This window comes from Staphylococcus arlettae (genome assembly GCF_025560845.1).
GTDB classification, from domain to species: domain Bacteria; phylum Bacillota; class Bacilli; order Staphylococcales; family Staphylococcaceae; genus Staphylococcus; species Staphylococcus arlettae.
Genome location: NZ_CP094803.1, coordinates 2249183 through 2306853, shown reverse-complemented (window position 1 = coordinate 2306853; position 57671 = coordinate 2249183). Strand labels below are relative to the sequence as shown.

56 protein-coding genes and 3 pseudogenes (2 of these 59 running past the window's edge) are annotated in these 57671 nt (G+C 34.2%); 33 read left to right on the top strand and 26 right to left on the bottom strand.

Annotation, left to right across the window (positions count from 1 at the left end; all coding sequences use genetic code 11):
• Positions 1-1080 carry the 5' portion of a YfcC family protein gene (locus MUA37_RS11330; RefSeq protein ID WP_262615110.1) on the bottom strand. The gene continues 351 nt to the left of window position 1, outside the view, so the window shows 1080 of its 1431 coding nt (coding positions 1-1080); it begins with the start codon at positions 1078-1080; its stop codon lies beyond the left edge, outside the window.
• Positions 1081-1418: 338 nt separating this feature from the next.
• On the opposite strand from MUA37_RS11330, the gene MUA37_RS11325 reads away from it, so the two are divergent.
• The gene (locus MUA37_RS11325) at positions 1419-2378 is read left to right on the top strand and encodes an L-threonine 3-dehydrogenase (RefSeq protein WP_002509507.1); all 960 of its coding nucleotides are present in this window, start codon (positions 1419-1421) and stop codon (positions 2376-2378) included.
• A gap of 887 nt (positions 2379-3265) precedes the next feature.
• On the opposite strand, the gene MUA37_RS11320 is transcribed toward MUA37_RS11325, so the two are convergent.
• From MUA37_RS11320 to MUA37_RS11290, 7 genes are all read right to left on the bottom strand, one after another.
• Positions 3266-4759 (bottom strand): tripartite tricarboxylate transporter permease, encoded by a 1494-nt coding sequence (locus MUA37_RS11320; RefSeq protein ID WP_021459878.1) that lies wholly within the window; start codon positions 4757-4759, stop codon positions 3266-3268.
• 14 nt (positions 4760-4773) lie between these two features.
• Positions 4774-5217, bottom strand: a complete 444-nt coding sequence (locus MUA37_RS11315) for a tripartite tricarboxylate transporter TctB family protein (protein ID WP_002509508.1) — start codon at positions 5215-5217, stop codon at positions 4774-4776.
• Between the two features lie 12 nt (positions 5218-5229).
• Entirely contained in the window at positions 5230-6210 is a 981-nt protein-coding gene (locus MUA37_RS11310) for a tripartite tricarboxylate transporter substrate binding protein (RefSeq protein ID WP_002509509.1), read from the bottom strand.
• 395 nt (positions 6211-6605) lie between these two features.
• The gene (locus MUA37_RS11305) at positions 6606-8159 is read right to left on the bottom strand and encodes a BCCT family transporter (RefSeq protein WP_376786172.1); all 1554 of its coding nucleotides are present in this window, start codon (positions 8157-8159) and stop codon (positions 6606-6608) included.
• A gap of 339 nt (positions 8160-8498) precedes the next feature.
• Positions 8499-9401: a PhzF family phenazine biosynthesis isomerase gene (locus MUA37_RS11300; RefSeq protein WP_262624604.1), complete on the bottom strand. Its 903-nt coding sequence runs from the start codon at positions 9399-9401 to the stop codon at positions 8499-8501.
• 189 nt (positions 9402-9590) lie between these two features.
• Positions 9591-9947 (bottom strand): hypothetical protein, encoded by a 357-nt coding sequence (locus tag MUA37_RS11295; protein WP_262624603.1) that lies wholly within the window; start codon positions 9945-9947, stop codon positions 9591-9593.
• A gap of 12 nt (positions 9948-9959) precedes the next feature.
• Positions 9960-10226, bottom strand: coding sequence for a hypothetical protein (locus tag MUA37_RS11290; protein WP_262624602.1), 267 nt, complete (start codon positions 10224-10226; stop codon positions 9960-9962).
• Positions 10227-10814: 588 nt separating this feature from the next.
• Between MUA37_RS11290 and solA the strand changes: the two genes are divergently transcribed.
• Together solA and MUA37_RS11280 are read left to right on the top strand one after the other, a co-directional pair.
• The gene (gene solA, locus MUA37_RS11285) at positions 10815-11999 is read left to right on the top strand and encodes an N-methyl-L-tryptophan oxidase (RefSeq protein WP_262624601.1); all 1185 of its coding nucleotides are present in this window, start codon (positions 10815-10817) and stop codon (positions 11997-11999) included.
• Between the two features lies 1 nt (position 12000).
• The gene (locus MUA37_RS11280; protein WP_002509515.1) at positions 12001-12270 is read left to right on the top strand and encodes a hypothetical protein; all 270 of its coding nucleotides are present in this window, start codon (positions 12001-12003) and stop codon (positions 12268-12270) included.
• 1237 nt (positions 12271-13507) lie between these two features.
• Here MUA37_RS11280 and isaB (MUA37_RS11275) read toward each other — a convergent pair.
• The 5 genes and pseudogenes from isaB (MUA37_RS11275) to isaB (MUA37_RS11255) all read right to left on the bottom strand — a co-directional run.
• Positions 13508-13744: pseudogene (isaB, locus tag MUA37_RS11275) on the bottom strand (immunodominant staphylococcal antigen IsaB family protein); the annotation flags it as partial.
• 106 nt (positions 13745-13850) lie between these two features.
• Entirely contained in the window at positions 13851-14666 is an 816-nt protein-coding gene (locus tag MUA37_RS11270) for an AAA family ATPase (protein ID WP_262624600.1), read from the bottom strand.
• Positions 14659-16101: a Mu transposase C-terminal domain-containing protein gene (locus MUA37_RS11265; protein WP_262624599.1), complete on the bottom strand. Its 1443-nt coding sequence runs from the start codon at positions 16099-16101 to the stop codon at positions 14659-14661. The genes MUA37_RS11270 and MUA37_RS11265 overlap by 8 nt, the downstream gene beginning before the upstream one ends.
• Positions 16073-16666, bottom strand: coding sequence for a recombinase family protein (locus MUA37_RS11260; RefSeq protein ID WP_262624598.1), 594 nt, complete (start codon positions 16664-16666; stop codon positions 16073-16075). Before MUA37_RS11260 ends, MUA37_RS11265 begins: the two co-directional genes overlap by 29 nt.
• 227 nt (positions 16667-16893) lie before the next feature.
• Positions 16894-17478: pseudogene (gene isaB / locus MUA37_RS11255) on the bottom strand (immunodominant staphylococcal antigen IsaB family protein); the annotation flags it as partial.
• Between the two features lie 434 nt (positions 17479-17912).
• Here isaB (MUA37_RS11255) and speB point away from each other — a divergent pair.
• The 6 genes from speB (at position 17913) to MUA37_RS11225 (ending at position 24292) form a co-directional block, all read left to right on the top strand.
• Entirely contained in the window at positions 17913-18863 is a 951-nt protein-coding gene (gene speB / locus MUA37_RS11250) for an agmatinase (RefSeq protein WP_002509517.1), read from the top strand.
• A 32-nt stretch (positions 18864-18895) separates the two neighbouring features.
• Positions 18896-20305 (top strand): sodium:solute symporter family protein, encoded by a 1410-nt coding sequence (locus tag MUA37_RS11245; RefSeq protein WP_262624597.1) that lies wholly within the window; start codon positions 18896-18898, stop codon positions 20303-20305.
• A gap of 19 nt (positions 20306-20324) precedes the next feature.
• Positions 20325-21491, top strand: a complete 1167-nt coding sequence (locus tag MUA37_RS11240) for an aminotransferase class I/II-fold pyridoxal phosphate-dependent enzyme (protein ID WP_021459101.1) — start codon at positions 20325-20327, stop codon at positions 21489-21491.
• Between the two features lie 337 nt (positions 21492-21828).
• Positions 21829-22905 carry a branched-chain amino acid aminotransferase gene (locus tag MUA37_RS11235; protein WP_021459102.1) on the top strand — a complete coding sequence of 359 codons (1077 nt, stop codon included), beginning with the start codon at positions 21829-21831 and terminating at the stop codon, positions 22903-22905.
• A gap of 233 nt (positions 22906-23138) precedes the next feature.
• The gene (locus MUA37_RS11230) at positions 23139-23828 is read left to right on the top strand and encodes an HAD family hydrolase (protein ID WP_142019840.1); all 690 of its coding nucleotides are present in this window, start codon (positions 23139-23141) and stop codon (positions 23826-23828) included.
• Between the two features lie 74 nt (positions 23829-23902).
• Positions 23903-24292, top strand: coding sequence for a hypothetical protein (locus tag MUA37_RS11225; RefSeq protein ID WP_002509522.1), 390 nt, complete (start codon positions 23903-23905; stop codon positions 24290-24292).
• A 50-nt stretch (positions 24293-24342) separates the two neighbouring features.
• Here the strand turns inward: MUA37_RS11225 and MUA37_RS11220 are convergent, their stop codons facing one another.
• Both MUA37_RS11220 and MUA37_RS11215 read right to left on the bottom strand, forming a co-directional pair.
• Positions 24343-25011, bottom strand: coding sequence for a deoxynucleoside kinase (locus tag MUA37_RS11220; protein ID WP_002509523.1), 669 nt, complete (start codon positions 25009-25011; stop codon positions 24343-24345).
• The gene (locus tag MUA37_RS11215) at positions 25004-25621 is read right to left on the bottom strand and encodes a deoxynucleoside kinase (protein WP_002509524.1); all 618 of its coding nucleotides are present in this window, start codon (positions 25619-25621) and stop codon (positions 25004-25006) included. Before MUA37_RS11215 ends, MUA37_RS11220 begins: the two co-directional genes overlap by 8 nt.
• A gap of 62 nt (positions 25622-25683) precedes the next feature.
• On the opposite strand from MUA37_RS11215, the gene tadA reads away from it, so the two are divergent.
• The 3 genes from tadA (at position 25684) to MUA37_RS11200 (ending at position 27730) form a co-directional block, all read left to right on the top strand.
• The gene (tadA, locus tag MUA37_RS11210) at positions 25684-26175 is read left to right on the top strand and encodes a tRNA adenosine(34) deaminase TadA (protein ID WP_002509525.1); all 492 of its coding nucleotides are present in this window, start codon (positions 25684-25686) and stop codon (positions 26173-26175) included.
• Between the two features lie 100 nt (positions 26176-26275).
• Entirely contained in the window at positions 26276-27145 is an 870-nt protein-coding gene (locus tag MUA37_RS11205) for a Cof-type HAD-IIB family hydrolase (RefSeq protein WP_002509526.1), read from the top strand.
• A gap of 18 nt (positions 27146-27163) precedes the next feature.
• Positions 27164-27730, top strand: a complete 567-nt coding sequence (locus MUA37_RS11200; protein WP_002509527.1) for an NADPH-dependent FMN reductase — start codon at positions 27164-27166, stop codon at positions 27728-27730.
• An 85-nt stretch (positions 27731-27815) separates the two neighbouring features.
• On the opposite strand, the gene MUA37_RS11195 is transcribed toward MUA37_RS11200, so the two are convergent.
• The 4 genes from MUA37_RS11195 to MUA37_RS11180 form a co-directional block, all read right to left on the bottom strand.
• Positions 27816-28154, bottom strand: a complete 339-nt coding sequence (locus MUA37_RS11195) for a transcriptional regulator, SarA/Rot family (protein WP_002509528.1) — start codon at positions 28152-28154, stop codon at positions 27816-27818.
• Positions 28155-28818: 664 nt separating this feature from the next.
• Positions 28819-29697, bottom strand: a complete 879-nt coding sequence (gene folE2 / locus MUA37_RS11190; protein WP_002509529.1) for a GTP cyclohydrolase FolE2 — start codon at positions 29695-29697, stop codon at positions 28819-28821.
• Positions 29698-29711: 14 nt separating this feature from the next.
• Positions 29712-30377, bottom strand: coding sequence for a bacillithiol biosynthesis deacetylase BshB2 (gene bshB2 / locus MUA37_RS11185; RefSeq protein WP_002509530.1), 666 nt, complete (start codon positions 30375-30377; stop codon positions 29712-29714).
• A 15-nt stretch (positions 30378-30392) separates the two neighbouring features.
• On the bottom strand, positions 30393-30752 hold the full coding sequence (locus tag MUA37_RS11180; RefSeq protein ID WP_002509531.1) for a YojF family protein: 360 nt from the start codon (positions 30750-30752) through the stop codon (positions 30393-30395).
• Positions 30753-31117: 365 nt separating this feature from the next.
• Between MUA37_RS11180 and nagB the strand changes: the two genes are divergently transcribed.
• From nagB to MUA37_RS11140, 8 genes and pseudogenes are all read left to right on the top strand, one after another.
• Positions 31118-31843, top strand: a complete 726-nt coding sequence (nagB, locus tag MUA37_RS11175) for a glucosamine-6-phosphate deaminase (protein ID WP_002509532.1) — start codon at positions 31118-31120, stop codon at positions 31841-31843.
• Positions 31844-31973: 130 nt separating this feature from the next.
• Positions 31974-32606: a 3-hexulose-6-phosphate synthase gene (gene hxlA, locus MUA37_RS11170; protein WP_103388408.1), complete on the top strand. Its 633-nt coding sequence runs from the start codon at positions 31974-31976 to the stop codon at positions 32604-32606.
• Positions 32607-32608: 2 nt separating this feature from the next.
• Entirely contained in the window at positions 32609-33157 is a 549-nt protein-coding gene (gene hxlB / locus MUA37_RS11165) for a 6-phospho-3-hexuloisomerase (protein WP_002510765.1), read from the top strand.
• A gap of 335 nt (positions 33158-33492) precedes the next feature.
• Positions 33493-34854, top strand: coding sequence for an AMP-binding protein (locus MUA37_RS11160; RefSeq protein ID WP_262624596.1), 1362 nt, complete (start codon positions 33493-33495; stop codon positions 34852-34854).
• A complete protein-coding gene (locus MUA37_RS11155; protein WP_142019838.1) occupies positions 34851-35990 on the top strand; it encodes a thiolase family protein in 1140 nt (379 codons plus the stop codon). Before MUA37_RS11160 ends, MUA37_RS11155 begins: the two co-directional genes overlap by 4 nt.
• Positions 35965-36351, top strand: a complete 387-nt coding sequence (locus tag MUA37_RS11150) for a hypothetical protein (protein ID WP_002510768.1) — start codon at positions 35965-35967, stop codon at positions 36349-36351. Before MUA37_RS11155 ends, MUA37_RS11150 begins: the two co-directional genes overlap by 26 nt.
• On the top strand, positions 36338-36610 hold the full coding sequence (locus MUA37_RS11145; RefSeq protein WP_002510769.1) for a hypothetical protein: 273 nt from the start codon (positions 36338-36340) through the stop codon (positions 36608-36610). The genes MUA37_RS11150 and MUA37_RS11145 overlap by 14 nt, the downstream gene beginning before the upstream one ends.
• 157 nt (positions 36611-36767) lie before the next feature.
• Positions 36768-38169: pseudogene (locus MUA37_RS11140) on the top strand (MFS transporter).
• A 446-nt stretch (positions 38170-38615) separates the two neighbouring features.
• On the opposite strand, the gene vraX reads toward MUA37_RS11140, so the two are convergent.
• From vraX to MUA37_RS11125, 3 genes are all read right to left on the bottom strand, one after another.
• The gene (gene vraX, locus MUA37_RS11135) at positions 38616-38786 is read right to left on the bottom strand and encodes a C1q-binding complement inhibitor VraX (RefSeq protein WP_002510771.1); all 171 of its coding nucleotides are present in this window, start codon (positions 38784-38786) and stop codon (positions 38616-38618) included.
• An 842-nt stretch (positions 38787-39628) separates the two neighbouring features.
• Positions 39629-40459, bottom strand: coding sequence for a bifunctional hydroxymethylpyrimidine kinase/phosphomethylpyrimidine kinase (gene thiD / locus MUA37_RS11130; RefSeq protein ID WP_021459209.1), 831 nt, complete (start codon positions 40457-40459; stop codon positions 39629-39631).
• Positions 40460-40569: 110 nt separating this feature from the next.
• Positions 40570-41559 carry a choloylglycine hydrolase family protein gene (locus MUA37_RS11125; protein WP_103388022.1) on the bottom strand — a complete coding sequence of 330 codons (990 nt, stop codon included), beginning with the start codon at positions 41557-41559 and terminating at the stop codon, positions 40570-40572.
• 221 nt (positions 41560-41780) lie between these two features.
• On the opposite strand from MUA37_RS11125, the gene MUA37_RS11120 reads away from it, so the two are divergent.
• The 5 genes from MUA37_RS11120 (at position 41781) to MUA37_RS11100 (ending at position 46000) form a co-directional block, all read left to right on the top strand.
• Positions 41781-42452 carry a uracil-DNA glycosylase gene (locus MUA37_RS11120; protein ID WP_262624595.1) on the top strand — a complete coding sequence of 224 codons (672 nt, stop codon included), beginning with the start codon at positions 41781-41783 and terminating at the stop codon, positions 42450-42452.
• 5 nt (positions 42453-42457) lie between these two features.
• Positions 42458-42820, top strand: a complete 363-nt coding sequence (locus MUA37_RS11115) for a DUF5327 family protein (RefSeq protein ID WP_002510774.1) — start codon at positions 42458-42460, stop codon at positions 42818-42820.
• A 24-nt stretch (positions 42821-42844) separates the two neighbouring features.
• Complete coding sequence (locus MUA37_RS11110; RefSeq protein ID WP_002510775.1) at positions 42845-43207, top strand: DUF423 domain-containing protein; 363 nt, start codon at positions 42845-42847, stop codon at positions 43205-43207.
• Positions 43208-43269: 62 nt separating this feature from the next.
• Positions 43270-44751 (top strand): APC family permease, encoded by a 1482-nt coding sequence (locus tag MUA37_RS11105; RefSeq protein WP_021459205.1) that lies wholly within the window; start codon positions 43270-43272, stop codon positions 44749-44751.
• 107 nt (positions 44752-44858) lie between these two features.
• A protein-coding gene (locus tag MUA37_RS11100) for an IS3 family transposase (protein WP_262624594.1) occupies positions 44859-46000 on the top strand; the annotation gives its coding sequence in 2 pieces (ribosomal slippage) (positions 44859-45129 and positions 45129-46000; 1143 coding nt in all).
• 107 nt (positions 46001-46107) lie between these two features.
• On the opposite strand, the gene MUA37_RS11095 is transcribed toward MUA37_RS11100, so the two are convergent.
• The 3 genes from MUA37_RS11095 to hemQ form a co-directional block, all read right to left on the bottom strand.
• Entirely contained in the window at positions 46108-46560 is a 453-nt protein-coding gene (locus tag MUA37_RS11095; RefSeq protein ID WP_002510777.1) for a threonine/serine exporter family protein, read from the bottom strand.
• An 11-nt stretch (positions 46561-46571) separates the two neighbouring features.
• Complete coding sequence (locus MUA37_RS11090; protein ID WP_037580256.1) at positions 46572-47342, bottom strand: threonine/serine exporter family protein; 771 nt, start codon at positions 47340-47342, stop codon at positions 46572-46574.
• 453 nt (positions 47343-47795) lie between these two features.
• Entirely contained in the window at positions 47796-48545 is a 750-nt protein-coding gene (gene hemQ, locus MUA37_RS11085) for a hydrogen peroxide-dependent heme synthase (RefSeq protein ID WP_002510779.1), read from the bottom strand.
• Positions 48546-48717: 172 nt separating this feature from the next.
• On the opposite strand from hemQ, the gene pta reads away from it, so the two are divergent.
• The 5 genes from pta (at position 48718) to MUA37_RS11060 (ending at position 53950) form a co-directional block, all read left to right on the top strand.
• Positions 48718-49707, top strand: coding sequence for a phosphate acetyltransferase (pta, locus tag MUA37_RS11080; RefSeq protein WP_262624929.1), 990 nt, complete (start codon positions 48718-48720; stop codon positions 49705-49707).
• Entirely contained in the window at positions 49707-50546 is an 840-nt protein-coding gene (locus MUA37_RS11075) for a lipoate--protein ligase family protein (protein ID WP_002510781.1), read from the top strand. Before pta ends, MUA37_RS11075 begins: the two co-directional genes overlap by 1 nt.
• A gap of 397 nt (positions 50547-50943) precedes the next feature.
• Positions 50944-51867, top strand: coding sequence for a mevalonate kinase (gene mvk / locus MUA37_RS11070; RefSeq protein ID WP_262624928.1), 924 nt, complete (start codon positions 50944-50946; stop codon positions 51865-51867).
• Between the two features lie 4 nt (positions 51868-51871).
• A complete protein-coding gene (mvaD, locus tag MUA37_RS11065; protein ID WP_262624593.1) occupies positions 51872-52855 on the top strand; it encodes a diphosphomevalonate decarboxylase in 984 nt (327 codons plus the stop codon).
• A 12-nt stretch (positions 52856-52867) separates the two neighbouring features.
• Positions 52868-53950 (top strand): phosphomevalonate kinase, encoded by a 1083-nt coding sequence (locus MUA37_RS11060; RefSeq protein ID WP_002510784.1) that lies wholly within the window; start codon positions 52868-52870, stop codon positions 53948-53950.
• A gap of 105 nt (positions 53951-54055) precedes the next feature.
• Here MUA37_RS11060 and MUA37_RS11055 read toward each other — a convergent pair whose 3' ends face one another.
• The gene (locus MUA37_RS11055) at positions 54056-54814 is read right to left on the bottom strand and encodes a MurR/RpiR family transcriptional regulator (RefSeq protein WP_002510785.1); all 759 of its coding nucleotides are present in this window, start codon (positions 54812-54814) and stop codon (positions 54056-54058) included.
• A 225-nt stretch (positions 54815-55039) separates the two neighbouring features.
• Here MUA37_RS11055 and MUA37_RS11050 point away from each other — a divergent pair, with 225 nt between their 5' ends.
• The 3 genes in view from MUA37_RS11050 to MUA37_RS11040 are tightly spaced (at most 22 nt apart) and all read left to right on the top strand, a layout consistent with a single transcriptional unit that may run on beyond the window.
• Entirely contained in the window at positions 55040-56119 is a 1080-nt protein-coding gene (locus tag MUA37_RS11050; RefSeq protein ID WP_002510786.1) for a Gfo/Idh/MocA family protein, read from the top strand.
• A 22-nt stretch (positions 56120-56141) separates the two neighbouring features.
• Positions 56142-56858 (top strand): ThuA domain-containing protein, encoded by a 717-nt coding sequence (locus tag MUA37_RS11045; RefSeq protein WP_262624592.1) that lies wholly within the window; start codon positions 56142-56144, stop codon positions 56856-56858.
• 18 nt (positions 56859-56876) lie between these two features.
• Positions 56877-57671, top strand: partial view of a Gfo/Idh/MocA family protein gene (locus MUA37_RS11040; protein WP_021459200.1) — the 5' portion only. Its footprint extends 246 nt past the window's final position; the window shows 795 of its 1041 coding nt (coding positions 1-795); the start codon lies at positions 56877-56879; its stop codon lies beyond the right edge, outside the window.

Genomic DNA, 57671 nt, shown 5'->3' with positions numbered 1-57671 from the left:
AGAACCTAAGCTGTGAACAATCGTATCCATAATTTTACCATCTTCAAGTACAACGGCGATGGAACGGGCTAAACCGACAATGATTGCTCCCATTAAGACATCTTTAAAACCATCATTAAAGGCTTCGCAAATCTCTTGAGTGTTGAGTCCAGTGATTAAGCCGACGACAATACCCATAACAATGAAAAGTCCTGACATTTCGACCATGAACCAGCCTTGTGTGATAACACCGTAAACTAAAACTATAAAGAAAAGTAAGACTACTGCGATACCAATTTTTTGACGTTTTGTTGCCACAAGTGGTTGATGTTGCGTAATATCTTTATAAATTTCACGTTTTTCTCGATCCTCTTCATAAACTAAACTATACGAAGGATTACTTTTTACTTTTTTGGCATGTCTCATTATAAATAATACGGTAACTATAATAACAATTACGAATAAAACTAGTCGAAAACCTAAACCTGAAAAGACGGGAATACCAGACAATTTTTGTGCTAAACCTGTGTTGATTGGATTAAGTACCCCTATAGTAAAACCTACTACCGTACCACACAAAGCAATAGCACTGGCCGTAATGGAATCATAACCAAGTGCGATGATTAACGGTAAGATAACTGGTATGTATACGAGTGATAGTTCGGCTGTACCAATTAAAGTAGCAATAATAGCAAATGTAATAGTTAAGACAGGAATAATAAAAATACTTTGATTCATAAAGCGACGTGCTAATTTATCGACCCCTATTTCGATAATGCCAGTACGACGAAAAACCATAAACATACCACCGATTATTAAAGTGAAGAATACAATTTCTCCAGCTTCTATCAAACCTCTAGGTATAATTGTAATGAAATCGATAAGACCAATTGGATCTGATTGTACATATTTAAACGAGTCAGCGTCTACCATTTCTCGTCCCTCTGGACCTTTTACACGTTTGAATACACCAGAAGGTATTAAATAAGTAGAAATGGTAGCAATAACACCAAAAATAAATAGTAACACATAAATATGTGGCATCTTCAGCCATTTTTTAGGCTGTTTATGACTATCATTTTGTTGTGGTAACTTAGACATTGTTTGTCATCCCCTTTGTTTATAAATTTTAATAAAAACAATTTATTAAAAACAAATATTAGCACAATATTTTGAATATTATAATGAAGTGTATTTTAATTTAAAAATATATAGTCAAATAGTAAAAATATTTAGAAATTTTGTTTTTACTACACAAAATTGGCTGATTGTTGCTACTGATGCATTTTTAATAAGATGCTGAAATAAATTAATTCAAGCATTTATGTTCACTCGAAGTATACAAAAATAGCTTTTTATACTATAATAATAGTTGAAATGAGTTAAATGTTCACATGAGAAATACATTGCATTTTAGCAATAGACAGGGAGAGAGAGAAATGAAAAAAATTATGATTACTGGTGCACTAGGGCAAATAGGTACTGAATTAGTAGTGAAATGTAGAGCATTATATGGTAATGAAAACGTGTTAGCTACAGATATTAGAAAACCAGAATTAGATTCACCTATTATGGAAGGACCGTTTGAAATTTTAGATGTTACAGATCGTGATCGTATGTTCGAGTTAGTAGAAACATTTAAAGTAGATACGATGATGCATATGGCAGCTTTATTATCAGCTACAGCTGAGAAGAATCCTTTATTTGCTTGGGATTTAAATATGGGTGGTTTAATGAATGCTTTAGAAGCTGCACGAACTTATAATTTGAAATTCTTTACTCCAAGTTCTATAGGAGCATTTGGACCATCAACGCCAAAAGTAAACACGCCGCAAGTGACTATTCAACGTCCGACATCAATGTATGGTGTCAATAAAGTAGCAGGGGAATTACTTTGTCAGTATTACTTTGATAAATTTGGTGTTGATACACGTAGTGTTCGTTTTCCTGGGTTAATTTCACATGTTAAAGAACCAGGTGGCGGTACGACTGACTACGCAGTTGAGATATATTTTGAAGCTGTGAGAGAAGGAAAATACACGAGCTTTATAGCTGAAAATACATTTATGGATATGATGTTTATGGATGATGCCATCGATGCTATTATTAAGTTAATGGAAGCTGATGGTGTAAAACTAATTAATCGTAATGCTTATAATTTAAGTGCAATGAGTATCGAACCAGAAATGGTAGCAGCAGCGATTAAAGAATTTTATCCAAATTTTGAATTAGCTTACGATGTGGATCCAACAAGACAAACCATTGCAGACAGTTGGCCAGATAATATAGATGTGAGCTGTGCTAGAGCAGAGTGGGGCTTCGAACCAAAATATGATTTGACTGCAATGACTAAAGTGATGTTAGAAGCTATTGAACATAAAGAAAAAGTAAAAAAATAAATGCAACATTGCGCTAACAATATTTAGCGCGACGTCAAACTGTCGACCAAGTTTCTAACTTTGTTGGCAGTTTTTTGTGCACGCTTTCCGCGAGCACAGCCTCAGTCTGTAGTCTTCAGCTAGTGCTATTCTCGCAGGAATCGGCTTAAAGTACTGCCAATATTATAAAACACATAAATTAAACAATAGCTATATTTATTCAAATAATGAGTCTTTATTATTTAAATGAATGATGCCTTTCGGATATAGATGACATATGTCTGATGCTTCAAAATGTAAAATATATTCTTTGTTACATGAATGTTGTGAAAATAAAATTGCCATAATGCAAATGCGGAGCCATGTCGGGCGAGATGATTTTGCTCATCGTCGAAAATTTGAAATTTGTAGATATTAAATGACAATGTCAAACAGTAAAAAGAAGGTTTGGTGATACGAAAGATCGGCTTGATATGAGATGGATATGATACAGGGGAATAAAAAAGTTCTCGTGTCTAATATACTCATTTGTGCAGCCTTAAATCTTAAAAAAGGAGATGTGGCTGATAAAAAAGTCGGTTTTGATTTGAAATAACATTGCTATTCAATAAACTTAATTAATAGGTATAAATAAACAAACCTTAGGCGAGCGAGCTAGCACCTAAGGTTTATCTACGTTTTGACAGCGCGCTAAGAATACTTAGAGTGCTATTTATTTCATAATTGTACAGAATATTTAAGTGATATTTTTGCGGACACTTCAACAAAATGTGCATAATAACAATTAAGCGTGATGCCAAAGCAGCTTATATGTACATTGACAAGAACATGAACTTGTGAAATCAAGAGGATGATGTGGTTTGATCTATGCTGTAATTTATAATTAGGTTGGTTTTCATATCAACTTTTTAGTTCTTTATTTTTTTAAATCCTTTTATAATTAGTGGGTAAAATAAAGCGAGAATCGTCATTAAAGTTAATACAATGCTAATAGGTGAGCCTAAGAAAATATCACTGACATTGTTATTACTAACGATTAAACTTTTACGGAAATTTTGTTCCATATCAGAACCCACAATAGTCGATAGAATAAGTGGAGCGATTGGAAAATCTAATAATTTTAATGCTAAACCAACGATACCAAAAATTATTAAGATGTAAAAATCAGTTACACTATAACCTAAAGTATAAGTACCTACAAAAGCGAGCACTAAAATTATTGGATATAAAATCTTTGGCGGTGTACGTAATATTTTTAGTAGTAAACCGATAAGAGCAATATTTAAGATAACTAAAAAGATATTGCCGATAAGCATACTATTAACTAATGTCCAAACCGTTTCAGGTTCGTTTTCAAATAACAAGGGACCAGGTTGTAGTCCTAACATGATAACAGCACCTAAAATAACGGCAGTTGTTCCTGATCCAGGGACACCCATCGTCAGTAATGGAATCAATGCACCTACTGAAGCCGCATTATTGGAAGCTTCAGGTGCTGCTACACCTTCGATTTGTCCTTTACCAAAGTTTTTGCCATTTTTAGAAATTTGTTTTTCTGTCGAATAACTTAATAATGCTGCAATTGATCCCCCAGCACCGGGTAAGACACCGATGAGAAAGCCAATAGGGCTCTGACGTAACATCGCCATACGTGTTTGTTTCCAGTCTTTTTTAGATAATTTCATTGAGCCGACATCTGTTTTTGGAGGCTTTAAAGCATGCAAATTTAAGTAGTTAAACAACACCTCGGCTACAGCATAGACGCCAATAATAACGACTAAAAAATCAATGCCTTCACTTAAGTGTGGAATATCAAAAGTAAATCGGTAGATACTTGTTTGTAAATCTACACCAACTGTACTAATCATTAAACCGATTGCCATGGCTATAAAACCCTTGACCATCTTGCCTAAGGATAATGTGACGATGGCAGACAGGGTAAAGAGAAATAATACAAAGTATTCTCGTGGGCCAAATTCTAAAGCAAAATTTGACAGTGGTTTAGCCAGTAATATAAAACCTAATACTGCAACGATACCACCAAATAATGATGCGATAGCAGAAATAGTTAAAGCCTTTCCAGCTTCTCCATTTTTGGTCATTGGATAACCGTCAAATGTTGCTGCTATCGCAGAACCATCACCAGGTGTATTCAATAAAATGGAGCTACGAGAGCCACCAAACATGGCGCCATAGTAAATGGCAATCATTAATATTAAGGCACTCACAGGTTCCATGCCAAATGTTACAGGTATCAACACTGCAACTGCTGTTGCTGGACCTAAGCCGGGTAACATGCCTACTACAGTACCTAAAAAACCTCCAATAAGTACCCATAAAATATTTATTGGGTGCAAGGCTGTTGACAAGCCTTCCATAAAACTATTTATATCTATTCCCATAATGTTACTCCTCCTTAAGGTAAGCTAACGTCAAGTAATTGTGAGAACGTGTACCATGTAATTGCTGAAAATATAATGGTTACTAATATGTTTTGCAACCAGCGTTTAAAGCCGTTAATTAAGAATAAAACAGCTCCTAAAAATAAAATCGTTGAAGTTAAAAAACCAAGCGGTTCGAAAAGAAATGCATAAATAAGTGCGAATATAATTGTGAAAATAATTCTAAGTAAAGTTGCACGTTCCAGTAATTGTGCAAAAGCGGTAAAATTTTCACTTCTTTTACGAAATTCTTGGAAAAAATAAATCGCACTCATAACAATTAATAAGATTGAGATAAGTAATGGGAAATACATTGGGCTATTTGGATCACCAATATTAGATTTAGGTAAGTTTAATGTGAAAATAAGGTAAACTAAGCCAAATAGCAATAAAATTATGGGGAAAATGAGTCTAGCCATGAAATGTCCTCCTTATTTGAGTCCTGAGTCTTCTACAAGTTTTTTATATTTTTTACGTTGTTCTTTTAAGAAACGTTCGCTTTCTTCGCTATCTTTATAGAAATTCTCCCAATCATTATTTTGACGTATCGTTTGCCATTGATCAGATTCAACAATTTTTTTCATTGTTTTATCCCAATAGTGACGTTGTTCGGCGTTCATATTTTTAGGGCCCATCACGCCACGCCAATGAGGGAATACTACATCCAATCCTTGTTCTTTCCAAGTAGGAACATCTTCAATCCCTTCAATTCGTTTATCTGATGTTACTGCAAGCATTTTTAATTTGCCTGTTTGATGCTGTTCTTTTACTTCTGATACTGCAGTTGAAGCAACGTCAACGTGCCCCCCGAGTAAAGCTGTTTGTAAATCGCCTCCACTTTTATAAACTAAAAAGTCTAATTTATCGACATCTACACCAGATGCTTTAGCAGCTTGGACAAATGCCAAATGGTCATTATTGCCTAAACCAGGAGCTACCCCAATCGTTAATGATTCCGGATCTTTTTTTAATTTACGCATCACTTCTTTACCAGATTGTAAATCTGACTGTTTGGAAGCAGATAAACTAATCCATTCGGTTGCCATGATGGCAATAGGGGTGAAACTATCTGTGTTTAAATCACTTAACCCCAATTCATTATTAGATAATAATAAACTTGAGTTAATAGCAATAGTATTCGGATTACGTGATTTTAAATATTGCCACCCCACTTCACCACCACCACCAGGTTTGTTAATGACATTAACATTTTGTGTGGTTAGGTTCTCGTCAATCATGATTTTTTGAATAGCTCTTGCAGTAGTGTCCCAACCACCACCAGGTGAAGCAGGTGCTACGATTTCTACTGTTTGATTTGGAAATTTCTCATCTGAAGCACTTGTCTCAGATTTTTTACTGCAAGCTGATAAAATGAGAAATGCACTTAATATAAGACATAATATTTTTTTCATAAAAAACCCTCCCTCCATTTATTGAAAACGTTTGCAAACTATATTAAATGTTATCAGAATATTCAACAAATTCAACAGTTAATTTTACTTTTTTATCTTGTGAAGACAGGTGGGGATGAAAAAAATTTTAATTGCTAAAAAAATGGGGTGTTCTTCTTTGCCAAGTACGATTAGGTGTATCAATGTTTGAGTTCATCATAAGTCAGTGCAGAAGATGATATGACAAAAAAGAAGTGAGACAGAAAGCTAATTTTATTAAAAGATTTCGTCGTCTCACGTCGGTTAGCATTGAAAATTTGATTTGTAACCCATTCTCAGTTCAGACATCTACCGACAACATAAATGGAGGCTAGGACGAAATAATTTTGTCCCAGCCTCGTTTCTAAATTAGAAAATTATTTATTTATAGTCTCTTTACGATATTGTCGTTTAGCTTGTAATTCGATACCAAGATATTTTCGTTCTCGGTTAGCATCTTTATAGAAGGCAATCATCATTAAAATAACTACAAAACTAAAAGGTAAGGCAGAAATAATAGCGGCTGATTGCAATGCATCGAGGCCCGTAGTACCACCAGCTAATAATAGTACGTAAGCAATGGCTGATAGAGATACGCCCCATACAATTTTGACGAAAGGTGAAGGGTTTAATCGGCCATATGATGTTTGCATACCTAAAACGAATGTAGCAGAGTCCGCAGATGTAATAAAGAATGATGCAATAAGTGCTAATGCAATAATAGATAGGACAATACTAAAAGGAATTTCATTGAAAATGCCAAATAGTTGCGTTTCTGGAGGCATTTTAAAAATCGCATTATGTGATTGACCAGCTTTAATACCTGTAGCTCCAAAAGTACTGAACCAGATAAAGCTTATTAATACAGGAACACCTAACACTGCAGCTGAAAATTCTCGGATAGTGCGTCCTTTAGAAATACGAGCAATGAAAATACCTACGAAAGGACTCCAGCTCATCCACCAACCCCAATAGTAAATCGTCCATGTTTCTAGCCAATCTGATTTTTGTTTGTTGAGTGGAGCAACATCTAGACTGTTATAAATCAATGTATTTAAATAGTCACCGATACCTGAAGTCATCATATTTAAAATAAATAATGTTGGTCCAACGATAAACATAATAAGGAGCAACAGCCCAGCTAAAACCATATTTAAATTACTAAGATACTGGATTCCTTTGCTCAACCCACTCCATGCACTGTATAAGAACAGTACGGTAACGACTAAAATAATAATTCCTTGAATCCCTTTATTATTTGGAATACCGAATAAGTAATTTAAGCCACCGTTAATTTGTATAGCACCAATACCTAATGATACAGCGACACCGATAATAGTGGCGAATACGGCTAATACATCAACAGTAACGCCGAGAGGGCCTTCTACTTTGTTGCCTAATAAAGGGCGTAAAGTTCTAGAAATTAACCCATTTTCACCTTTTCTAAACTGTGAATAGGCTAATCCAAGTGCTACAATGCCGTATACTGCCCATGGATGAAAACCATAATCCAGAAATGAAGATCTTAAAGCTTCTGTCATAGCAGCTTTTGATTCTGGAGAGGCAGTAGGTGGAGCTAAATAATGTGATATTGGCTCTGAAGCACCATAAAAGACTAAACCAATACCCATTCCGGCACTAAAGAGCATAGCTAGCCAAGAAACTGTGCGGAATTCTGGTTTGTCCCCGGGTTTTCCTAAAGTTAGCTTGCCGATTGGGCTAAATATTAAGAACACTGCAAACCCTAAAATAACAGTGTAAAGTAACATATAATACCAACCAAAAGTTTTAGTTATCCAAGTAGAAATAATCCCTGTTATTTCACCAAATGCTGTAGGGAATATTGCCCCCAAAATAACAAGTAATCCTACGATTGAACTTGCATAAATAAATACACTAGAAAATTGTCTTTCTGTTTTAATTGTTTCCACATCCCTTAAATATTAAAGATTTCAAAGACGTTGTATAGGATAACATAATGACATTTTAGTTCAACCATGTAATCAAGACTTAAACAAAGTATAATGAAAAAATAATGGTTCAAAATTTAAAATAATAGAAATAAATTGTATGGCTATTTTTGACAGCATGTAGTTGATACACTCAACAATATATAGATATGTGAAACATTTATGGATTGTAAGGCAACACCCCTGCTATTAAATAGAGAGTATAGATACTAATATAATTGTAGTACAGACTCGAAAATAAATGAGGTTATCACAAATACTGTTAGAGTGTTACGTATCACCCGGTGAACTAATGAATTGTTAATTATTTGCAATAACTAAAGTGAAATCATTAACATAAACAGCGCTCCCAGTTATTTTTACGTCAAAGTTATTGTCATTAGTAATGACTTCGACTATGACTTTCCCATCTTTACTAATTTCTTGTCCTTGTTCTATAACAAATCTTTGAACGCCTCGGTCAAAAGGTTTTATATATTTTATAAAATATGCGCCCATCACTCCAGAAGCAGTACCAGTAACAGGGTCTTCTATAGTTCCTGAAAAGGGTGAAGAAAAATGTCTTGCGTGCATATCTGTGTTGGAACTATAAGTCTCAACGCAAAATGGGTGTACGGATACTTTAGGTTTCTGCTGTAAGATAGACGGAAATAGTTGATTATTGGGTTTCATATTTTTAAATATATCAATGCTTTTTATGGGAACAAGTAATGTCCACACACCAGTACTTCCATATACAATAGGAAATTTATCATCTAAATCACTTTCTGCTATACCTAATGACTGGGTTAAATCCTTCTTCGATCCTAAAAACGCTTCAAATTGAGGTGGTGCATGTTGCATAGTGATATATGCTTCTCCACTAGGGGACTTGCTTATACTAATAGGTAATACACCAATATTTGTATCGATTGTAATCTCAGTTTTATTTGCAATTAATCCTTTTGTTGTTAAAGCATAAATAGTTGCAATAGTCGCATGACCACAAAGATCCATTTCATGACCAGGTGTGAAATAGCGTATTTTAAAGTCTGCTTTCGCAGATTTGCAAATAAAAGCAGTTTCATTAAAACCAACACGTGATGCAATGTTTTGCAGTTGTGCATCTGTTAAATTATTGGCATCTAGTACAATACCAGCTGGATTTCCTTTGTTAGGCTCGTTACTAAATGCATCGTAGTGATATACTTGAACGAATTTCATTATGAACCTCCTTTGATTTAGAAGAATGATAATTCGAATAATAACGGAATTAATTTTGTTTTGCTACCATATATAATAATTTTTATTAAAAATAACCATTATTATTGAAAAAATAAGCTTTATGCAGTGTCGTTTAATTTAGTGCGAAGTAATTATTAATAGGCGCAAATTTATAATTTACTAGTAAAACTAATAAGTCTGTAACAAACCTTCTTTAGTCAATGTTTCATTTAATTTCATCATTTTATCTCTTCTTAATGATGAATAGTAAGCAATATCTTCATCTCTAGTTTCTATAGGAAATATTTTGTATACATCTTGATAAAATCTAATGTTTGATTTAGTACGCTCACCTTCTAAAGAAATTCTAGAATTCGTAGGATGTGTCGTTGTTAATTCATAATAAGGCAATACATTATGATAGACATTAACTATCTTTCCATCTCTTAACAAATCTGAAGTGTTTATAAATTTAAGTTCCATATGGTGGTTTGCTAGATCACTATTTAAAATTGCTAGCATAACATCACAGAACATAATGGTCATTATTCCTCTGTTTTAAAATGTCGGTGATACTTCTAGTTTATCGATGCAAAATTTTGTTGTTGCTCCAAAATGTTTAAATCTCGATTCATATTCTTCATTTACTATGCCATCACACTGACTAATAACAGCTTTAGAAATATAATCATAAGAAGTATTTGTTAAATAATAATAGGCATTGTCATAATCGATTAATCTTTGGGGCGTAAAAGATTCTGTCCGTTCATAGCGATTTTGACTAATTATAGTAAATGGATTGATATTTTCGTGTAATAATTGCATATATAATGCTCCTTTTCGAGTTGAGTTTTATATTATTAGTAGTCTTCACGTTAAAGCTTCCTACAGCATTGTCATGACATAGAAAAACACCTCACAAAAATGTGAAGTGCTAAAACGCGCATTGTTGTCACTTAGAATGCTCACTTAGACAATACTTAGCGTTTTTTCGTTATTTAAAGACAACATAATACTTTAAATGGGAGTTTTATTGTTTTTCTAATTTATAATTAACATACAACTATAACAAAGTTTTATAATTAAACAAGCGTATTAACTCATTTGTAATAAAATAAAACGCATTAAAATATTCTGAAGAAAAAATTTGAAGTTATATTATTAAAAAACTCTACAATAATAGTTCAACTGTTTCATAAAATATGATGTTCTGTAAATGTTTTGAAATTATTAAAATGATTGATATGTCTGTTTTTTAAGATAATTTTCAAAATTATTTTGCGAGTTATATCTTTGATATCTGTATGAGAGATATCAAATATCTTTTAGAGTAATTTTACAAAGTGTAATGGCGAGGGTTAAACTCACATTAAATAAAGGTCGCTATTTTATGACCGTGTGGGGGAGATTATTTTGACAAAACATTATGAAGTAATTGTTGTAGGAGCAGGGTCTATGGGTATGGCAGCAGGTTATTATTTGGCTGAAAAAGATGTGAAGACATTGATGATTGACGCGTTTGATCCACCACATTCGAAAGGTAGCCATAGTGGTGATACTCGATTAATCCGTCATGCCTGTGGAGAAGGGTTAGATTATGTTCCACTTGCGTTAAGAGCTCAAAAGTTATGGAATGCCTTACAGCAACAAACAAGCGAAAGAATATTTTTAAACACAGGTGTTGTAACATTCGGTCCTAAAGATTCTCTTTTTGTGCAAACTGCAATAAATGGAGGGCGTGAATATGATTTAAATGTAGAAACTTTAGCTGCCGATGAAATTAATGAAAGATGGCCTGGCATTACATTACCAGCTGATCAAATTGGATGTTATGAAGCAGAAGCGGGTATTTTATTCTCGGAAAATTGTATTCGTGCTTTTAAAAGGGGTGCTATGCAAAATGGGGCTGAACTTAAAACGAATGATCCTATAATGGATATTGAAATTTTGGAAGATTCTGCCAAAGTATCTACCAATAGTGAGATTTTTACGGCTGACAAATTAATTATTGCTAGTGGTGCGTGGAATAAAAAAATTTTGGATGATATCAATTTAAAATTACAAATTCAACCGTCTAGACAAACGATTGCTTGGTTTAATTCAGATGATATTTTGTATAAATCAGATGGCTTTCCAGGTTTTTTTGCAGATGTACCAACGGACGTTTATTATGGCTTCCCTTCGATTGATGGGGCAGGGCTAAAAATTGGACGTTACGATAATGGTGATGCAATTGATCCTAGTTATTATAATAATGAATTTGGTGCTTATCTCAAAGATAAAAAAGACATCAGTGAATTTTTAGCAAAATACATGAAACAAGCTAATGGAGACATTAATGTCGGTAAGACCTGTATGTTTACAAATACTCCCGACGAAAACTTTATCATAGATACACATCCTCATCATAATCATATAGCAATAGCAGCAGGATTTTCCGGACATGGTTACAAGTTCTCTAGTGCTGTTGGAGAAGCATTGTGTGATTTAGTAACTGATGGTGAAACAAAAGAAGATTTATCGCTATTTAAAATTACTCGACCAAGCCTGCAACCTGAAAATAAAGATAAAACCTTTACTAAAGCAAGGGGGAAATAAAATGAACCAATCAAATATTGAATTTTTACAATCATTAATAGCCATTGATTCTACGAATATTAATATGATGGTTAAACATTTACCTTCAAGTTATAAGGTGAATGATGTTTTAAAAGGTGTTTCTCGAAAAGAAGGGATAAAAGAGCTTTTATACGCAACAGATAAGGACAAAGAAATTATTTTACTTACGGGCATTAATGAGCCGCAAAATTATAAAGGAAAAAAGTATGAGCATGACGATGAAAAATATATTAAAAACTTCTTAAATTAAAATAATATATAAATTATTTTAATTTAAGAAACGTATGAGGCTGAGACGACGCAATTTTTTTATTAAATTAGCTTGCTGTTCCATTCTCTTTATATTTAAAATCATCCGACTTTGACCGTGTATGCTTGCCGGGGGTATGGTTCGATCCTGTAGTCTTTCACGCATACTAATCCCCGGGCGTCAGCACGTTCCAAAATCAGTACAAGTTATATTATGTTATGCAAACAATAAGGCTCTTTCGTATCATTTAACATACACTACTAAACCTAAAGCAACCGACAATTTCTACATTATTTCAAGAGAAATTGTCGGTTTGTGTTTAGTCAGAGACATCCATACCCCAGACATTCTTTATATTTAAAATTATCCGATTTTGACCGTGCATGCTTGCCTGGGATATGGTTCGATCCTGTAGTCTCTCACGCATACTAATTCCCCGGGCGTCAGCACGTTCCAAAATCAGTACAAGTTATATTATGTTATGCAAATAATAAGGCTCTTTCGTATCATTTAATAGCCACTACTAAAGAGATAGCTTCATATATGACTCACCTTACACTACGAATGGAAACTTCAATTTTAAATCCTAATAATGATATATCATGATATGTAAATGATATTGACGAGACAATACCTGAAAGTAACTTCGAAGCATTCAAACATCATCTATTCATATACACAATCTGTTTTTTTAGGTCGTAAAATAGCAAAGTTACTCTGTTTAATAAAACTAAAGAAAACGCAAATTTCTACATTATTTCAAAAGAAATTGTCGGTTTGTGTTTAGTCAGAGACAATTATGTTCTAGGTTTACTAAAGTCTTACTAAAGAATCTGAAAAATATTATTTTCTAGGCTACTAATTTTCAGCATTCTATAGGATATAATTATCCTAGTTTTTGTTGAATGCTCATTGTCCAATGTGATTTTCGATATTATCTATTTAAAATATTAGTAGAGCTCTGGAGCACTTTGTTTAAGTTGAAGGGTTCGCACTTTAGTAAAAAAATAGAAACATTGGAAAGGGATATAATCAGCTGGCATGCCTTTTGGACATGTGCTTCTGGTAATGATTTCTTTTCACATAATTTATTAAATTTATATGACGTATCTCTATCAAAGTAGTTATACGTGATAGCCAAATGAAAAAATAGATATCAGTAATAACTAAAAAACTCGAAAGTTAGCCTATTAAGACTAGCTTTCGAGTTAGGTACCTAATTATTAATATTTTAATATTAACTAATTACCACTTTTATTAGGTAGCCTCGATCGTCAAAGAAAGCTTGATACGTACCATTATTTGTTTTATAAGTCATATAGGAACCATTATCTGTTTGGCCTTCATCAATCATATGATTAGCCATATGCGCTTTTTTGAACATATCTTTGCTTACTGTATTCGGTTTTGTATCAAAAGTGATATGAACGACTTGACCGTCTTTATTCATATCTACCATCGTACTATAAACTTTTTTACTGGAAGTAACCGTTTGTCACTTTACTTGCTATATGAGAATGGTTTTATCTAATAAATGAGAAAAAGCACCGCACTCTATTAAAGTGTACGGTGCTTTTCTACTAACGAATACCAATAACTAAACTATCTCTAGCTGTTTCTATGACTTCTGTACTTATTTTATCTAAACCATTTATATCCATGATTCTGTCTATCTGCGCAAATAAGCGATGAATCAGCCTAAAATTCCCTTTTGTAATTTTAATAATTGTTGTTATGGCCTCATAATCAGTAAAATCTTCGAGTTTTAAATCAAATCCTAAATCTTGCCACTTATATTCTAATATATGATGCGTCTCATCTTTGCTTAGGTTATCAAATTCATGTGCAAAACCTATACGCGAATATAGTTGAGGATAACGAGATAGTTTTTTCTCTATGCCTGGCATACCAATAAATATCATTGCTAAACTATGTTCATCATAAATAGCTCTTAATTGCTCTAAATGTTGCACTTTAAGGCGATCAATCTCATCTACTATAATTAAATCAATATATTTAAACATATCACTATAATGTTTACTATGATCATGGCCATACTTATTTACGATGTGTAATTTTTGACCCAAATCAATACTTGCACTAATACTATATAGATCATTACTTAATCTTGTTTGTTTTTCAGCCGGTGCAGTATAAAATATCTTATTCACCGATAATATATCATCAGTCGTTTTACTAGCTAGATCTTCCCACCCTCTATGATTAACTTGCTTTTCAATAGTATTCCAATTTGTGTAATATCTAGAAGATAAAGTTTTTCCAACACCAGGTTGACCATAGCAGATCCCAATATATTGATATTTGATACAAGCATCGCAAAATTCAGCAAACCTTTTATACTCTTTCGTTTCAATAAAATTCTGATTTTTAGTCATTACGATACCTCTTTAATTTTTTGACGTTTTTAGTCGTTTCTTGAGGTGAATAACCATAATTTTTTTCTTCCTTAATTAATTCAGTGGTACTTGGAGTAGCAATGTTTTGTTTTAAGTGTTTTCTTCTCTGACTACGAGCGTGCTGTATGTCTTTTATATCTATAGAATAATCAGCTATTTCTGGACATATAGCAGTACAAAGAAATTCATCTCTATAAAACACACGTATTTCAGCCATATCATTTGGGTTATAACGAATTAATACATATTCACCTACATAAGCTGCTAGATTCGTATTACTGTATCGAAAACCTTGAAAATGAATGCCATCTGAATGAACTTTTCTAGATTTAGTTATTTCCAACAATAATAAATCAAGTTGTTCTAAGCTACTTGGCATATTAGGGAAAAAGTGATTACTATTCCAACGACTGATAGGCGTGGTATGAATAGCACGATGCTCTTTTTGATTATAATCTTCAATTAAAAAGTAACGTAATTTTTCTTCAAAATTGTGAAAATCTATTAGATTACTAGGATTATCATTATTGTTTATATATCCAGGCAGTTGTTCTAAGAAAGTTTGGTTAACAGTCTGAAAAAAGCGTTCTATTTTTCCACGACCACGAGGGACACCAATTTTAGAAAACATTAAGTTAATTTTCAAATCAATAGCAACTTGTTCCATGTGATTTGAGGTAAAGTCACTTCCGTGATCTGTATAGAATTTTTCGGGTATACCACACACTGGCCAGTTGGTATCATTCTTATTCCATATGGCTTGGTGCAGTGTCAATGCTGTATTTTGAGCATTGGGAGCATCAAAACTTATAAAGTAGCCTGCAATTGCACGACTATAGTCATCCATAATAATGGTTAGCCATGGTCTATTGATATTACCTTTTTGATCTAATATATAAATATCTAGCAAAGTATGGTCAGCTTGCCATATTTCATTGGGTCTTGAGGATTCTCTTATTTGTATTAAATCGTACTTATTTTGATAGTATTTTTCACCTTGGTGAGAGAATTCAATAACAGACTTAGGCATTGCTTTAATAATACTATAAACTTGTTTATAGCTTGGTTTATCAAAATTATTCTCTATACAATAATTAGCAATTTTCCTATGAATCGTAGCAATACTATTTCTTTTATTTTTAAGTGCAAGGCGTTTAATCTCGTCAATTATGTTTTGTTCTATTTTACGTGTTCCTTTATCAGTTCTTGTGGCATAGATCAGCCCTTTAAGGCCTTGTTCTTTATATAACTTATTCCACCTATAAAGGGTACTTAACGCAATACCTTTACTTTTAGAAATACATGATAAAGATTGTTCGCCTAGAATAAAAGGTTTTATAATATTGTATTTTTGAGTAGCTTCTTTACGTTTGGCTTCAGAAAAATTAGTTAGATATTTCTCCTTGTTTTTCATCTTCCTTGTCCTCCAATTTATTGAGATAACGATAAATTGTTGTACGTGAAACCTTCCACTGTTCTGCAATTGTCTTAATTGGCGTACCATTATCATAAAGTGTCTTAAGTAACTTTAAATCTTTTTGATTTAATTTTTCTGGTCTGCCACCATAACGTCCTCTAGCACGTGCTGCAATTCGGCCTGCTGAAGAACGTTCTAAAATTAAATTCCGTTCAAATTCTGCAAATGCTGCGAATAAATGAAATAATAATTGTCCCGTAGAACTTGATTTATCCATCGTTATATTTTCTTCTAAACTATGGAAACTGACACCTCGTTCGTTAAGCTCATTAACTAATATGATTAAATCTTCCATATTACGTCCTAATCTGTCTAATCTCCAAACAACAATCGTATCTCCTGATCTCGCAAATTCAATTGCTTTATCTAAACCAGGTCTTTTACTTTTTGAGCCACTCATATGGTCGTTAAATATCTTTTCACAACCATATGTATTTAATCGATCCTCCTGTAAATTTAAATTTTGTAATCCAGTTGAAACTCTTGCATAACCTATTTTCAAAATGCAAACCTCCTATATACACCTTCAGTGTACCATAACTTAATCACGAGGTCTTTTGTGAACATAGATTTTTTGTTGGGTTTTTGAACACCCAAATATATGGAATACTTACTTATTTAGACATAAAAAAAGAGTGTACAGAAAATGGTCATTTTCTGTACACTCTTTTTCATTTTCTCATTTATTAGGTAAAATCATTCTCATATATCAAATAAAATGACAACCGTTTTATCAGTTGCTGCTGTATTAACTTTATAACCATCTATCATTACATTGTCGTATTTTAGTGCTCTTACAAAGTCATTGTCTTGTGTAAAATGACCATCATAAGTTGTATAACCATTATAGTTGTAATAAGGCATCATAGTTTCTTGAGTCATATGATGCATGCCCATCTGTTTTTGGTTCATGTTGTTCTGCATGTCATGGTTTATGCCCATCTGTTTTTGATTCATATTACTTTGCATGTCATGGTTCATGCCCATCTGTTTTTGATTCATATTGCTTTGCATGTCGTGGTTCATGCCCATTTGTTTTTGGTTCATGTTGTTCTGCATGTCATGGTTCATGCCCATCTGTTTTTGGCTCATGTTGTTCTGCATGTCATGGTTCATGCCCATTTGTTTTTGGTTCATGTTGTTCTGCATGTCATGGTTCATGCCCATCTGTTTTTGATTCATATTACTTTGCATGTCATGATTCATACTCATATCGTTAGTTGTTGAAGCATTAGCTTGTGTTGTACTATTTGCACCTAATAATAAACCTGTTGCTATTGCTGATGAAGAAAATAATAATAATTTATTATTCATAAAACTTCGCCCCTTTTTGTATTTAATGAGTGATTCGTTTTGCATTGTCTTACGTTGAAAAACAAGTGACAATTCAACATGGTATAATACTCACTTTTTTTCGTAAGGCCCCCTTTTTTATAATACTCATCAATATATACGTGTTTTTAAGCTGATAAGTTCACTTTTTACAAAAGTTTTTAAAATTAAACGCAAACTAGCCTCTAATTAATAAAGCAGTTAATTCCATTGATGTTTTATTGTGTCATTATTTAATGCAGTAATAAGTGATTTTAAATTATACTTCAACATATTTATATAAGAAAAGGTTACTGATATGCCCCAAAATAAACTGGTACCAAATAAAAAACAAACTGGTTCTTTACATTTTTTGCGGAGTAAATTAGCCTTAATGAAAGCGCTTTCTTAAATTTGATGTAAAGGGGTAGATTTATATGTTTAAACCAAAAGATTCATCTATGTCACCAAGATTTGTTGGACCAAGAACTTTTATGAGATTACCGTATGAAAATACTTTAGAAAACGTAGATTTTTTAATTATGGGTGTACCTTTTGACACTGCTGCATCTAATAGAACTGGTCAAAGATATGGCCCTCAAAGTATCAGAGATTTTTCAGTTTTATTGCGACCATATAACCCAGATCAAGATATAAATATTTTCGATTATTGTTCAGGTATTGACTACGGGGACGTCGACGTTATACCAGGCAATGTATTAAAAACTTACGACCAAATAACCGAAAAATTAGCTCCAATTTTAAATAAAGGAATTATTCCAATTATGATGGGAGGAGACCATTCAATTACGCTAGGTCATTTACGTGCTTTTGCAAAAAAATATGGTCCCGTATCATTAGTGCACTTTGATTCTCATAGTGATACTTGGGAAGACTATTTTGGAGAAAAATATGTTCATGGCACGCCATTCAGAAGAGCGGTAGAAGAAGGGTTAGTTGATTCACAGAAATCGATACAAGTTGGGATAAGAGGGCCGTTATACGGACCTGAAGATATTCAAGATGCCAGAGATTTAGGGTATCAAGTTATACCAATGAGAGAAGCGCGTGAACTTGGAATAGACAACGTAATAGATAAAATTCATAAACGAGTAGGAGACAATCCAGTATTTGTTTCATTTGATATTGATTTTTTAGATCCTGCATATGCGCCAGGTACTGGAACACCTGAAGTCGGTGGGCCAACAAGTTTTGAAGCATTAGAATATGTAAGGAAGTTAGATGGATTGAATATTAAGGGATTTGATTTGGTAGAAGTGTTGCCAACATACGATTCTAACGAAATTACTGCTGTAGCTGCTTCATCAGTCATCTTTGAAATGGTGACGTTAATAGCATTAGCAAAACGAAGAAATGAAAACCAATAAACCTATTTTATAGTAAAGAGAGTTGGTAAATTATGTCGAATATAGACTTTTTGATATTTGTAATATATTTTTTCTTGCTGATATCAATTGGTGTGTTAGGTGTAGTTAAAGCTAAATCTTCAAAGAAATACATGCTTGCAGATAGTAACCTTGGGGTGTTTATGTTATTTGGTTGTTTGACTGCTGTATTTTTAGGTGGCTCTTCTACGATTGGTTCATCTCAACTAGGTTATGAAATTGGTTTTTCCGGTTTTTGGTTCGTGTTTGCACTAGGTGCCGGGATTACAATTTTTGGATTACTGTTTTTAAACAGAATTTTAAACATGGAAGTTATAACTATAAGCGAGTTATTGTATAAATTATTTGGATCTAAAGTACGAATTATAGGTGCCCTTGTTACAGCAATATATACTTTAATGATAAGTGTTACTCAAGTAATCGCTATTGGCTCATTAATATCAGTTATATTTCATTGGAATATGCCAACGTCTATCTTAGTTGGCGGTAGTGTAGTATTTATTTATACGATACTTGGCGGTATGTGGACACTATCTATTACCGACTTCATTCAGTTTACGGTGATGACGGTTGGGATGTTTCTAATTATGCTTCCTGTAAGTGTACATAGTGTTGGTGGTTTTGATTCGTTATTTAGTGAAATGCCATCTTCTCATTTAAGTTTTATGAATATTGGGTTTAATGAAATTTTTAATTATTTTATAACTTATACACTAGGAGTCATGGTAGGACAAGATATATGGCAACGTTTCTTTACAGGTAAAACCAAAAGAGTCGCTAAAACTTCTGGTATATTAGTAGGTATTTATAGTGCATTGTATTCAATTGTTATGGTTATTATAGGTATGTGTGCATATGTTTTATTTCCTAATATTCAAAATACACAAAATGTATTTATGCATATGGCATTTGAGACATTACAACCCGGTTTATTAGGCATTGTATTTGCAGCACTCGCAGCTGCTATTATGTCTACTGCTTCTGGAACATTACTCGCATCAGCTACCATTATTGCCAATGATTTATTAAAGCCGTTTTTCTTTAAAAATATCGAGGACAAAATGTTTTTATTATTAACGCGTATAACGACTTTGTGCCTTGCTATTATTGCCATTGTAATTGCAATGTCGATTAAAGAAGTGCTCGTTGCAATCGATATCGCTTATGCTATTTTAACAGGAGCTATTTTTATGCCAATTATGTTAGGAATATTTTTCAAATGGATTACTGGTAGAGCAGCATTTTTGGCAATTCTAGTTAGTATTATTACAGTTTTTTTATCTTTAATTATTGTTGGTCCAAGTTCAACCGGAACAATTATTTATGCGATTATTTTAAACATACTTACTTTACTAGGTATATCGTATTATGATAATAACGTAGCAAAGAAAAAGAATAGTATTGATTCAACGCGTACCGAGTGAAATAAAAGGAGGTTTTTCGATGAAGCCATTAAATCAATATATTTATGATATTGAAGTACCTGGTACCCGTCAATTTGCAAATAAAGTTGATCAATATGAAAATACGATTGATTTAACCTTAGGGCAATCAGGATTTGACCCACCTGAATATATTAAAGAAGCAATGATTGCGGCAATAACAGACAACAAATTACGTTACACACATAACAAAGGTCTGTTGGAGTTAAGAGAAACTATTTCAGAATATACTTTTAACAGGCATCAAACATATTTTAATCCTGAAAATGAAATTGTCGTGACTAATGGGGGCTCTGAAGGTATAGATGACGTATTGAGGACAATATTAAATCCGGGTGATGAAGTGATTTTGCCTTCTCCTACGTATTTAGGTTATGAACCTATTATAAAATTAGCAGGTTGTGATACTAAATTGGTAGATACCACAACTACAAATTTTAAACCTACAGCGAACAATCTTGAACAAGCTATTACTGAAAAGACGAAAGCAGTTATTTTTAATTATCCTACAAATCCAACAGGCACGACGCTGACTTATGATGAAATAGCATCGATTGTCAATGTACTAAAAGGTACAGGCATTTATATTATTACCGATGAAATATACAGTGAAAATGTTTATGAACGGAAACATCGCTCATTTATGGAATTTCCAGCAATTCGCAATCAACTATTTGTAATAAATGGCTTATCTAAATCCCATGCATTAACGGGTGCAAGAATAGGTTATGTACTCTCTACGCCCCATCTAATTGAGCAAGTAACAGCTGTACATTTATATAATTCAATATGTGTTGCTACACCAAGTCAATATGGAGCAATCAGCGCATTGAAACATGGTGATGAAGATATTAAAAAAATGAGTCAAGCGTATGTGGAACGACGTAATTATATATATAGTCGAATTCAAAAGATGGGTTTACCTGTTGAAAAACCAGAAGGTGCTTTTTATATTTTTCCTGATATTAGTCAATATAATCCAAATTCATTTGAATTTTGTACGGAGCTTTTAGAAAGTGAGCAACTAGCCGTAGTACCAGGGAAATCATTTTCACAATTTGGTGAGGGACATATTAGATTGTCATTTGCTTGTACTATGCAAGAAATAGCAGAAGCATGTGATAGACTACAACGATTTTTAGCAAACTATGATAAGCAAGTAAATTAATAAGCAAAAGAATATTGTTTGTAATTTTATGTTGAAACATCATTTAACGTATCGCAAGTAGATAGGCACATTTAATATAGTTATTAGCTTATTTTAAAAGTTTAGATATATTTGAAAATAAATATGAGTGGCAGTTTTATTCGTAAGAATTATCTTGATTAGCCAATTAAAATAATATGTAGAGTAGATAATCTATTGATTAGACCTCTATAACGCAAAGGTCGTTGTTTCTTATTAGTCAATTTGTTTAAATTTTTTGAAAATTATTGAATGCGACTATATGGATTGATATACTTTATAATACATATGAATTACGAATATACTGGAGGAATACGCTATGTCAGAAAAAATTGAATTTGTGCAACGTGAAAATCTTAAAGAAAAACCTGATCCAACTGATTTAAGTTTTGGAAAGTATTTCACTGACTATATGTTGAGCTACGACTATGATTTAGATAAAGGATGGCATAATTTACAAATTGTGCCGTATGGTCCAATTGAAATTTCTCCAGCCGCTCAAGCAATACATTATGGTCAAGCTGTATTTGAAGGTTTGAAGGCATACAAACATAATGGCGAAGTTGTCTTGTTTAGACCTGATGAAAACTTTAAACGTATCAATCACTCTTTAGCAAGATTAGAAATGCCCCAAGTAGATGAAGAGACAGTGTTAGAAGGATTAAAACAACTTGTAGATATTGAACGTGATTGGGTACCAGAAGGTGAAGGACAATCATTATACATAAGACCTTATGTCTTTGCTACAGAAGGTGTTTTAGGAGTACGTCCATCTTACTCTTATAAATTACTTATCATTTTATCGCCGTCTGGTTCTTATTATGGTGGTGAATCATTAAGTCCAACTAAAATTTATGTAGAAGATGAATATGTGCGTGCAGTTCGTGGTGGCGTTGGCCATGCTAAAGTAGCAGGTAACTATGCAGCGAGTTTATTAGCGCAAACGAATGCCTCTAAATTAGGTTATGATCAAGTGTTATGGCTAGATGGTGTGGAACAAAAATATGTAGAAGAAGTTGGCAGTATGAATATCTTCTTTGTCGAAAATGGTAAAGTTATAACACCAGAATTGAATGGCAGTATTTTACCAGGTATTACACGTAAATCGGTAATTGAGCTAGCCAAACAATTAGGTTATGAAGTAGAAGAACGCCGTGTATCCGTTGAGGAATTAATTGAATCTCATAAACAAGGTGAGTTAACTGAAGTGTTTGGTACAGGTACAGCGGCAGTTATTTCACCAGTAGGCCAATTGAAGTATGGTGAACAAGAAATTATTATTAATAATAATGAAACAGGTCCAGTTACGCAAAAACTTTATGACAACTATGTTGGCATTCAAAGTGGTCAATTAGCTGATCCACAAAATTGGAGAGTAGTTGTTCCTAAATATTAAACTTTTTATGTTATAACTAATATTATTAGACGCAAAAATTAACTAAAATTGTAACATAGTACAGTGAAGTAGGGCATGAAAATCTATTGATTTCAGCGCTACTTCTTTTTTAATTAAATTGAGTATCATTTTTTGATATGATGAGAAAGTATAATACTAATAGTTATGCTATAGCATGGCATAATTGGTATGAACTTAATAAAATGGATGTAAGTATGGGAGAGTAGGCACTTATGAAATGGATTTTATTTGATAAAGATGGCACATTGATACATTTTGATAGGAGTTGGATGAAGATTGGTCTCCAATTAGTAGATGACTTTATGACACAATATGAATCGGCTATAGGTGATGTGACAGAGGCTTATAAGCGATTAGGTATCGTGAATAATGAAATTCAACAAGGTACAGTTATGGCGTCTGGCTCGTTAGATGAAATCATTAATGCCTTTGATAACCTAGCAGGTCAAGATGTCTCATCATGGGCACAACAACGAAGTCAAACATTAGTTGATCAACGTGTGCCTGAAAATGTGTGGGTAGAAGGTGTCGATCAAACAGTCAAAGCTTTACATCAGAAAGGTTATAAACTAGGTATTGTTACTAGCGATACGAAAAAAGGTGTCGAACAATTTTTAACTGATACAAATATGCATAAATACTTTGATGTGGTTATTTCAACTGAAGCAAATGCAGTAGAGAAACCTAATCCAGAGGTGCTAAAACCATTATTTGATAACTATGATGTCGATTCAAGTGATGTTATGATCGTCGGTGATACAGCTAATGATATTAAAACTGGGAAAAATGCACAACTTGGGCTTAGTGTTGCAGTATTAACGGGTGTGGATATTAAAGAAACGTTTACAGAAGCAGATTATATTTTACCTACTGCCAATCAAGTGTTAGATATATTAAATTAATAGTAGAGTTTTCTAAGATATGTCATAATATACGAAACGTATATTATGACTTTTTTATAACAGAGGTGAGAGACGTGATTGATGGGAAGTATGCTGTATATCAAAGCGAAACATATAAAGTTGTTGATATAAGTGGTAGTGAAGTGTTGCTTGTTACAGAAGATGCAGCGAGCGAACTAAAGGGATTTCAAGCAGAAACTACAACACACACATTACATACGCTGTATTATAAACATGTGCAACGTGATAAGTTAGATGAGTTATATGAGTTGTTTCAAGAAGCACGATATCAAGGGGCTATATTTGACTATTATCAAGATAATGAAGGCAATCATTATATAGGTACAAATGATCAAGAAAAAGCGAATACGTTTGGTTTAGTTGCATCACTTGATGATTATTATAGTGCAGTGGTGGCTGAAGAAGACATAGAAAAAATTATTCATCGACATCATTTAGAATAAAAAAAGAGGGGCATGAGTTTACTCATAGCTCCTCTTTTTAGGTTGAATATTTAATGTTGTCGTTGATCTACGTTTCTATAAGTATCAATAACTGTTTTGATTTTATTGATGACACCGTCAAGGGAGTCTGGGTCATCATGTAAGTCATATTCATTGATGTTAACTCTGACTACTGGACAAGCGTTAAATTCGCTAACCCAATTGTCATAGCGTTGGAATAGTTTTTGCCAATATGCAGGATCTGTGTCAATTTCCATTTGACGGCCACGTTGTTTAATACGTTCAATGACATCATTATAATCACATTCTAAATAAATAAGGACATCTGGTTTTGGGAAGTATGGTGTCATAACCATAGCATTAAATAATTCAGAATACGTATGGAAATCTTCAGGAGTCATAGTTCCTTGTTCTTCGTGCATTTTCGCAAAAATATCGACATCTTCATAAATAGAACGATCTTGAATAAAGCCGCCACCATATTCAAACATACGTTTTTGTTCTTTAAAACGTTCGGCTAAGAAATATATTTGTAAATGAAAGCTCCAACGTTCAAAATCGTGATAAAACTTATCTAAATATGGGTTATGTTCTACGTTCTCAAAAGAAGTACGGAAGTTTAAGCGTTCGGCTAATGCTTTAGTTAACGTTGATTTACCTACACCTACTGTACCCGCAATGGTAATCACTGCGTCTTGTGGTATACCGTAATTATTCATGTACATTTCCTCCAATCATGGGTTTCACTAAATTTAATATATAAGCATAATCATCTGCGTGTTGTACAAAATCAAGATGGGTCGTATCAATTTTAATGACATTCGCACCTTCAGCTTTTAACGTATCGTAATATTGATTATAATCTCGTTTCAATGATAATAAATAGTCATCTGAAATTTGATGCTCAAAGCTACGATTGCGTTGTGCAATTCGTGACTTTAACACTCGTAAGTCGGCATCCAGAAAGATAATCATATTAGGCATTTGTAAGTCTTCAGTTAAAATATCATAGATACGGGAGAATTTTTCAAACTCTACAGGTGTAAGTGTGTTATGTGCAAATATTTTATTTTTGTGGATATGATAATCGCTGACAATACCATTTTGAATTTGGGCAATGTCTTGAAATTGTTTATATCGATTACATAAGAAAAACATTTCGGTTTGGAAGCTCCATTTTGAAATGTCTTCATAGAACTCTGATAAAAAAGGATTTTCATCGACAATCTCTTTTTCTTCGTAAAAATTGAACTCACAACTGAGTTTATGTGTTAATGAGGATTTACCGACACCAATCGGTCCCTCTATTGCTATAAATGTGTTTTTCATAATTAACGCTCCAATGTTAAAATAGACAATAAGTATTGTACCATATGTGAGGAGTAAGACCCATGACAAGAGATGAATTTTATATGGAAATTGCGTTGGCAGAAGCACGCAAAGCAAATAATATTGGAGAAGTACCGATTGGTGCAATCATTGTGAAAGATGAAGAAGTTATCGCTAGAGCACATAATTTGAGAGAAACTTTGCAAGACCCAACAGCGCATGCAGAGCATATTGCAATTCAAAAGGCAGCTGAAGTAATAGGTAGTTGGCGCTTAGAAGGTTGTACATTGTATGTTACTTTGGAACCTTGTGTGATGTGTGCAGGGACTATTGTTATGAGTCGTATACCACATGTTGTGTATGGCGCACCAGATCCGAAGGGTGGATGTGGCGGTAGCTTGATGGATTTAATACAAGAAGCACGATTTAATCATCGTGCCAGTGTAACATCTGGTATATTAGAGCAAAGTTGTGCTGAAATGTTAACGTGTTTTTTTAAAAACATTAGAAAACAGAAAAAAATCAGTCGAACAGAGGATAATACAAATAGCTAAAGATTTGTTAAACTATATAATGTGTTACAAATTTGTGGCAAATGAGAATAATTCATAGTGTTTGTGTGATTGAGAAAAGAAGGAAATGAGGTCATTAATAATGATAAATTTAATTGCAACAGATATGGACGGGACGTTATTAAATGCGGCACATGAGATTTCAGAGGAGAATATAAATGCGATTCATTATGCGCAATCACTAGGTATCACAGTAGTTATTGCCACAGGAAGAGCTTTTTATGAAGCGAGTACACCCGTTGCACAAACTGATTTAAAAGTACCATATATATGTTTGAATGGTGCAGAAGTTAGGGATGAATCTTTCAATATTAGTAGTACTTCAAATTTAAACCGTGAGTTAATTGATAGAATTACTGGTGAACTGAACAGTGAAGATATTTATTATCAAATCTATACGAATATTGGTATTTATACGGAAAATCCAGAACGTGATTTAGAAATTTATATCGATATTGCAGAACGTGCAGGTCAACAAGCAGATGTTGAAAAGATTAAAGCTGGTATTCAAAAACGTATTGATAATGGTACGTTAAAAGTGGTGGAAAACTACGATAAAATTAAAGAAACTCCCGGAGAAATCGTCATGAAGATATTAGCATTTGATAGCGATTTGGAGAAGATTGATCGTGTCAGTGCTAAGTTGGCCGAGTCTGGTAGTCTAGCTGTTTCTTCTTCTTCTAGAGGGAATATTGAAATCACACATGCGGATGCTCAAAAAGGAATTGCATTAGCTACAATTGCCGAAAAACTACATATTGATATGGATAATGTTATGGCGATAGGAGATAATCTCAATGATATTTCTATGTTAGAACGTGTTGGTTATCCGGTAGCAATGTCAAATGGTACTGAAGAAGTGAAAGCAGCATCTAAATATATCACTGAAACAAATGAAAACAGTGGTGTGGGCAAAGCCATCATGAAATTGCTTGCAGAATGTAACAAATAATACTATGAGGTGACATAAATGAAAGGTTTAATAATTGTTGGAAGTGCCAAAGTTGGCTCTCATACAACAGCGTTATCAAAATATTTGAAAGGTCATTTTGAAACGCATGATTTTGAAGTAGAAATTTTTGATTTAGCTGATAAACCTATACATCAGTTAGATGTTTCAGGAGCGTTAGCGCCTCTAGAAACTTACAAAGCAAATTTACAAGAGCTACAAACTAAAGCACGCGAAGCGGACTTTTTTGTGCTAGGTACACCAAACTACCACGGTTCGTACTCTGGTATTATAAAAAATGCGTTAGATCATTTAACTATGGATGATTTTAAAATGAAACCAGTTGGCTTAATTGGTAACAGTGGTGGAATTGTCAGTGCAGAACCACTATCTCATTTACGTTTGATCGTCCGTACATTATTAGGTATCGCGATACCAACTCAAATTGCTACACATGACTCTGATTATAAAAAATTAGATGATGGTACATATTATTTAGCAAATGAAGAGTTCCAATTACGTGCGAGATTGTTCGTAGATCAAATTGTTTCATTTGCTCAAAATAGTCCATATGAACATTTAAAATAAACCATTTTTCTTAGCTACTTAAATATGATGTTTGCGTTAGAGACAGTTACATCGGTCTACGTAAGGCGTCGTACTTAAGTAGCTTTTATTGTGGCGTCATAATTACAGTGTTAACAATTTCTTTGAACCGTAAAAGTAAGTTGTTGATTTTAGCTAATTGAATATCATATAAGTGTATGCGGCGTTCATCGTGTAAATCACGTTCTTTCTTGAGTAAACCTAAAGCGATAAGGTTACTGAGTTGTGTTGAAATGGGTGTGTTTTTATTGTACAGTGCTTGTTTTAATTCAGTTGCTTCGATGCTGTGCTTATTAATTGTCGCAATTTTATCTAATATAACAATTTCAACTAATGTTAAATTTAAATCTTGCTTGATTAATCGTTTTATTAAAGTACGTTTTTCTTCGTAATGAATAATATTCATAATATAAAACCTCCAATGAATAAAGTGACAATGTCAGTGAGTCGGATTTTTAATAAATTCCGGCTATATAAAAAATCAATTAAGCTGAGTTATTTCTGTGTTTGAAATGATAGTGTGTTATCGAACATTGTGTCACTTTAATGTATGTATAATAGGTGGAAAATAAATTTAAAATAAGATGGTTAACAGGTATTAAGTAGTAGATAAGTATTTACTATATGCCCATTATTGTAATATTTTTTTGACTAGATAGAAATAAAGTTTTTTTACTCTTAGTAGCTAAATATTTACTATATAAAATGTTGATAATCTAGATATTGTTAAAATATTAATAAATAATGCTTTTATTTACAAATTAACAAAATGGGGGTGGGATAGAAATCTGAATTTATTAAATGGATTGCGTTGTCTTACTTCGACATGGATGGCTAAAACTGACCAAGTTTCCGGCTTTGTTGGCAGTTTTTGTGCACGCTTTCCGCGGGCACTGCCTTAGCCTGTAGTCTTCGGCAAGTGCTATTCCCGCAGGAGTTGGCACAAAAGACTGCCAATATTATAGATAAACGCTTAGGAGACCTAAAATTTAAGGGCAATTTAATGCTAATACAAAAAGAGACTGGGACGAATCAATTTTGTCCCAGTCTCTTAAAATGTTTATATGAAATTATTTACGATATTTTAATTTAGCAAAAGCATCATGTTGGTGGATTGATTCTTCGTTACGACATTCAATATCAAAACCGTCTATCCAGTCTAATTCTACTAAATCTGCAGCGATTAAACGAATTAAATCTTCGACAAAACGAGGGTTTTCGTAGGCACGTTCAGTGACACTTTTTTCGTCAGGTCTTTTTAAAATTGGATAAAGGATAGAACTTGCATTTGCTTCCATAGCATCTAAGATTTTTTCTTTATAATCATCGATAAGTTCTTTATCTTTATTCATATATGCTTTGACCGTAACAATACCACGTTGATTATGTGCAGAATATTCACTAATCTCTTTTGAACAAGGGCACAGTGTAGTAACTGCCGCTTCGACAGTTAATTCTTTTCTGGTAACGGAGTGTTTATCGATAGCTAAACCATAAGTAACATCTGCATGTCCGACTGCTTTAATGTTAGTTACTGGGCTAATGCGATCGAAGAACCATTTACCAGACACATCGACACCGGCATCGTTTTGATTCATACTTTTTTGTAAGCTTTGTAATACTTGATATAAAGCAGTGAAATCTAACTCAATCCCATTATTGTAATGTTTTTCCACACTTTCTAAAATTCTACTCATGTTAATGCCTTTTTCATCTAGTTTTAAACTCGTTGAAAAACTAAATGTACCAGCAGTTTGGAAACGATCAATTAGTACAGGATAGACCAAGTTTTTAATGCCAACTTCTTCTATTTCAAACAAGAAATTTTTATGTGTACTTTGTAGGTCTTTCATTTTTTCTTTAATTGTTGGTTTGGTACCTTCGATAGGGTCGACAGAACCGAAGTGTTTCCATCTGCCTTCTCTTGTAGATAAATCAAATTCAGTCATGCTATTGCCTCCACTTAAGATTCAAAGTTATAAGTCCAATAAGGTTCAACTTCTAAGAAGCCTTTTGCTTCACCAGATAGTTCCGGTGTGGCCAATTGTTGTAAGAAAGGACCTGTTTGTGATGCGTGTGCTTCAAATGCGCGTAGTTTTACCTCTTTATAATCACTGATCTCATTTAAGATATCAGGCTCACCTAATTTTTCGGGAGCATCATTGCTAAATGCTACTAATTGTAATCTTGGTCTTTCATTTTTAGGCATACGACCGACAGTACGTACGACTGCTTCTGCAGTGGCTTCATGGTCAGGGTGCACTGCAAATTGTGGATAAAATGAAATAATCACTGACGGTTTTAATTCATCTATCAATGATTTTATCATAGCGTCCATTTCATCATTTGGTTCGAATTCGACAGTTTTATCACGCAATCCCATTTTACGTAAATCTGTGATGCCTATTGCTTCCATTGCTGCTTCTAGCTCTTTTTCGCGAATATCTGGTAACGACTCTCTAGTTGCGAACGGTGGATTCCCGAGGTTACGACCCATCTGACCTAAAGTTAGGCATGCATAAGTGACGGGAACGCCGTTATCAATATAGCGTGCAAGTGTTCCGGCTGATGAGAATGTTTCATCGTCTGGATGTGGAAAGACAACCAGTACGTGATTTTCTTCTGACATATGTGGTGTCCTCCTTTAAATATTAAATGGTTGTGTGCTGATTTCTAATGTAGCTGCAAGTTGACCTTCATAATTAAAACCTGCAATTAGAAATTCTCCATTATCATTGATTTCGTAATGTGTTAATCCTTGTACATAAACCCATCCATTATTTGTAAGTTTTAAACCAACGCGAAATGGGTCTTTGTCGCCACCTTTTAATTGTGCATGTTCAAAGGTAATATTGATATTTCTTAAAAATGTCCCTGCATTAAAAACACGTTGATCAAAATGGTTGGCATACGCGCCATTTGTAGTCTCAACATGGATATAAACAGGCTTATTTGCATATGATGTTAGTATGGATTGTACTTTTTCTCGTTCGATAAGTTCCAACAACTTCACTCCCTGTTTGATGTTTAGTAATTTAAGTGATTAAACATAACATTCACTAATATCATGAATGCTAATACTAAAAATCGGAATAAGAATATATTTTAAATAGGAAAAAACATCCTATACCAGTTTATTAAAATAACTACATTTAATTACTATTATTTTTCTATTCTACTAAAAACTGCGGTAGAAATGTATAACTATGCTCAATTAATTTTATAAATTGAATATTAATGATACAGGATTTTAGGTTAAATAACTAGCCCCATGATAAACTAAGAGTTGATAATGTTATTTGCTGTTAATGATGCCAACAGTATACATTTAAATAAAAGTATCGAAAAGTTTATAGAGGGGGAAGTTTTGTGAAAATAACTAATTTAGGTTCGCAGTCTTATGCATCTTTTTATGTAGCGTGTGAATTATTTAAGCAGATGAACGGTGATAAGCATAGTAAGTTAGGCCTAGCTACTGGCGGGACGATGGTTGACGTGTATCGATTTTTAGTAGAGTTATTGCATAAAAATCAACTTGATGTGAGTGATGTTATAACGTTCAATTTAGATGAATATGTCGGTTTAACTTCAAACCATCCACAAAGTTATCATTATTATATGAATGATATATTATTTAATCAATATCCTTACTTTACTACAACACAAACTTATATTCCAAGAGGCGATGCTGATGATTTAGATCAAGAAGCTAAGCGCTACGAACAACTTATAGATGAGTTAGGGCCGGTTGATATTCAAATATTAGGCATTGGAGAAAATGGTCATATTGGCTTTAATGAACCAGGCACTGATCTTAATAGCCCAACACACATTGTAGATTTAACAGAAAGTACCATTCAGGCAAATAGTCGCTATTTTGAACATGAAGCTGAAGTACCAAAACAAGCAGTGTCGATGGGATTAGCATCAATTTTAAAGGCGAAGCGGATTATTTTATTAGCATTTGGAGAGAAAAAACAAGCAGCTATAACAAAATTAGCACAAAAAGAAGTAAATAAAGATGTGCCAGCAACTATATTACATGCACATCCCAATGTGGAAATATATGTAGACGATGAGGCAGCACCTTTTTAATTAACATATCGTTTTAATCATGTTTTCTCAGGGTAGAGATGTAATGTACGAAATATAAGCAGTTTTTATGCATATTGAAGTGTATTTTAGTAGCATTAAGATATGATGAAATATTGAAAGGATGAGATTATTGGAATTACAATTAGCAATTGATTTATTAAACAAAGAAGAAGCAGCAGAGTTAGCTAATAAAGTAAAAGACTATGTTGATATTGTAGAAATTGGTACACCAATAGTAATCAATGAAGGTTTACCATCTGTACAGCATTTAAATGACAATGTTGACGGCGTTAAAGTTTTAGCAGATTTAAAAATTATGGATGCTGCCGATTACGAAGTAAGCCAAGCAGTTAAATTTGGCGCAGATGTTGTAACCATCCTTGGTGTTGCAGAAGATGCATCAATTAAAGCAGCAGTTGATGAAGCACATAAACATGGCAAACAATTATTAGTAGATATGATTGCAGTACAAGATTTAGAAAAACGTGCGAAAGATTTAGATGATTTAGGCGCAGATTATATCGCTGTTCATACTGGTTATGACTTACAAGCTGAAGGTCAATCTCCTTTAGAAAGTTTACGTAAAGTTAAATCTGTAATTAGTAATTCTAAAGTAGCAGTTGCAGGTGGTATTAAACCAGATACAATTAAAGATATTGTTTCAGAAAATCCTGATTTAATTATTGTTGGTGGCGGCATTGCAAATGCTGATGACCCTGTAGAAGCTGCTAAACAATGTAGAGCTGCGATTGAAGGAAAATAATGATGACAGAAATCACAAATTATCGTTTAATACTAGATGAAATAGACAACACATTATCACATGTGAAAGACAGTGAAGCCGAAACGTTTTTAAAGCAAATTATTAAAGCAGAGCAAGTTTTTGTATCTGGAAAAGGACGTTCGGGTTTTGTAGCAAATAGTTTTGCGATGAGATTGAATCAGCTTGGGAAGGGGGCACATGTAGTTGGTGAGTCCACTACACCTTCCATTACCGAAAAAGATTTGCTTGTTATCCTTTCTGGCTCAGGTTCGACAGAGCATTTAAGATTATTAGCAGATAAAGCTAAAGCTGTAGGTGCAGAAGTTGTATTATTGTCAACAAATCCAACGTCAAAGATTGGTGAACTTGCAAATGCAGTGATTGAATTACCGGCGGGAACGAAATATGATGCTGAAGGTTCAGCACAACCTCTAGGTAGCTTATTTGAACAAGCATCACAAGTGTTTTTAGATAGTATTGTTTTAGATTTAATGACTGAGATAAACGTTGATGAAGAAACAATGCAACAGAACCACGCTAATTTAGAATAATAGTAATAATAAAAAGTCTGGAACAGTAAGCTGTTTCAGACTTTTTTCTATCTTCGATAAATTTCAAACGTGGAGACAATGTTATATTGTCACAGTATTTTCGCGCTTCCCTAAATAATAAGATTGTTTATTGTTGAAGGAGAAGTGGGATTGTTCACCACATGAGAGTTGATAAACGATTTGAGCTAACATATCTTTACCATTTTAAAAGGTATGTTAGCTATTTTTATAGGATAAATTGGGTTAAGGTTACTACTGTAATGCCATATACGTTGTTAGCTTATAAATGTTAATATATAAAATATATAGGTTAACAAAGGGGTGAAGGTGAAGAGATGAAAGTTTGGAGCAATATACAGTATTTCGCACAAACTCAACCTGACAAAAAAGCTTTGATATTTGATGCTAACTGTGTCACGTATGAGGAACTGTGTCACGCTATCAAAGAACAAGCGGATATGTTAGATAGTATTAGCGATGGGCAACGTGTTGCCTTGACGATGACGAATCCATTAGCTACTATGATTGCCTATTTTGCGGTATTACTAAAGGGTGGCGTTCCGTGTGTATGTGATTTTAGATGGCCTGATGCCAAATTAAGAGAGATTTGTGCACATTATCATATTAATTATCAACTTAACGATGATGGCGTATTAACAGAAAAACACAAATATAACCATGTACAACAGGTGACTGATTTATTACATATTGGATTTACTTCAGGAACGACAGGTATCCCTAAAGCTTATTATCGTGGTGAAAACTCTTGGATTGCATCGTATAAACAAAATGAGGCATTAATGGTTCACCCCATTGAAGTTATTGTAGCTCCAGGACCGCTTGCGCATTCACTATCATTATATGCGTGTGTGTTTGCCTTATATACTGGTAGAACATTTATTGGGCAACAACACTTCGAAGCACAACAGTGTATACGGAACATGCAACAGAACGATGGTACTTTCGCATTTATGGGAGTGCCAACGATGCTCCAACAATTAGTTAATTACTACGCACATATACCATACCTGCACTATATTTTTAGTACAGGTGACAAATTACATATTGCGTTGAGAACACGCATTCAGCAATTATTTAGTCAGGCAACACTGATAGAATTTTTTGGTTCTTCAGAGGCTAGTTTTATTAGTTATAACATTGATAATAGTGCGCCAGCACAATCCGTTGGCAAAGTATTTCCAAATGTAAAAGTCCAGATTGTCGAACCTGATAATGAGGGCATAGGTTTGTTGTATGTAAACAGCGACATGGTCTTTAATGGTTATGTCGATGCAAGCACACCTACTAAAGAGTGGATTACTATTGGTGATTATGCTCATTTAGATACTCATCAATATTTATTTTTACATGGTAGAGAAAATGATCGCCTGATTATCGGAGGCAAAAATGTTTATCCTATGGAAATTGAAAAAGCAGTAGTGTTACATCCAGATATTGAAGAAGCTGTGATTATTAGTCGTCCGCATGCACAATTAGGTGAACTGGCTATTTTACTTTATACCGGATCAAGTGAAATCTCATATACAGCAATGAAAAGTCATTTGATTACACATTTGGCACGTTATCAAGTGCCTTCTAAAGTAGTAAAAGTACCTAAAATGACATATACCCATAGCGGTAAAATAGCACGTGCACATATGAAGGAACGTTATTTAAAAGGAGAGTTTAAGGGATGAAACAACCAGTTATAGTAGCAGCTAAGCGTACACCATTTGGTAAATATGGCGGTGTTTTGAAGCACCTTGAGCCGGAAGATTTATTGATGACTTTATATGATCACTTTAAATTACAACACTCTGATAGTTTGGCCGGTGTGGATGATATTATTTTAGGTAATGTTGTTGGAAATGGTGGTAACATTTCACGAAAATCATTGCTAGAAGCAGGATTAGCGCACTCGATACCAGGGGTCACGCTTGATAGACAATGTGGTTCTGGTTTGGAGGCAATCATGCATGCATGTAGAATGATTCAAGCTGGCGCAGGCGAAATTTATATTGCTGGTGGTGTCGAAAGTACAAGTCGGGCACCGTGGAAAATTAAAAGACCACAATCCGTCTATGATACAAAATTACCTGAATTTTATGAACGTGCTGCTTTTGCACCAGAGGGTCAAGACCCATCTATGATTCAAGCAGCAGAAAATGTGGCACGTACTTATCATGTGTCGCGAGAAGCACAAGACAAATATGCCCATGAGAGTCATAGAAAATCTCTATTAGCGCATCAACAAGGGGTTATGTCCCAGGAAATAATTCCTTTAACAGTTAAAGGAGCAGAGGTTGCACTAGATGAAAGCATCAAGCCTAAATTAACATTGAAAAAATTATCACGCTTACGTTCAATATTGCCTGATGGTACTGTTACAGTTGGTAATTGTTGTATGAAAAATGATGGGGCAGTCATGCTGTTGATTATGGAGGCGAAAACTGCACAACGTTACGGTTATACTACCGGCTTACGTTTTGTTGATGGTCGTACAACTGGGGTCGACCCTCAACTGTTGGGTATTGGACCATTCCCAGCAGTGCAACAATTATTGGAGCGTCAACAATTAACTATAGAAGATATTGATGCCATAGAATTAAACGAAGCCTTTGCTTCTCAAGTAATTGCAAGTCAACAACAGTTACATATTACACCGCAACAGTTAAATAAATATGGAGGAGCCATTGCAATCGGTCACCCGTATGGCGCCAGTGGTGCTGCACTTGTGACGCGCTTATTCTATATGACGGCAGCGCGTAAATCTATTGCTACGATGGGTATCGGAGGTGGCATGGGCAATGCAATACTTTTCGAACGTTGGTAGTGAATGGCAAACTATTTACTTTTCCACACAACTTGTTACAGACTATAAAGCCTTAGTTAATGTGAAACAGTGTGATATAGATGAAGTACCCCCGTTATTGTGTGCTCGCTTGTGGCAAGACTTTAAGATATTTCAACAATTTAAAGCATACAGTATTGCGCTTGTCAGTACTGAAGTAACACAATATTATAAATTAAAGTGTAATAGAAAGTATAAAGCAAAATTAGTATGTAAAAATGTAAAACAGCTAAAAAAATATACGAAATATACGTTTGTGTTAGAAATTTATGAATATAATTTATTGTGTATATCTATAACACAACAGTTCATAGAATGGGGGTCTATAAATGCAAGTTTCTGAGGAAATGTTACAACAGTATTTGATATTAGTTAACGACCCTAATCCTATTCATCAACATATTGTACCTGGACAATTAGTTGTAGAACTAGTAATTGCTGAGCGTAAAATAGCTTGGCAAAGTTTTAAAATAAAATACGTTGAACCTATTGAGATTAATGAACAAATTACCATTAGTAACTTGTCACACTCCTGTATTATAGTTTCGAATACCTTTAATGGGGTAAAGAAAGTAATCTTAACTAAAAACGATGAACTATAAAGTTATGCGTTTCTTAATTTTAAAAATAATTATTACAAATGCTAAAAAACTGACTATTGTATGATTATTAAAAATTAAATAAATAATTTTGTTAAAATTTGACAAAAAATTTTAACTACATATAATGTTATAACATGTTAAAGGAGTGACATGTTCAATGGATTTTGATAAAAACGAAATAAACATGGTCGATGCCAAGAAAGCGAAAAAAAACTGTTTTTGCTACTGGCCTTGGCAATGCTATGGAATGGTTTGATTTTGGTCTTTATTCCTACTTGGCAGTCATCATTAGTCAAAACTTTTTCAGCTCAGTTGAAAATGACCAATTAAAATTAATTTTCACTTTTGCAACCTTCGCTATTGCGTTCTTACTGAGACCAGTAGGAGGCATTATCTTTGGTATCATTGGTGATAAGTACGGACGTAAAGTAGTATTAACAACAACTATTATCATGATGGCATTTTCTACATTGTTAATAGGTATACTACCTACATATGATCAAATTGGAATTTGTGCACCGATATTATTATTAGTTGCTCGTATTTTGCAAGGATTCTCAACCGGTGGAGAATATGCAGGTGCAATGGTGTATGTAGCTGAATCTTCTCCAGATAAAAAGCGAAATACTTTAGGTAGTGGCCTAGAAGTTGGGACATTATCAGGGTACATTTGTGCTTCAGTAATTACAGCAATTTTATTTTATGCGTTAAATGATGAGCAAATGGCAACATGGGGTTGGAGAATTCCATTTATCTTAGGATTATTCTTCGGTATTTTTGGTTTCTATTTACTTAGAAAACTAGAAGAATCACCAGTATATGAAAATGACATTCAAAAACAACCAAAACGTGACACCATTCGTTTCTATACGATTATACGTTATTACTATAAAGATATTATTGTCTGCTTTGTGGCAGTGGCATTCTTCAACTGTACAAATTACATGGTAACGTCATATTTACCATCGTATTTGCAAGGTACAATTAAAATGGAGAGTGGAACAGTATCAGTCATTATCACACTAGTAATGGCATTTATGATACCGTTAGCTTTAATGTTTGGACGATTAGCTGATAAAGTTGGAGAGAAAAAGGTCTTTTTAATTGGGTTAATCGGGTTAACATTGACAAGTGTATTTGCATTCTCACTAATGCAATTAGAACATATTGCATTTATTGTGATCGGTGTGTTCATTTTAGGATTTTTCCTATCAACATATGAAGCAACGATGCCTGGTTCATTACCGACAATGTTCTACACACATATTCGTTATCGTACATTAGCTGTAACATTTAACGTCTCTGTTTCGTTATTTGGTGGTACGACGCCATTAATCGCATCTTCTTTAGTAGCGAAAACGGGCGATCCATTATCACCAGCATACTATTTAATGGCGATGAGTATTGTGGGGATTTTAGTTGTAGGTTTATTACATGTTAGTACATCACATAAATCACTTAAAGGTTCGTATCCAAATGTCGACAATCAAGAAGATTATGATTATTTTGTTGAAAATCCGGATAAAGCATTGTGGTGGACGAAAGATAAACGAGTATAATTTATTTTCGGCATTATTAAAAGAGGTTGGGACAATATTGATTTGTTCCAACCTCTTTTAATATTGGCAGTAGCTGACTGCATTGAAAATGCGCTTTAAACCAAGCTTTTTTCAACGCTAGTCATCCTTGTCGGGGTGGGACGACGAAATCATTTTTTCAAAATCAGATTTCTGTCCCACTCCCTTTTTTACATACTAAAAGCGACGATTGAGTTAGTAAACCTCGAGGTGCTCTCCAGGTTATTAAAGGGGACAATCTTTAATCTAACTGCTTTATCGCCGCTTAAAAGTGAGTTTTTAGGGTTGTGTGTCTAAAAGTATCATGCGTAAGGGGACAGCTTAGCAAGTACTTTAAATACGACTTTATTCATACTTTTTGGGGAGTAATTTTATGTTCAATCTTTTAAGTCTTGGTACAGTATTTTGTTGTTCTAAGGTGTGAAGTGTTAATAACTTAGTTTCATGTTATCAACATCGTGCTCTAGTAGAGAGAGTAATTTGTATAATTCATTATTACTAAAATGTTCATCACATTTTACTGTAATGGTTTTGAAGGTTTTAGTAATAATTTCATAAATTGGATTACCATTGTCAAAAGCTTGTCTATAAATAATCATGATGTAATACCTCCTTTGCTCTCTACACTTAATATGGTATCGTAATATGATTTGATTTTCATGGGGCTAGGGTATCAATTTATACTACGACTATCGTCTAAGTTTAAAATGTAAAGTTTATGTTCTATTGTTTTAATGTGTTTGTAGCGTTTTTGTACAATTGGGATACTAGCGTTAGTTAACCTAACTTGTAGATTACTAATGAAACTTACCTCCTTTGTTCGCTACAATTTTATTATATTACAGGGTATAACCGCATGCATGAGTCTTGTGTATTAACTTATCCTACGACTTTATTATTATGTAAGTTAAGAGGAGTGGGTTGTTAAGTTGCATAGTGAACAGTGATTTAAGATGAGATTAGGATATAAATGTCCATTTTAAATATTCGATTTTGACTGTGCATGCTTGACTAGGGGGATGGTTCGAGCCTGTAGTCTCTCACTCGTACTATTTCCTCGGGCATCAACATGATACAAAATCGATACAACATGTACTTTGTTATTAAAAAACAATCGATTTTGACCGTGCATGCTTGCCTGGGGTATGGCTCGAGCCTGTAGTCTCTCACGCATACTATTTCCCCGGGCGTCAGCACGTTTCAAAATCGGTACAATTTATATTTGGTTAATCAAATATAAGGATCTTCGAAAACATAAAAGTTAAACAAGAACTTGTGTTTGTCTTAATGACATTGAATATAGGAAGGGCAGTAGTTCAGCAATCAACAAATTTTCATAAAACTAAAGAAAACATCAATTACTATATCTTACAATAGAAATTGATGTTTTTTAGTCAGAGATATTCATGTGTATGTTATTTAGTTATTTTATGACGATGAATTATACTTCTGTTACTTCTACATCGATATGTTCGACACGGTTATGTGCACCGTGATCGACTGGACCGACAAATTGATTCATTTTCCAACCGTTTTTAATAGCGGAAGCAACAAATGCTTTTGCAGCGATTACTGCTTCTTTTGGTGATTTACCATTTGCTAGGTAAGCTGTTGTTGCGGCAGCAAATGTACATCCTGCACCGTGATTGTAACTTTGTTGGAACATAGGGGTTGTGAGTTGATAATACTGCTCGCCATCATAGTATAAATCATATGATTTATCTTGATCTAAGGCTTTTCCACCTTTAATGATAACGTGTTGTGCACCTTGGTCATGAATGATTTGTGCTGCTTTTTTCATGTCGGCTATAGACGTTAATTTGCCTAATTGTGATAACTGTCCTGCTTCAAATAAGTTAGGTGTTACAACAGTTGCCTTAGGTAATAGGTATTCAATCATAGCATCTGTATTTCCCGGGTTAAGTACTTCATCTTCACCCTTACATACCATTACTGGATCAACTACAAAGTAATCTGCACCAGATTGTACATAAGCTTCACCAGCACGCTTAATGATTTCTTCCGTGCCTAACATACCTGTTTTTACAGCGTCAGGTCCAATTGAAATGGCAGTTTCTAGTTGTTTTTCAAAGACGTCAAATGGGATTGGTGTTACGTCATGTGACCAAGTGGCCTTATCCATAGTAACGATAGAAGTTAAAGCAACTATGCCATACGTTTGTAATTCTTGAAAAGTTTTTAAATCAGCTTGCATACCAGCTCCGGCACTTGTGTCAGAACCTGCAATTGTTAACGTTTTTTTTAGTGCCATTATAAATTGTTCACTCCCAAAAATAATTTATCTATATCATATCATGTTTAGCAAATATGCAAAATACTAATACTTAAACTCCGGCAACAAACTAGATGTCATTTTGACACCTAGTCATTGTCATTTAGTGAGACTGTTGAAAAAGTATTTTCGAGAGGGAAATATGTTAAATCAGCAGCAGAAAGCAGAGCTTCAGTTAACGTGATTTGGAATAAAGTATTATTATAATAAGGTTTAATATAATATGTTTTGGTCTTACTATCTAACACTAATTGATATTGTGTGTAATGCGTTTCCTGTGCATCGATTACAGCACCACGAGGAATACTTACAGCATCTAACACTTTAAAGCAATTTGTAATATTCGTAGTTTCATCTTGTGCATCTTCTAAATTATTACGTAAGTATGAGGCACGGACAAAACGTTCAGTAGATGTATAGCCACCAGGTAGTCCGGCTGTGCCACCCTCTACGCCCATTGGTCGAATTAACACTTTTCCCGTTACTTTGGGTTGATGTTTTGTTGGTGTTAAAAAAGGATAGTTACGTAAATTTTCAATGTGCCACTCTAAATTAGGTGCATTTGTTAGTACATTGACGTAATTGTCTTTGACAATTAATTTGCCATCATGGGGTTCGACTGCAACAGTGTAGCCATGTCGATCTGTAATAAGGAAATGTAATGGAGGTACTACATCTAATGCTGGATTTTTAATGTTCATAATATTGAGACGAGCGGCTTTATATTTTAAGTCGGCAATATCTTTAACGAATCCTAATACCCAGACGATAAATTCTTCAGGGGCTAGGTTAATAAAGCCTTGTTCTTTCTCCGTAGCGTAACTCGCTTCTCCTGTAAAATAATGATTAGAGACACTAAGTCCATGTTCATTTATACCATCGCCGAAACGATAACGTCCTACTTTAACCCCCGTACCGATAAAACCATAGTTGAGTTTAGTCGCTTCCTCTAAATCAAATTGGTAATGATAATTTCTAGGAACGGCTATAGGTACACTATTAAATTCAAACGCAAAATCCATAGTTCTTGCTAAGTAATGATGTTGTTTGTTAGTGAATAACGAAAAACCTGTACACATATGAATCACTCCTTGATGAAGATAGCATTTGTCCTTAGCATAAACGAATGAGAAGAAGTAATGCAATTAATATAGTTAACTATTTCTTTGTGAAAGTTAACAAAGTGGAGAGGTTCGCAAAATTGTTGAATTTGTGTACTTACCGTTATTTCATTGCTTACTCATCATAGTGTATGATGGTATTATTGTAGTAACGTAACTTTTTGCTATATGTTATGATGATGCGTGAGGTGAACAGTATGGAATGGTCAGAGGTATTTCATGATATTACAACACGTCATGACTTTAAGGCTATGCATGATTTTTTAGAACAAGAATATTCGACGCAAACGGTTTATCCAGAGCGTGAAAATATATATCAAGCATTTGATTTAACACCATTGGATAAAGTGAAGGTAGTTATCTTAGGACAGGATCCTTATCATGGACCCAATCAAGCACATGGTTTAGCTTTTTCTGTACAGCCTAATGCTAAGTTTCCACCATCATTAAGAAATATGTACAAGGAACTGGCAGATGATATAGGGTGTGAGCGTACGTCACCACACTTGCAAGACTGGGCAAAAGAAGGTGTCTTATTATTAAACACTGTATTGACAGTACGTGCTGGTGAAGCACATTCACATAGAAATATTGGTTGGGAGCTATTTACGAATGAGATTATTCAAACAGTATCAGCACAGTGTTCCAATGTGGTCTTTATTCTCTGGGGAAAGCCTGCACAAGAAAAAGTGAAATTTATTGATACCTCGAAACATAAAGTCATTAAAGCGCCTCATCCGAGTCCGCTTTCTGCGTATAGAGGTTTCTTTGGTTCTAAACCATATTCGACAGCCAATGCTTATTTAAAATCTAAAGGTATTCAACCAATTCGTTGGTGTGAAGGTGAGTGATAATGATGAATAAAGATAAAATGATTCAACTTATTGAAAATGAATTACTACAAGCTGAAGAGGCAAGTAACGAAACAGAGTTTGAAAAGCATATGTATGCAATTCATACTTTGACTTCGTTATATACAACATCAACTAAGCAACATACTACGTCTTATCCATTAGCATCTGAAGTGAGTTCTAGTGTCTCCACACAGATACCAAGTGATCAGTCAAAAAACCAAGTATCTGCAGCGGAAATTAAAGCTATGGGTGGTAAAGTGTCACAGTCAATGCAACAACACAAAGCTAGCCCAACAAGTTTGGACAGTAATAGATTAACTACGGATGATGAAATTGGTAATGGTGAGTCTATTTTTGATTTTTAATAGAAAAGGATGGAGAGCAAAATGATGAAAGTGTTTATTATTTTAGGTGCCTTGAATGCTTTGATGGCAGTAGGTACAGGTGCATTTGGCGCACATGGTTTAGAGGGAAAACTCTCTGATAAATATATGTCTGTATGGGAAAAAGCTACAACATACCAAATGTACCATGGTCTAGGCTTATTAGTTTTAGGTATATTAAGTGGTACAACTTCAATTAATGTAAACTGGGCAGGCTGGTTAATATTCTTAGGCATTGTATTTTTCAGTGGTTCACTTTATATTTTAGCGTTAACTCAAATTAAAATTCTAGGCGCTATTACACCTATTGGTGGTTTGTTATTTATCGCGGGCTGGTTAATGTTAGTCATTGCAACAATTAAATTATAATTTTTTATGTTAAAAAAGCTCGTCTTATGGGTATAATACACTCCATGAGGTGAGTTTTTTAAATGAGTAGAAAAAATGTAGAAATAGATAGGGGAGATTTGAAACAAAATCTCTCTGAAAAATTTGTATGGGCGATTGCATATGGCTCATGTATTGGCTGGGGAGCATTTATACTCCCTGGAGACTGGATTGGTCAGTCTGGCCCTATAGCAGCGGCTATCGGTATTACTATAGGTGCGCTGTTGATGATTTTAATCGCCGTCAGTTATGGAGCGTTAGTGGAACGTTTTCCGGTATCTGGTGGAGCATTTGCATTTAGTTTTTTAGGTTTTGGACGTTATGTGAGTTTCTTTTCATCATGGTTCCTCACATTTGGTTACATATGTGTGGTTGCGTTAAATGCCACAGCATTTAGCTTATTAATTAAATTTTTAATGCCTGGCGTATTAGAAGTAGGTAAATTGTATACCATTGCAGGTTGGGATGTTTATATTACTGAAATAATAATCGCATCTGTATTATTATTAGTATTTATGGGCATTGCAATTAAAGGAGCTAGCGTGTCAGGCTCGTTACAATATTATTTTTGTGTGGCATTAGTAATAACTGTATTATTATTATTTTTCGGCTCATTTTTTGGTAGTAATTTTTCGTTAGACAATTTACAGCCACTGGCTAATAAGTCAGAAGGATGGTTTACGTCGATTATAATGATTGTAGCAGTTGCTCCGTGGGCTTATGTTGGTTTTGACAATATTCCACAAACTGCAGAAGAATTTGATTTTTCACCTAACAAAACATTTAAACTAATTGTGTATAGTTTATTAGCTTCGGCGTTAACTTATGTCGTAATGCTCTTGTTTACAGGTTGGTTGAGTACGAATGCAAGTAGCGTAAATGGTAATTTATGGTTAACAGGTGCGGTGACACGTGAGGCGTTCGGTCACATAGGTTTAGCAATCTTAGCAATTGCTATTATCATGGGAATTTTTACTGGATTGAATGGCTTTTTAATGAGTTCTAGTCGCTTGCTCTTTTCAATGGGGCGCTCAGGTATCATGCCTACAGTATTTAGTAAATTACACCGTCGATACAAGACGCCATATGTAGCTATTATCTTTCTAGTAGCTATTACGTTAATTGCACCATGGTTAGGACGTACGGCATTGACGTGGATTGTTGATATGTCATCGACTGGCGTGTCAATTGCTTATTTTATTACATGTTTATCTGCGGCTAAATTATTTAGCTATAATAAAGCGAGCAATACGTATGGTCCAATATACAAGACCTTTGCGATTTTAGGCTCAATCGTATCATTTATTTTCTTATTGTTATTATTAGTACCCGGTTCACCAGCGGCATTATCAACACCTTCATATATAGCATTAGGTGTATGGGCGATTATAGGATTAGGATTCTTTGTTTTCCGTTATCCGAAATTAAAACGTATTAATAATGATTATTTAAGTCAAATGATCTTAAATCAATCCGCGAAAGATATAGATGAAATAGTGAATACGTCAACACAAGAATCAAAATAACTAAAAAAAGACTGTCGGCAACTTGAACTGACCCCAATTAGTGGGAATAAAATAAAAACACTTTCGTTGAATTCATTTAAAATGAATCATACGGAGGTGTTTTTTCTATGAAAATAATGTCTTATTCAATAGAAACAAAATATAAAACGATTGAAATGAAAGAAGCTGGATATACTGTAAAAGAAATTATGGAAGCATTAAATATCAAAAATAGCACACAGGTAAAAACTTGGTGGCGATGGTATCGAAATGGTGAAACTTATAGATTTTATCAACAAAGAGGCAAGCAATATACTTACGGCAAAGGCGTGAAAGAATTATCAGAAGTAGAACAATTAAAGTTAGATAATAAGAAAAAAGATATTGAAATAGATATTTTAAAAAAGTACAAGGAGTTAGAAAGGAAGTGGTATCCAAAGTAATTGTAGAATTAGTTGATCAATTCAAGCATAAGTATTCAATCAAAATGATACTCGATGTTTTAGAAATACCTCAATCGACATACTATAGATGGAAACATAAGAACAATGAAAAAGATAAAGTGACTCAAAAAGTTATTGAATTATGTGAAGACAATAATTTCACCTACGGTTATCGCAAAATTACAGCATTGATTAATCAATTGTATTCAGCGTCAATTAATCATAAAAGAGTTCAGAGAATCATGCGAGAGTATAATCTGAACTGCCGAGTTAGACCTAAAAAATCTAAAAAAATTGGTGAACCTTATTATAAAACAGATAATTTATTACAAAGACAGTTTAAAGCTAACCAACCAATGGAAGTATTAACAACTGATATTACTTATTTACCTTTCGGTAACTCTATGTTGTATTTATCTTCAATTATGGATGTTTATAACGGAGAAATTGTGGCGTATAAAATAGATAACAAACAGGGTCAAAGCTTAGTAAATGATACATTGAATCAAATAGATATACCTGAGAATTGCATACTACATAGTGACCAAGGCAGTGTTTATACATCCTATGCTTACTATCAATTATGCGAAGAAAAAGGCATTATCAGAAGTATGTCCCGAAAGGGAACACCAGCTGATAACGCCCCGATAGAAAGTTTCCATTCCTCGCTAAAGTGTGAAACTTTCTACATAAACAATGAGCTCAATAGCTCTAACCAAATTGTAATAGATATTGTCGAAAATTACATTAAAAACTATAATAATAATCGAATTCAACAAAAACTAGGCTACTTATCCCCTAGAAAATATAGGGAATTAGCAGCCTAGAACATAGTGTTTTTATTAAGTTCTCATTCTAAGGGTTCAGCGCCAACTGTCGACAGTCTTTTTAATGCGTAATTATATTTTAATTGAGGTGCAATACTATAGGGGCTTTAGATTTTGCGTATCGTTCGTTTTGTTCCAGTAATGATTAGTTTAGAAATTTGATCTGCAAAGAGTAAGCCTAAGGCAATAGCACCAGCGATTAATGTGACCTCTAGCATTGTATTAATTGCTTTACTAAATTGAATAAGAATTAAATTCTTAGTAGCATCAAAAGCTAATCCACCTGGTACGAGAGGGATGATGCCAGGCACCATAAATAAAATAACTGGTTCTTTTTTATATCGGGCCATTACATGACTTAATAAACCGAGTGCTAAACCGCCAAAGAAATTTGAATAAATGGTATGGAACTCTAAAGTATCATAAAAGATAGTGTAAACGATCCAACCGCATGCACCAACGATACCTGTTGTATGATATAACCGTTTGGGGACATCAAAGATGACACCAAAAAATAATGCTGCTAAATAGCTAAAAATTAAATTTAAGATCCAAAACATAATCAGCACCCCTAAAAAATAATTAAGATTGTCCCAACACCTGCACCAATGCCAAAGGCTGTAACTAAAGCCTCTAAAGACTTAGTAATAAACATCAGCATATGCCCACCAAACAAATCTTGTATTGAATTGGTAATTAGGACTCCGGGCACTATTGGCATAACAGACGCAATGATAATAGTTTCAACAGAACCTCCTGGTATAAGGTTATGGCCTGTGACGGCTATAAAGCCGATAACTAGAGCGCCCATAAATTCAGGAATAAAATGTGTATGTAATTTACGGCTTAGTATTTCTGTAACTAAGTAACCAAATGAGCCGGCAAGTAGGGCAGTCAAAATGTCTATGAGTTTGCCATCTTGTAAATATAAAAAGCTCAGTGACACGATGCTTGCTGCAATAAATTTGAATACTAAATCATGTTGAATACTTTGTTCAGTATAGATTTGTTCTAATTCAGTATAAGCTTCCTCTAAAGACAGAGAACCAGCTATTAATCTACGTGAAACACCATTAGTACGTGAAATACGGAATAAATTAGTGTCTCGAGATTTAATACGAAAGACTCTAGGATAAGTTTCATTGTGCAACATAAAATTGATTACTGTATTAGTAACAAAACTATTACTTTCATGATATCCCAACTGATTGGCAATACGTGTCATAGTATCTTCGACGCGTGTGCCTTCCGCTCCGGATTCTAATAATATACGTCCTGCTAAGAGGATTACATCTTTTGTTAACTTTTCTTCATAGGTTTCATTGTATTGTATGTTTGTCATATCATCACCAAGTTATAGTTTATTCTTTAGCGTTGGGCTTTTTAAGTAAGATTAATTTCGTTTATTGTAACATGGAATGAGTGTTTTGTTTTGTTAGGAGTCGTATTAAGATAAAAAATATATTGTGCAGCATGTATTTTGCGACTTTATGTTTGCGCGATTTATATTTCGGATAAACTAATAATAGTTAACTGTTACTGATATATTGAGTAGCGACAATATAAACAGCAGTTAATTATTAAGTGGTGATTAATGTTCTCCCAGACACACTACAGAAAGCACACTTGTTTGCTCACAAGTGTGCTTTTTTTATATTTGAAATTTTACTATTTTCTTTATACATAAGTGTAGCCAACCCAACAATGAGTATTTACTCAGTTAAATTGTGTCGCTACGCTTGATGTACAAAAATTACGTGTTTAGCGTGCTAACAACGAACAATAGTGGTGTTGTTTATAGTTTAAAGAATGTTGCAAGCTCAGATGTCGGTAGGATATGACCAACATAAAAGCTACCAAAATCACCATAGCGTGCTGTTGTTTCATCAAAGCGCATTTCATAAACGATTTTTTTAAATTGCAATGGGTCATCTGCGAATAATGTTACGCCCCATTCGTAATCATCCAATCCTACAGAACCAGTAATAAATTGTTTGATTTTACCTGCGTATTGACGGCCGATTTTACCATGTGCATACATTAACTCTTGACGTTTTTCTAATGGCAACATATACCAGTTATATGTTTCGTTACGACGTTTATCCATAGGATAGAAGCAAATGTACTCGGCATGTGGTAGTTCTGGATATAAACGTGGTTTAATATGTGGGTTTTCATATGGATCTTCATCAGATTTACCAGCTAAATAATTACCAAGTTCAATGATGGAAACATATGAATAAGTTGGAATTAAATAATCTGCTATTTTTAATTTATTAAAGTCATTTTCAATAGCATTTAACATTTTTAATTCAGGGCGTAGTACCCATAGTAATAGGTCTGCTTTTTGACCAGTAATATTATAAAGCGCATGGTCGCCTACATTATTTGTACGTGCTGCTTCGTGTGTTGTTAAAAAAGATTGTAATTCATCTACCATCGCTTGACGTTCTTCAGATGGTAATAGACGTAATGTAGTCCAATCTATTGCATAAAATAAATGTAAACTGTACCATCCATCTAATGTTTCAGGTGCTTGTGGCATTTAAATCGCTCCTTTATAAAATACTTAATACCTCACTGAAAATTCTATCATAAAGGTATCTTGATAACATAAGTAAATGTTTACAAATTGGTGACATGGAATTCTATCGCAAAATAACGTATAATGACAAAGGAAAATCACTATAAACTATACTCAAAAATTCAAGGAGGCTATTATGTCTTTATTAGATGTATTACAAGAAAAACTTTCAGGGAAAAATGTCAGAATCGTTCTGCCAGAAGGTGAAGATGAGCGTGTGTTAGCTGCTGCGGTAGAATTACAAGCAACAGATTATGTGACACCAGTATTATTAGGAAATGAAGCAAATGTAAAAGCTTTAGCAGCAGATAAAGGTTTCGACATTGCTCAAATAGAATTAATCGATCCAGCAACAAGTGACTTAAAACAAGAATTAGTAGAAGCATTTGTAGAACGTCGTAAAGGTAAAGCAACTGAAGAACAAGCACAAGAAATGTTACAAAACGTGAACTATTTCGGTACTATGCTTGTATACACTGGTAAAGCTCAAGGTCTAGTGAGTGGGGCTGCACATTCTACGGGTGATACAGTTAGACCTGCATTACAAATCATCAAGACAAAGCCTGGAGTATCTAAAACATCTGGTATCTTCTTTATGATTAAAGATGATCAACAGTATATTTTTGGTGACTGTGCAATTAATCCTACATTAGAAGCACAAGATTTAGCTGAAATTGCTGTAGAGAGTGCAAAATCAGCACAATCATTTCGTATGTCACCACGTGTAGCAATGTTAAGCTTCTCAACTAAAGGTTCTGCTAAATCAGATGATGTTGAAAAAGTTTCAACTGCTGTTGAATTAGCACAAGAAAAAATTGCTGAAGCACAATTAGAAGATGTTATTGTTGATGGCGAATTCCAATTTGACGCAGCGATTGTTCCTGAAGTTGCGAAGAAAAAAGCACCAGGTGCTCAAATTCAAGGCGATGCAAATGTCTTTATTTTCCCAAGTTTAGAAGCGGGTAATATTGGTTATAAAATTGCACAACGTTTAGGTGGATTTGATGCAGTTGGACCTGTTTTACAAGGTTTAAACTCTCCAGTTAATGACTTATCTCGTGGCTGTTCAACTGAAGACGTTTATAATCTTTCAATCATTACTGCAGCTCAAGCACTACAATAATGGACTTAGCAAGTAAATATTTTAATAGTATAGATTGGCGTTATATTGATCATTCTTCTGGTTTAGCGCCAATGCAATCTTTTGCGTTTGATGATACTTTTTGTGAAAGTGTAGGTAATGATGATTCACCAAATGTGGTACGTACGTGGGTACATCAGCATACCGTTATTTTAGGAATTCATGATTCACGACTACCTTATTTGCATGATGGCATTAGATTTTTAACTGAGGAACAAGGTTATAATGCGATTGTGAGAAATTCAGGTGGTCTGGGTGTAGTTTTAGACCAAGGCATTTTGAATATTTCATTAATATTTAAAGGTAAAACTGAAACTACAATAGATGAAGCTTTTACAGTTATGTATTTATTGATTGCTAAGATGTTCGAAGATGAAGGTGTAGAAATTGAAACACACGAAATAACGCAATCTTATTGTCCAGGTAAATTTGATTTGAGTATTAACGGCAAAAAATTTGCTGGCATTTCACAACGTCGCGTACGTGGTGGAATAGCTGTACAAATTTATTTGTGTGTCGAAGGTTCTGGAGCTGAACGCGCTGAAATGATGAAAACATTTTATGAACGCGCATTGAAAGGCGAATCAACAAAATTTAAATATCCTAATATTGAGCCAAACTATATGGCATCACTTGAGACTTTGTTGAATAGAGAAATCACAGTCCAAGACGTAATGTTCCAATTGTTATATGCAATGAAAGATTTAGGTGCCCGTTTAAATATGGAACCCATTACTGAAACAGAATGGGAACGTTATGATGGCTACTTTGACAAAATGATTGCACGTAATGAAAAATTAAATAATCGAATGGATATATAAGATTATTTTGTAATTTTAATAAAATTAACTTAAACGGTGCTGTAGTAAGGTACACTGGACACGATTGTTTAGTGTACCTTTTTCTTTTTGTTGAATTATAGAAATTAAAAAAGTAATATAGTAAAAGTGTAGTATTTCTGAAAAATAAAAAACCAGAAAATAGCGTAACTTTTTGAATATAATATAATTGCGCATTATAATGGAGAAGTATGGTTATGAATTAGTAGCAGGTGTTAATTTTGGATGAGTGAGTATTGATTTTCACCAAAGACAACCATAGTGCTGCTAATTCAATGCTGTTTATGGAGTGGAAATTTCAAACATGCTTCCTAGTAGAACTGTAGTAAAAGAGAAATACTGAATGAAAATTAACAATAATCTAAAGGTGATTGAGAAAATGGCACAATATGGATATGGGGAAGCAAATGGAAAAGTGATATTAATTGGTGAGCATGCAGTTACTTTTGGTCAACCAGCAATTGCCATTCCATTTACTTCTGGAAAAGTAAAGGCAACAATAGTTTCACTAGAACAACATGCAACTTCAGAAATTGATAGTGATGTCTACAGAGGCTCGCTAGCGGAAGCACCAGAACATTTAAAGGCAGTGGTTTCAAGATTTATTGAACGTCATAACGTGACACAACCAATTAAAATAACAACTGAAACAAATTTGCCACCTTCAAGAGGGTTAGGTTCAAGTGCTGCTTTTGCGGTTGCATTTGTACGTGCGAGTTATGATTTTATCAAGCAACCACTTTCTGATGAAACGTTAATTGCAGAAACGAATTGGTCTGAACAAATTGCACATGGCAAACCAAGTGGTATAGATGCCCAAACCATTGTGTCAAACAAACCTGTATGGTTCAAACAAGGTAGTGTTACGACATTAAAGCCATTAGACCTAGATGGCTATATGGTTGTAATTGATACCGGTATTTTAGGTTCAACCAAACAATCTGTAGAAGATGTTCATAGATTGTGTGCTTCTGAGGAAAAATATCTGCAATATATTAAAGAAATTGGTAAACTAGTTTATGATGCACGTAACGCTATTGAACAACGCCAATTTGAAAAATTAGCACCTGCATTTAACTGGTGTCAAAAATATTTGAAACTATTAACTGTAAGTCATGAAAAAATTGAAACAATTTTAGAAGAAAGCAACAAGCTAGGCGCGGTTGCAGGTAAGCTGACTGGCAGTGGTAGAGGTGGCAGTATGATAGTACTAGCAAAAACGCTTGAAATTGCTAAAAAAATTGAACAAAGCGCTCAAAAGCTTGGAGCGCAGCATACATGGATTGAAAATTTAGGAGGTTAACAAGGTGGTTAAAAGCGGTAAAGCACGCGCACATACAAATATTGCATTGATAAAATATTGGGGAAAAGCAGATGAAGATTTAATTTTACCTATGAATAATAGTTTATCAGTATCTCTAGAGCGGTTTTATACTGAAACGAAAGTGACATTTAGTGAATCTTATACAGAGGATACTTTAGTGTTAAATGGTGAAACTGTTAATGCGGCAGAAAGTAAAAAAATCACTCGATTTATGGATATGTTGAGAGCAAAGACGAATACTACTTTGTATAGCTATATTGAAAGTGAAAATTTTGTACCTACTGCAGCTGGTTTAGCCTCATCTGCTAGTGCGTATGCAGCTTTAGCGTCAGCATGTAATGAAGCGTTACAATTAGGTTGGTCTGATAAAGAGCTGTCGCGTTTAGCGCGTAGAGGTTCAGGTTCAGCATCTCGTAGCATATTTGGAGGCTTCGTTGAATGGGAAAAAGGGTACGATGATACAACATCATATAGTTTTCCTATTGATGCCGATCGTTGGGAAGATGACCTAGCGATGATTTTTGTTGTTATCAATAATAAATTCAAAAAAGTATCAAGCCGTGCAGGTATGTCATTAACACGTGATACATCAAGGTTTTATCAATATTGGTTAGACCATGTAGATGAAGATATAGCAGCTGTTAAAGAAGCGATATCACGCAAGGACTTTAAGGGTCTTGGTGAAGTCATTGAAGCCAATGGCTTACGAATGCATGCAACCAATTTAGGTGCGCAACCCCCGTTTACTTACTTAGTGCCTGAAAGCTATCAAGCTATGGAAGTGGTTCATCAATGCCGTGAATTAGGCTATCCATGTTATTTCACAATGGATGCAGGACCTAATGTTAAAATTTTAGTGGAAAAACATAATCAAGCTCATGTAATTGAACAATTACACCAACATTTCGAACCACACCAAATCATCGCAAGTGACATCACGCGTTCAGGAGTAGAAATTATAGAATAAGGAAGAGATAAAATGATTCAAGTAAAAGCACCAGGAAAGCTCTATATTGCAGGAGAATACGCAGTTACAGAACCTGGCTATAAGTCTGTATTGATTGCAGTAGATCGTTTTGTGACAGCTTCTATTGAAGATACAACATCGTTAGCAACACAAGGTACGATACATTCTAAAACATTACATCATGAACCAGTGACATTTCAGCGACGAGAAGACAAAATTGCAGTGTCAGATTTACATGCTGCGAAACAACTAAAATATGTAATTACTGCGATTGAGGTATTTGAGCAATATGTACGTAGTAACGATATTAGTTTAAAGCATTTTAATTTAACTATTGATAGTAATTTAGATGATGCATCTGGTCATAAATATGGACTAGGTTCGAGTGCAGCAGTTTTAGTTTCTGTGATAAAAGCATTAAATGAGTTTTATGATATGCAATTGTCTAATTTATATATTTATAAATTAGCAGTCATTGCTAATATGAAATTACAAAGCCTAAGTTCATGTGGCGATATTGCAGTGAGTGTGTATACAGGTTGGTTAGCCTATAGCACTTTTGATCACGAATGGGTGATGCAACAAATTGAAGATACTTCTGTCAATGAGGTATTAAATAAAAACTGGCCAGGGTTACATATTGAGCCATTGCAAGCACCAGAAAATATGGAAGTGTTAATTGGATGGACAGGTTCGCCTGCTTCATCACATCATTTAGTGAGTGAAGTGAAAAGGCTAAAAGCAGATCCGACTTTTTATGGCAAGTTTTTAGAGCAATCTCATACCTGCGTGGAAAAACTCATACATGCGTTTAAAACTAACCATATTAAAGGTGTACAACAAATGATTCGTCATAATCGTAAAATCATTCAACAAATGGATAATGAAGCGACGATTGATATTGAAACGCCACATTTAAAAACACTATGTGAAATTGCAGAAAAGCATGGCGGGGCCGCTAAAACATCCGGCGCTGGCGGTGGAGATTGTGGTATTAGTATTATAAATAGTGATAGTAATAAAAAGCATATCTATAAAGAGTGGAAATCACATGAAGTTATTCCTTTAGAATTTAATGTTTATCATGGGCAATAGTAGACGATAAAACATTGTCTAAACACGTAAACTAAAAAGTAATAGAATATACTGAAATGAGCTTGCTAGATCAAACCAACTACTTTTGACCTAACAAGCTCATTTTTATGTATCTTGAGCAATTTTATAATCATGGTACGTACGCACGATATAATCAAAAATTACATAATAGGGTGTAAAGCTATAATATTGTTTATGGTTGAAAAAAGTAATTGGCGTAGTGCTCACATAAATGTTAAAAATAGCATGTTGTGCTATAAAGTTATCTTGTAATGTTGTAATAGATACGTATGGTAAGTTGCGTGTTTTTAATAATTGTACTGGATATTCAATATGTTTTGTTGCGCCTGATAGCGAAATAATAAAAAGTAAGTCGGTATCGCGCATTTGATCGATTGCTAACAACAATTCACTTTCATCATTCAAGATAATAACACGTTTGGAAATGGAGAGCATATGGCGTTGGGCATCTCGGGCGACATTTTGTTGCGCCATGCCTGTACCAAAAATATAAATAATTTCAGCTTGATCAATACGTTGATTTAACACTGTATAATCTAACATTTCTAAATGTTCCACAGTACGTTGGACATCCTCCATAACGGCATGTGCATGTACCAGTTGCTTGGGTACAGCTTGTTGTTGTTCCATTTTAATATGAAATTTAAAATCACTGTAGCCTTCAAATCCTAATTTTTTTACTAGTCGATGAATGGTTGAGATAGATGTGTGCGTAAGGTGACTTAAATCTTGAATTTTCATTGTTACCATTTCGTCAATATGTTGATGAATAACGTTAATGATATGTAAGTCGTTGTCGTTTAAAGCATCATAATGTTTGTTAATCAGAGGATCGAGTATCATAAAAGATTATTTCACACCTAACATGGAAAATTTTTCGCTACTTGGAAATATATTCTAATATTAATACATAAATTCTAAATACGTCAAAATTATTGGTCATATGAAGCTTTTATATTACGATTAATGCAAACATAATATTTTATAGCAACATAAATGATTGTCATTTGTGTTTTTTAATAACTCAAAATGAAAACGCTTCCTTAAAAGGGTGAAAGGATGAGATACATGAAATTGAATGTTGGTATTATTGGTTGTGGTGGTATTGCAAATGGTAAACATTTACCTAGTCTACAAGCTATTGACGAAGTGAGGTTAACAGCTTTTTGTGACCTTGAACAAGCGCGCGCAACAGATGCAGCTAATAACTATGGCAGTGAAGAAGCACGTGTTTATACAGATTATCGTGAACTATTAGCAGATAATTCTATTGATGTTATTCATGTTTGTACTCCGAATAGTTCACATAGAGATATAACAGTTGCAGCATTGGACGCTGGTAAACATGTGATGTGTGAGAAACCAATGGCCAAAACGACTGCAGAGGCCAAAGATATGATTGCTGCTGCGAAACGAAATAACAAAAAGCTGACAATTGGTTATCAAAACCGTTTTAGAACAGATAGTCAGTATTTACGTCAAGTGACGCAACGTGGTGATTTAGGAGAAATTTATTTAGGTAAGGCACAAGCTATTCGCCGTCGTGCTGTACCAACTTGGGGAGTATTTTTAGATGAGCAACAACAAGGTGGAGGACCACTCATCGATATTGGAACACATGCTTTAGATTTGACTTTATGGATGATGGATAATTATGAACCGGAATCGGTTATGGGATCAACTTTTCATAAGCTAGGACAAAAAGCAAATGCAGCTAATGCTTGGGATTCTTGGGACCCTGAAGCATTTACAGTCGAAGATTCTGCATTTGGTTATATTAAGATGACTAATGGAGCTACTATCATTTTAGAATCAAGTTGGGCATTGAACACTTTAGATGAAGACGAAGCAAAATGTGCATTATCAGGTACTGAAGGTGGTGCTGATATGAAAGATGGCTTACGTATTCACGGAGAAGACATGGGCAAACTCTATACGAAGCATATTGCATTAGATAATGAAGGTGTTGCTTTTTATGAAGGCGAAGATGAAGATGAAGCAGAAGTAGAGGCAAGAGCTTGGATTGATGCGATATTGAATGATACAAAACCAGTAGTTGACCCACAAGAAGCACTAGTTGTTACTCAAATTTTAGAAGCTATTTATCAATCTGCGCAAAGTGGTCAAGCAGTGTATTTCAATAAGTAAATTTCAGTTGAGGAGTGATTAAATGAAAGTAACAGTATGGAATGAATATCGTCATGAACAAGAGAATGAAGAGGTACGTCAAGTTTATCCTAAAGGGATTCATCAAGCCATTGCCCAATTTTTAACAGATGAGCATAAGGTGACAACAGCAACGTTAGACCAACCAGAACATGGTTTGACAGAGTCAGTATTAGCACAAACGGATGTCTTAATTTGGTGGGGACACAAAGCCCATGATGAAGTTGACGATGCAATTGTCAATCGTGTAAAAGCACATGTTCTTAATGGTATGGGACTTATTGTGTTACACTCAGGACATTTTTCAAAAATATTCAAAACACTTATGGGCACAACTTGTGATTTAAAATGGCGTGAAGCAGATGATAGAGAGCGCTTATGGGTTATTGATCCGACACACCCAATTACGACTGGATTACCGTCGTATTTTGAATTAGATAAAGAAGAAATGTATGGAGAGCATTTTGATATTCCAGCGCCTGATGAAACGATATTTATTAGCTGGTTTGAAGGTGGAGAAGTTTTTAGAAGTGGAGCGACGTTTAAGCGCGGAAACGGTAAAATATTCTATTTCCGACCAGGCCATGAAACTTATCCAACTTATTATAATAATTATGTACAACAAGTGATTCGCAATGCTGTGAAATGGGCGCAACCCCAGGCGACACCAAAGCATGATTATGGTAATGCTCAACCATTAGAACATATTACAAAAAAATAATTCTAGGAGGCACTTGACGTGGATAAATTAAAAATCGGAATTATTGGTGTCGGTGGTATTGCCCAAGGTAGACATATACCTGCATTTACAGAAATGAGCGATAGAGTAGAATTGGTCGCAGTCCATGATGTTAACCAAGAGTTAGCGGAGTCTATAGCTGAACAGCATCACATTCCACATGTATGTACTGATTATAATGACGTATTTCCATATGTGGACGCCGTTACAATTTGTACGCCGAATAAATTTCATGCGGAAATTAGTATTGCCGCATTACAAGCAGGAGTCCATGTGTTATGTGAAAAACCGATGGCCATGACACCAACAGAATGTGAGGATATGGTTGCAGCTGCGCGTAAACACAATAAATTGTTATCTATTGCTTATCATTATCGTTATACCGAAGCAGCGATACGTTCAAAATTAGCGGTAGAAGCAGGTGCTGTCGGTAAGCCTTTAGTTATTCGTGTACAAGCGCTACGTAGACGAAAAGTACCGGGTTGGGGAGTCTTCACGAATAAAGAATTACAAGGTGGCGGTAGTCTTATAGATTACGGTTGTCACTTTTTAGATTTATCATTATGGCTTTTAGGCGAAGTCAAACCGGTAGAAGTGTTAAGCAAAACGTATAATAATTTAAGCAAAATGCCGAATCAACTGAATGAATGGGGCGCAATAAATCACGAAACGTTTGATGTCGATGATCACGTCACTAGTTTTATTACCTTTGATAATGGAGCAACGATGCATTTTGAATGTTCATGGTCTGCAAATGTCAAAGCAGATCAAATGCATATAAGTATTTCGGGAGAG

Bases quoted from the DNA above. Each gene is read 5' to 3' on its own strand.
- mvk (WP_262624928.1), top strand. From the start codon at position 50,944: ATGGCACAATATGGATATGGGGAAGCAAATGGAAAAGTGATATTAATT.
- vraX (WP_002510771.1), bottom strand. From the start codon at position 38,786: ATGATTATTTATAGACAAGCTTTTGACAATGGTAATCCAATTTATGAA.
- MUA37_RS11245 (WP_262624597.1), top strand. From the start codon at position 18,896: ATGTCGAATATAGACTTTTTGATATTTGTAATATATTTTTTCTTGCTG.
- MUA37_RS11195 (WP_002509528.1), bottom strand. From the start codon at position 28,154: ATGAATATTATTCATTACGAAGAAAAACGTACTTTAATAAAACGATTA.
- MUA37_RS11045 (WP_262624592.1), top strand. From the start codon at position 56,142: ATGAAAGTAACAGTATGGAATGAATATCGTCATGAACAAGAGAATGAA.
- bshB2 (WP_002509530.1), bottom strand. From the start codon at position 30,377: ATGTCAGAAGAAAATCACGTACTGGTTGTCTTTCCACATCCAGACGAT.
- MUA37_RS11115 (WP_002510774.1), top strand. From the start codon at position 42,458: ATGAATAAAGATAAAATGATTCAACTTATTGAAAATGAATTACTACAA.
- MUA37_RS11270 (WP_262624600.1), bottom strand. From the start codon at position 14,666: ATGACTAAAAATCAGAATTTTATTGAAACGAAAGAGTATAAAAGGTTT.
- hemQ (WP_002510779.1), bottom strand. From the start codon at position 48,545: ATGCCACAAGCACCTGAAACATTAGATGGATGGTACAGTTTACATTTA.
- MUA37_RS11230 (WP_142019840.1), top strand. From the start codon at position 23,139: ATGAAATGGATTTTATTTGATAAAGATGGCACATTGATACATTTTGAT.
- folE2 (WP_002509529.1), bottom strand. From the start codon at position 29,697: ATGACTGAATTTGATTTATCTACAAGAGAAGGCAGATGGAAACACTTC.
- MUA37_RS11095 (WP_002510777.1), bottom strand. From the start codon at position 46,560: ATGTTTTGGATCTTAAATTTAATTTTTAGCTATTTAGCAGCATTATTT.
- MUA37_RS11105 (WP_021459205.1), top strand. From the start codon at position 43,270: ATGAGTAGAAAAAATGTAGAAATAGATAGGGGAGATTTGAAACAAAAT.
- MUA37_RS11290 (WP_262624602.1), bottom strand. From the start codon at position 10,226: ATGCAATTATTACACGAAAATATCAATCCATTTACTATAATTAGTCAA.
- MUA37_RS11090 (WP_037580256.1), bottom strand. From the start codon at position 47,342: ATGACAAACATACAATACAATGAAACCTATGAAGAAAAGTTAACAAAA.
- MUA37_RS11215 (WP_002509524.1), bottom strand. From the start codon at position 25,621: ATGAAAAACACATTTATAGCAATAGAGGGACCGATTGGTGTCGGTAAA.
- MUA37_RS11160 (WP_262624596.1), top strand. From the start codon at position 33,493: ATGAAAGTTTGGAGCAATATACAGTATTTCGCACAAACTCAACCTGAC.
- MUA37_RS11060 (WP_002510784.1), top strand. From the start codon at position 52,868: ATGATTCAAGTAAAAGCACCAGGAAAGCTCTATATTGCAGGAGAATAC.
- MUA37_RS11300 (WP_262624604.1), bottom strand. From the start codon at position 9,401: ATGAAATTCGTTCAAGTATATCACTACGATGCATTTAGTAACGAGCCT.
- MUA37_RS11205 (WP_002509526.1), top strand. From the start codon at position 26,276: ATGATAAATTTAATTGCAACAGATATGGACGGGACGTTATTAAATGCG.
- thiD (WP_021459209.1), bottom strand. From the start codon at position 40,459: ATGGCACTAAAAAAAACGTTAACAATTGCAGGTTCTGACACAAGTGCC.
- MUA37_RS11120 (WP_262624595.1), top strand. From the start codon at position 41,781: ATGCGTGAGGTGAACAGTATGGAATGGTCAGAGGTATTTCATGATATT.
- MUA37_RS11325 (WP_002509507.1), top strand. From the start codon at position 1,419: ATGAAAAAAATTATGATTACTGGTGCACTAGGGCAAATAGGTACTGAA.
- MUA37_RS11050 (WP_002510786.1), top strand. From the start codon at position 55,040: ATGAAATTGAATGTTGGTATTATTGGTTGTGGTGGTATTGCAAATGGT.
- MUA37_RS11315 (WP_002509508.1), bottom strand. From the start codon at position 5,217: ATGGCTAGACTCATTTTCCCCATAATTTTATTGCTATTTGGCTTAGTT.
- MUA37_RS11220 (WP_002509523.1), bottom strand. From the start codon at position 25,011: ATGAATAATTACGGTATACCACAAGACGCAGTGATTACCATTGCGGGT.
- MUA37_RS11110 (WP_002510775.1), top strand. From the start codon at position 42,845: ATGAAAGTGTTTATTATTTTAGGTGCCTTGAATGCTTTGATGGCAGTA.
- tadA (WP_002509525.1), top strand. From the start codon at position 25,684: ATGACAAGAGATGAATTTTATATGGAAATTGCGTTGGCAGAAGCACGC.
- MUA37_RS11235 (WP_021459102.1), top strand. From the start codon at position 21,829: ATGTCAGAAAAAATTGAATTTGTGCAACGTGAAAATCTTAAAGAAAAA.
- MUA37_RS11200 (WP_002509527.1), top strand. From the start codon at position 27,164: ATGAAAGGTTTAATAATTGTTGGAAGTGCCAAAGTTGGCTCTCATACA.
- MUA37_RS11280 (WP_002509515.1), top strand. From the start codon at position 12,001: ATGAACCAATCAAATATTGAATTTTTACAATCATTAATAGCCATTGAT.
- MUA37_RS11055 (WP_002510785.1), bottom strand. From the start codon at position 54,814: ATGATACTCGATCCTCTGATTAACAAACATTATGATGCTTTAAACGAC.
- MUA37_RS11310 (WP_002509509.1), bottom strand. From the start codon at position 6,210: ATGAAAAAAATATTATGTCTTATATTAAGTGCATTTCTCATTTTATCA.
- MUA37_RS11145 (WP_002510769.1), top strand. From the start codon at position 36,338: ATGCAAGTTTCTGAGGAAATGTTACAACAGTATTTGATATTAGTTAAC.
- MUA37_RS11075 (WP_002510781.1), top strand. From the start codon at position 49,707: ATGGACTTAGCAAGTAAATATTTTAATAGTATAGATTGGCGTTATATT.
- MUA37_RS11265 (WP_262624599.1), bottom strand. From the start codon at position 16,101: ATGAAAAACAAGGAGAAATATCTAACTAATTTTTCTGAAGCCAAACGT.
- MUA37_RS11150 (WP_002510768.1), top strand. From the start codon at position 35,965: ATGCAATACTTTTCGAACGTTGGTAGTGAATGGCAAACTATTTACTTT.
- speB (WP_002509517.1), top strand. From the start codon at position 17,913: ATGTTTAAACCAAAAGATTCATCTATGTCACCAAGATTTGTTGGACCA.
- hxlB (WP_002510765.1), top strand. From the start codon at position 32,609: ATGACAGAAATCACAAATTATCGTTTAATACTAGATGAAATAGACAAC.
- MUA37_RS11240 (WP_021459101.1), top strand. From the start codon at position 20,325: ATGAAGCCATTAAATCAATATATTTATGATATTGAAGTACCTGGTACC.
- MUA37_RS11295 (WP_262624603.1), bottom strand. From the start codon at position 9,947: ATGACCATTATGTTCTGTGATGTTATGCTAGCAATTTTAAATAGTGAT.
- MUA37_RS11125 (WP_103388022.1), bottom strand. From the start codon at position 41,559: ATGTGTACAGGTTTTTCGTTATTCACTAACAAACAACATCATTACTTA.
- MUA37_RS11155 (WP_142019838.1), top strand. From the start codon at position 34,851: ATGAAACAACCAGTTATAGTAGCAGCTAAGCGTACACCATTTGGTAAA.
- MUA37_RS11320 (WP_021459878.1), bottom strand. From the start codon at position 4,759: ATGGGAATAGATATAAATAGTTTTATGGAAGGCTTGTCAACAGCCTTG.